A 44,951-nucleotide genomic window follows, 5' to 3' on the forward strand; every position below is an offset into this window, starting at 1 on the left:
CCAAAAAGTTCGTTATTGCAATTTGTTGTTATAATAGTCACTCCCTGAGGGAGTCGGCTCATAGCATCTTTAAATTGACTTTCTGTTACTGTCCCAGCCATTTTTTCATAATTTTGTTAATGGTTCCGTCTTTTTTTAATGAATCGATTGCCTCATTAATTTCATTAATTAGTCCTGAGTTTTTAGACATGCCTATAGCAAAATCGGATGAAAATTCTTCTAAAGTACTGCTTTCTAAATTTGAATTATTTTCTTTTAATTTTTTACCTTGAAATTCCTCAGAAATAAGAGCATCTATGACTCTGGCTTTTAATTCTTCAATCAACATTAAATGATTTGCTAAAGAATGAACTTTAATATTTATCGTCTGTGATAGATCGTGTGCTTTTTTTTCTAAAACACTACCGAGTTGTACCCCTACTATTTTATTTTCTAGATCTTTGCTATTTTGTATATTATCGCCTGTTCTATATATTATGGCAAATCTTGCAGTAGCATAATTATCGGAAAAGCTGATATATTCGGCACGCTCCGGTGTTACGGAAAGCTCTGCCACCGCAACATCAATATTTTCACTAACCAAAGCTGCAAGTAAACCGTTAAAGTCGAAGTTTTTTATGATAACTTTTTTATTTAGACGTTTGCTTATTGCTTTGATAATATCAATATCAATCCCAACAATCTCTCCGTCTTGGATAAATTCATAAGGAGGATTATCTGCGGCAGTACCAACTATTAAAGTTTTTTCCGTTTCTTTTTTTTCACAAGAAACTAGTAAGCAAGATAGTAAAAATATTTTCAGAACTTTCATAAAAATAATGTTTTAAGTTTGAGTATGTTCTGTGTCATTCTATGAGGCATTGCCCTTGTTGTACAATCGTCATTGCAAGGAAAATTACGTAATAATTGACAAAGCAATCTCAGGATATTTGGCGAGATTGCCACGCAGTCTACGGCTGCTCGCAATGACGATGAAACCGAGCCATGCAACAAAGTCTATGGCTGCTCGCAATGACAGGAAAATCTATCCACGCGGGCAATACCTGCAAAGGAATAGCATCAAGAACTCAATTTCTCCTTTAAAAGCTGATTCACAAGCGTCGGATTAGCCTTACCGCCGGTTTTTTTCATTACCTGCCCTACAAAGAAACCGAATAATTTATCCTTACCACTTCTATAACCCTCTACTGATTCAGGATTTTCAGCTATTACCTCGTCAATTACCGTGTTTAGCACGTTATTATCCGAAACTTGTACAAGTCCTTTTTCTTCTACTATTTTATCAGGTGCTTTACCGGTTTCAAACATAATTTCAAAAACGGTTTTTGCAATTTTACCGGAAATAGTATCATTTTCTATTAAGTTTACCAGTTTTGCAAAGTTACTAGGGGTAATTTTGCATTCATTTATTCCTATCGATGCTTTATTTAATTGGCCGAACAATTCACTAGTTAGCCAATTAGTAAGCATTTTAGGGTTACATTCATTTGCTGCTTTCTCAAAATACCCAGCAACCGATTCATCGGCTACTATTACTTCGGCATCATATTTACTTAAGCTAAATTCCTTCGTATATTTTTCAATCTTTTGATCAGGTAGCTCAGGTAAATTTGCTTTTAGCTCATTTATTAACTCATCAGAAATAACAAGCGGTAATAAATCGGGATCAGGAAAATATCTATAATCAAGTGCTTCTTCTTTTAAACGCATAGTTCTTGTTTCGCCGCTATCGGCATTAAATAGGCGTGTTTCTTGAATTATTTCTTCACCGCTTTCAAGCAAGTCTACTTGTCTTTTAGCTTCAAATTCTATTGCTTTAATGATGTTACGAATTGAATTAATATTTTTAATTTCGCATCTTGTGCCGAGTGGTTCACCGCTACGTCTTACTGAAATATTAGCATCGCAACGCAGCGAGCCTTTTTCCATATCACCGTCACAGCTGCCAATATAACGTAACAAATTTCTTAGCTTTTTTACAAATTCAGCTGCTTCTTCCGGTGATGATATATCAGGTTCGGTCACAATTTCCATAAGCCCAATACCGGCACGATTCAAATCGATAAAACTGTAATGTGGTGATTGATCATGCATAGATTTACCCGCATCTTGCTCTAAATGTAAACGGTTAATACGAATAGTTTTAAGATCGCCGGTACTAGTCGGTATTTCCATAGTGCCGTTTTGCACTATAGGATAGTAAAATTGCGAAATTTGGTAACCTTGCGGCAGATCGGCATAAAAATAATTTTTACGATCAAATACCGAATATTTATTTATTTTAGCTTTAAGCCCAAGCCCTGTTTTAATTGCTTGGTGTACACAATGCTTATTTAATACCGGTAACATCCCGGGCATTGCTGCATCAACATAGGAAACCTGCGAATTTGGACTTGCTGCAAAAATAGTACTACTTCCTGAAAAAAGCTTAGATTTTGAGGAAATTTGAGCATGGATTTCAAGTCCTATTACATATTCCCATTTTCCCGTATTACCTTCAATATATGTCATAATTAAAAACCCTTTGGTTCAAATTTAATATGTTTTACACCTGACTCAATTGTCGATGCTACTTTCAAAACATTATATTCGTCTAATTGTTTACCTATAATCTGTATCCCAAGAGGTAAACCGCGTGCCGATAATCCAGCAGGAACCGATGCACAAGGTAAACCGGCTAAACTTGCAGGAATAGTAAATAAATCGTTTAAATACATAATAGTCGGATCATTTTGTTTTTCACCAATCTTAAAAGCTGCGGTCGGGGCAGCCGGTAATAAAATGGCATCAACTTTTGCAAAAGCATTATTAAAATCGTTTGCAACTAAACGACGTACTTTTTGAGCTTTTAAATAATATGCATCCATACCACTAGATGATAGCACATATGTTCCAATCATAATACGACGTTTTACTTCCTCCCCAAATCCGGCTGATCTAGTCATTTCATACATTTCGTCAAGCGTCATATTTTCACGTTCTACTCGAAGACCGTATCTAACGCCGTCATATCTAGATAAATTTGAAGAAGCTTCAGCCGGTGCTATTACGTAATAAACAGCAACACCGTATTTAGCATGCGGCAAAGTAATATCAACTATTTCAGCACCGGCGTTTTTAAGTAGTTCTATGGTATCCTGCCACATTTTCATAATATCAGGTTCAATAATACTGCCCTCACCAAGGCTAAGAGGTACGCCTATCTTCATATTTTTCATAGAACTTCCGATAGCGGATTGTAGTTCTGGAACTTCTGCTTTAATCGAAGTAGAATCTTTTTCGTCAAACCCCATCATCGCTTCAAGCATAATGCTACTGTCTAAAACGCTTCTAGTAAATATTCCTGCTTGATCAAGGGAGCTAGCAAACGATATCATTCCGTATCTTGAGCAACGACCATATGTCGGTTTAAAACCGACTAAACCCGTAAAGCTTGCAGGTTGACGTACCGAGCCGCCCGTATCGCTACCAAGAGCAGCAGATGCCATAAATCCGCTAACTGCCGCAGCTGAACCGCCTGAAGAACCGCCTGGAACTAAATCAGCATTATCATCATTTGCTTTCCAAGGGCTAATTACATTTCCAAAATAACTAGTGATATTTGCTGAACCCATAGCAAACTCATCCATATTGGTTTTGCCGAGCATCACACCGCCCTTATCAAAAATATTTTGTGTAACACTTGATTCATAATTAGGTATAAAATTTTTCAGTATATTAGCACATGCCGTAGTTCTAATTCCTTTCGTGCAGAAAAGATCTTTAGCGGCAAACGGGATACCCTCAAGGGTTCTTGCGTTATTTTGAGCATAATTTTGATCGGCTGCTTCAGCCTGTTTTAAAGCTAAGTCAAAAGTTTCGGTAACATAAGCATTTAGGTTTCTATGCTTCTCTATTTGTTTAATATGTGCACCTATTAATTCTGTACTTGTAAAATCTTTATTTTTTAGACCTTTTATACTGTCTGCTACTGTTAGTTTGTTTAGTTCCGTCATAATTATTCAACAACCTTTGGAGTGATAAAATATTTTACTTCTTTAGCCAGTTGAGCACTATTTCCACTTACATTATCAAATAACTCACTTGATAAATCAGAACTTGTAACGGAGTCCTCTCGCATTCTAGCATTCATATTAGAAACCGAAGTTAAAGGCTCTATATCTTTGCAATCTATTTCATTTAAAATATCGATCATATCCATAATAGTACTAAGCTGAGTAGAAAATTTTTCTACAGTATCTTCTTCAAATTTTAATCTAGCTAATTTTGCTATTTTCTGTGCTTCTTCTTTTGTTATCATAGTTTTATTATTTTGAGTGGTATAGTCTGATGTTATTCCCGTGAAGGCTTGCCTGTGTGTAACAGTATTTCTGTCATCCTGCGACTTGATTGTGGGATCCAGTTAAAAATACTAAAATTATTAGTATTTTTTATTGTTTTTATGGACCCCGTGGTCAAGCCACAGGGTGACACAGTGGATTTTACCGGTCCACGCAACAAATCTAAAGCAGGAATGACATAGAAAATCAAACAGTTATTATTTCTTGTTCTTTTTGCTTTATTACCGAGTCAACTTTACTACTATAATCATCGGTTAGCTTTTGTACTTGTTCAGATAAGCTATGATGCTCATCTTTTGCGATAACGTTATCCTTTTCTAGCTTTTTAAGTTCTTCATTGCCGTCTCTTCTAATATTACGTAATGAAATTTTAGTATCTTCACCGTATTTATGAGCAAGTTTTACCAGTTCTTTACGTCTTTCTTCAGTTAAAGCCGGCATCGGCAGTCTGATTAATTGACCGTCCGTTGCAGGAGTTAAGCCGAGATTTGCTATCGTAATTCCTTTCTCTACCGATGATACCATAGATTTATCCCAAACCTGCACGTTAATTGTTCGTGCATCAGGGGTGGATAGAGAAGCAACTTGTGAAAGCGGCATTTTACTCCCGTAAGCTTCCACGGTTACGCTATCAAGTAAATTAACTGAAGCTCTACCGGTACGTAGCCCTTTAAGCTCATGATCTAAAACTTTTAGAGCTTTCTCCATCTTTTCTTGTAAGTTTTTCTTTAAATTCTCTTTATCCATCTTTATTTATCCATATATTATTATTAGTACTCGAATTGAGACATTGTTATGTGTATTAGGAAATGTCCCCGATGTCATTCCCGCGTAGATTGGTTTTTCTGTCATTGCAAGGAAAAACTATAAGTTTTGACGAAGCAATCTAGTAAAAAATTCTGATTTACAGAATTTTTTATTATTTTTTCTAGATTGCCACGCAGCCTACGGCTGTTCGCAATGACGGTTTGGTCCCTACGCAACAACACCTATGCGGGAATGACATAAAAATCATACAACAATTTACACTACAATATATTATTCCTCAATTGTCGTATATTCCCCTTTATCTTGTATTACTCTAGCAAAATTTCTCTGTTCTTTTATCGAAAATACCCTTATAGGTAATTTATTTTCTCTTGCAACTGCAATAGCTGCCGTATCCATGACTTGCAGGTTCTTAGTTATAACATCTTTATAGCTAATAGTGAAATATTTTTTAGCATCCGGATTTTTTTTAGGGTCGGAATCATATACACCGTCAACCTGAGTTGCTTTTAATAAAATATCGCAATTCATTTCGATTGCACGCAGTACTGCGGCACTATCGGTTGTACAAAACGGGTTACCCGTACCGCCGGCAAAAATTACTACACGCTTTTTTTCCATATGTCTTTTAGCTTTGCGGCGAATATAAGGCTCGCACACGCTCATCATAGGAATAGCCGATAGAACTCTTGTATAGATATTGAGGCTTTCCATAACGTTTTGTAAAGTTAAAGCATTAATCACCGTTGCAAGCATACCTATATAATCTGCTGAAGCTCGGTCCATACCGACAAGTGTTGCATTAATCCCGCGGTAAATATTTCCACCGCCGACTACAATAGCGACTTCTACTCCTAAATCGATAACTTCTTTAATATCGCCGGCAATCTTTTTTATTACGTCATATTCATGCCCAAATTGCTTATCTCCCATTAAAGCTTCCCCTGACACTTTAAGTAAAACTTTTTTATACTTTAGAGCGTTTATATCTGATATCATTTTCTGCTTCAAGTTGTTTTTAATATCTGCTTAATTTTTTTAATCATTATACCTCTTTGTAGGTCAGTAATCGATGATTTATTGAGTGCATGCACTAATAACATATTATTATTTATATCAAGTGTTACTGTACCTGGAGTTAGAGTAATCGAATTACCATACATTATTTCGCCTATTTCTTCTAGCCCTTCTGCGTCAACCCATTCAAAAACCGGCTCTATTCCTATCTTTCTTTGCCAAATTATTTTAATAACCGCGAAAGCCGATTTCCATATTTCTAATAATAACCAAGGAAAATATAATATAAATTTAATTTTAGTGAGCATTAACATTTTCGGTTAATTTGATATTTGAAGTAAAAGGTATTAGTAGCATTATAAATACAAATAACAGCCCTATCATATTAAATATATTATTTATTGCAATTACAAAAGCATCATGATTTAATTTGTTTGCTAATAACAAATATGATGCTTTTTCGGGATTCAAAACTTTTCCGCTTAATAATTCAGTATAAGAATCTAGTTGTTCTAATGCCATTATAGAAGTAGACGAGATATTTTCCGATAAATATTGCATAAAGGTTTTAGTATCATTAGTAAGTATAGTACTGATTATTGCAAGCCCTACCGCTCCTCCTAAATTACGAGTAAGATTATAAAGCCCGCTAGCGTTGCCTACTCTTTCTTTCGGCATATTGCCAAGAGCTATATTATTAGTCGGTATAAAACAAAACATTAATGAAAGTCCTCTAACAAATTGAGGAAGTACAAATGCAGCAAATTTAGAATCAGGCGTTAGAAAACTATTCAAATGACATCCAAGAGCAAACCCTCCAAGCCCTATAATAAGCATCAGGCGTAAATCTACCCCTAGCCCTAACATTCTACCGGCGAGTGGTGCAGATAAAAATTGTGCTCCGCCCGTCACCATCATAGTAGCCCCGATTTGTAATGTATCATATCCGGCAATAGTAAAGAGAAATAGCGGTAATATATATACTGCCCCGTATAATCCGATACCCATAACGAACGAATAAAGGCAACCAAAAGTAAAGTCTTTATAAAGAAATGTTTTTAAGTCTAAAATTGGATTAATAAAGGTTAGTTCTCTAATGATTAATAAAATAAAACCTAAAACTACTGCAATACTTAAGAATAATATTAAATTATCCTCAAGCCAACCTTTTTTGTTTCCTTCTTCTAACACATACTGTAATAAGCCGAACGTTAAAGCCATTAATAATATACCGAGAAAATCAAAATTTTTCAGTAATTTATAATTTGGTTTATCAAAATCCCCATATAAAAAAACTACCGTGCATACGAAAATACCGGGTATGACGTTTAATAAAAACATAAAATGCCATGATAAAATCTCCGTAATATATCCACCGAGTGTAGGTCCTAAAGTAGGGGCAACAGTTACGACAAGTCCAATTAAGATAGTAACGATAGGACGTTGCGATGCAGGAAAAAGTATAAAAACGGTACTAAAGACCGTCGGTATCATAGCACCGCCAAAAAAGCCTTGTAATGCTCTAAAGATAATCATGGATTCAATATTAGTTGCAAGCGAACATAATACGCTCATAACCGTAAACCCTAAAGCTGCAATAAAATAAGAAATTCTAGTAGCAAGTAACCTTGCTAAAAAGCCGGTAATAGGAATAATGATAACTTCAGCTATTAAGTACGATGTTTGAACCCAAGAAAGTTCATCGCTTGAAGCGGCAAGACCGGCAGCTATTATGGATAATGAGCTAGCGACAATTTGAATATCAAGTACCGACATAAACATGCCGACAACCATACCAAAAAAAGCAAATAATTGCTTTTTAGAAAGAGCAGGCGGTTGTAAATTATCATTGGACATAATTAAATTATACAGTTTAAATTAAATAAAGTTAATAAGTGACATATATGTTTAAAATAAAAAATTATTGTACAACTTTTAATTTTTAATTAAACTATTTATTAGGATATAAGTAGACAAGACATAATATATGGTAATCATTTTATTTATATTTAGCAAATAATAAATATGTGATTGATTTATTAAAAATATTTACTATAATACTAATTAACTATAATTGATTTATCAATATGCAAAACCCAGCACAAAAAGTTATATCTTTTTCAGAGCATAAATCTGATATAGAACGCATAAAGAAATCAATAGAAGAGGGGTGGGCGATAGTAAAGCTAGTACCTAATAACGACCGTTTTATCGGACTTTTAGAAAAGATTTCGCATGCTGAAGATGAAACAATCTATATTCCTCCAAGAAAAAAGATAATAGTTAATTAACACGAATAGCGAATTATTACATAATCTGCTATTCGGCTTAAGAAGTTGAATATAAAAGGTGACAATTGGCTTTCACTTTTTATATAAAGCTAAGTATATATTATTTTTTAGCAAAAACTTATAATTCTTTACAAAATATAATGGAATTACCTAAAAAAGGTAGTTTTGTTTTACACCACTCTTAAAAAGACCTTATTGTCATTTCCGTGTAGCATTGGTGTTGTTGCATGGATTAATTCCACCCTGTCATTCTAGCTCATTTGTAGCGAGATCCAGTTTAAAATACTAAGGTGACCTTGCGGTTAATAAAGTGCATTACCGCAGTTGCTGCAATCTTGCCTATATTATGGCTCAGGGAATCATGAATGGCGTCATGTTCTCTTGTTACCGTCCTGCTCTAAACGACTGTAAGCACTTAGCAATATCCCGTTATTAGAATTTAAAGCTGGAGTAACGCTCCCCGCTATTTTATTCTCTATCTTCTGCCCTAAACCAGATAGTGCGTTGTTATTTACAGCATTTACTGCAAGTTCCGTTACTTTTTCTATCGCTATCATCTTTGCCAGTTGTACTCCCGATGCTTTCGCTAGCTCTATGATGGTCTTAAAAAAGTTTCCAACTTCAATCTTTCAAGCATTTTGATAGTTCAATACTCATAGGTCTTATTGGTAAAGGTTTATTTTCTGCTATAGCTTGCTGATGTTCTTTCGTGATTGCTTCCCAGCATCTGTAATCTTCATCTTGTCTTGTCATTAAATCAAATTGGGCAAGGTTGGTATTTAGTTTTTCTTGAGCCTTGGTCACTTCTCCATCTTTAGCGTGTAAAAATTCTATTAAATGCAGGACATCTTCTGGAAATAATCTTGGATTACACATTTGTATATAATTTACTATCAATAACCAACCTAAATTACGTCTATCCTCTTTAGAATATTTAGGATAATTTATATATTTTTCATCATCCATAAAAACATAATCGAAATATTCTTCTAATATTTCGCCAGTATCATATAATTCGCCTAGATGAAAATGATATTGTTGGTAATGTTAACATTACTTCTAAAAATTCACCTAAATTTTCTAAGGTTATATCTTCTACTGCTTTAAATTCTACAGAATCAAAGAAATATAAATCTATATATTCTTGAAGTGTTTTTCTGATATATGCATCTTCTTCGTTTATTTTTTCATACCATAATTTATCTGTCATTGTTTATTTCATTTTGTTATTCCAATAATTTATACCGCTTCGAGGTTTCATTAAAGTTTTTATTACCTTATTTGCATGTTTTTGTTGTGATTAGGTTATTTTTTAAAACAGCGTCTCTCTCTATTTCTTTATATGTCCTTACATGCGCTACATTACCACCTGTATTATCAAATATTACAAACTGGTCATTTTTTATATCAACAGCAATAAGTCTTTCAGTATCATTACTTATTTTATAAGCATTTTTTAAAACCGCTTTAGGTTCTTTAGATGCTGGACTTTGTGACCACTTAGATTGATGGTGATAATAAATGATTAGTATTTTAAGTTATTTTTTTGGATATCGTGGTCAAGCTACGGTATGACACGAATGTGTTTTTTTACACATTATTAGTATATCAGGTTCTACCACGCCTATCACAAATAGGGCTATAGTTTTATTTAGAAAATGGTGCCAATGTGGGGATTTGAACCCCAGACCTACGCATTACGAATGCGCCGCTCTACCAGCTGAGCTACATCGGCTGAAATATGATTATATTATGCTGAGATATGGATTCCTACGAGACATGTTGCGTCATTGCGAGCGACTGACAAGGAGCGTGGCAATTCAATAAAAAAATTTTAAAATGCTAAAGACTATAGTATCCTTAATTGGGCCCCGTGGTCAAGCCACGGGGTGACAATGAAACATCTTTATAAATGCGTCGAAAATCTTAAATGGAAATGCTGCGTATCGTCATATTGCTTCTTCTTAACCGGGAAACCCCAATCCATTCTGATCGGTGCAAAACGTGTTACCCAAATAAAGCCGAAACCAACGGAAGCTCTAAGAGATTTATCGTTATAAAAACCGTTTGGAGTTTGATATTGTTTCTTATTTAGGCCTACTCCCCAAACGCTTCCTAAATCCATAAAGACTGCACCGGTTAAATTAAATTCCGCAGGTACAGGTGTTGGGAAATTAAGCTCTGTTGAGAATGTGTAATATCGCTCACCGCCAAGTCCTTCGTTAGTGACCTTTTCACGAGGCCCTACACCACCGCTTGCAAAGCCTCTTAAACTATAATCACCTAAATTAAAGCGATCGGAAATTCTAATAATTTTTCCTCCAAGCCCTGCAATATCGCCTCCGGAAGCAGATAATTTTAAAGTAAGCTTGTTATGTATGAAAGATTTATAATATTTACTGTCAACTTCATGCTTTATATATTTGTTATCACCTCCAACGCCGGCAAATTCTTGTGTGCCGCTTACTAAATAACCGTTCTTTGGAACAATTTTATTATCGGTTTGATCATAAGTAATAGTATGTCCTATAGCAGAAGTAATGAATCTTCCCATTTGCTCCTTTAAGAATATTGAGCTTGATGGAGTTGGAGCACTTAAAATATCACGTTTAATTAAATAATCTATTTCGTGACCTAAATCCTCTTTAATTTCATAACCAAGAGAAGTTTTGACTCCTATAGAGTGTAACTTATAGCTTTGATCAGTTGTATTTAATATACTAGCACCGCGTCCGGTATAGTTTCTAAATGCGTTTACGCCAAGTGATAAATCACGATCTAAAAAGTGCGGTGCGGTAATACCACCGTAATAGCTTGTAGTGTTTTTACTTACTTGTACACCGGCATTAAGCAGTTTCCCGGTACCGACTAAATTACGCTCTAAGAAAGAGAAACGTCCGAATAAACCGCCGGCAGTATTATATCCTAAATCAAAACCTATAGAGGAAGTAGATTTTTCATCAACTTCAACGTTAACATCATATTTATCTTTAGCTTTAGTCGGAGCTAAGCTAATTGCTACTTTCTCAAAATAATCTAAATTTCTAAGATTACGCTCACCTTTTTCAATATATGAACGATTAATTATATCACCTTCTTCTATTTTAAATTCTCTTCTTATAACAAGGTCTTCGGTTTTAAGGTTATTAATAATATTAATTTTATTAATATAAATCTTATCGGCTTTTTCAATAATAAATTTAATATCTGCAGTATGATTAGCATTTTTCATTATATCCGGATAAACATTTACCGCAGGGTAACCGTTCGCTGTAAAATATTCTCCGATTTTTTCAGCTATATCATCAACCTTTTTCATATTGAAAACCTTGCCTTGCTTAATATTAACAATTTTATTAAGCGGTGTTATATCTATATTAGTTAATTTATTGTCTATTGTAATATTACCGAAGCTATATTTTTCTCCCTCTTCAATGGAATAGGTAAGGGTGAAATATTCTTTAGTATTATTGAGTTCTGCCGATGCCGAAATTACTCTAAAATCTGCAAAACCTACAGATTGATAAAACTCTCTCAGTAATTCTTTATCATACTCCACTCTATCAGGATCGTAAGTATCATTACTTTCTAAAAAACGAAACCAACGAGATTCTTTAGTTAAAACAATAGATTTAAGTTCTGAATCACTATAATTTTCATTACCGCTAAAATAAATATATTTAATACCGGTTTTTGGTCCTTCTGCTATATCAAAAATAACTTTAACTCTGTTGTTTTCTAAATTTTCGATTTTAGGTGTTACCGTAGTAGCAAAACGTCCGCTACGTTTATAAATTTCTAATATTTTCTTTACGTCTAATTCAATTTTAGCTTGGCTAAGAGATTCGCCCGACATTGTATAAATTTCTTTAGCGAGCATATTAGTTTTGATTTTAGAATTACCGCTAAATACTACACTACTTATAAAAGGCGTTTCAGTAACGTTAACTATTAAATTACCATCATTTGTTATATGCATATTTATATTTCTAAAAAGTGAGGTGACATATAAACGTTTTATTGCCTCATCTTCTTTAGAATTATTATAGGTTTCTCCTATCTTAAGCTTTAAATAGCTCTCAATAGTAGAACGCTCAACCCTATGGTTACCTTCGATAGTTATTTTACGAATTACAGAGTCAGCTAATGAAATATGATAATAAAAAATCGTTAATAATAAAATTGTTAACTTACTAATTGATCTGATTGTCACCTAAAACCTTCTTTAAGATTTAATTTAAATTTCTGTGTTTAAACCCGATGTCATCCCGTGGCTTGACCACGGTAAAAATAATAAATTAGATACCGCGTGCAAGCGCGGTATGACAAAGAACTGGATTCCCGCTTTTAGCTAAGAATAATACAAAGTTCTCCTAACTAATGCATTCAAATATAATTAATGTACTCCACTATAGTAGATAATATAAACAAGAGCAAGTAAATCTATAATTTAGGAAAACAAATTTTGTATATCGTTGGAAACAGCAATTATAATAAGAAAAATTATAATTATTGCTCCTAATTGTAACAAAATATTTTTAGTCTTAGGATTCGGTAATTTACCTGTAATTGCTTCATATAATATAAATACTAAATGTCCGCCGTCAAGCACCGGTATAGGTAGTAAGTTAAGTAACCCTAAATTAACGGAAAGCATTGCTATAAATAACAGATACATTTGGGTTCCACCAGCTATAGATTTGCCTGACTCTTTAGCAATAGCTATCGGCCCTCCTATCTCATCGAATGAACGTTTTCCTACAATCATTTGCGATATTGCATTTAGAGTTAAAGCAGACATATCTATAGTAGTATTAATAGCTTCCCAGAATCCTCCTAAAATTCCTATTTTAGTATGAATAGGTTCATTTTTAGCTATAATACCGATGCGAAGAGTTTTCTTAACTTGCTTTTCTTCGGGAGGTGATATAATTATTTCTTGAGGCATTATATTAACGATAAATTCCTTACTTTTTCTTTCTATAGTTAAAGTAGAAGAGCTAAAACCGTTAATTAATATCTCTCTCTGCACGTCCCCGAAATCTTTAACAGATTTATCGTTAACCTTAACAATTTTATCTCCTGCTCTTAAGTCTTCTCTCTCTGCCGGTGATGAAGCTACTACATCACCTATTATAGGAGGAATCTCTGTTTTTCCAAAGTAACAATAAAAACCTGCAAATATTATTACGGCAAGTAAATAATTAATTAACGGACCTGCTGCAACTATTAAAAAACGTTCTAAACAAGATTTAGCATCAAAAGCTACTTTTTCGTTAACTTCTTTAGTCTTATCCATAAGGCTGCGATCATAGCCGTAAATCTTGACATAACCGCCAAGCGGTATAAGGCAAATCTTCCACCTAACTCCTTTTTTATCGGTAATGCCTATTAGTACTTTACCGAAACCTATCGAGAACTCCTCAACTGTTACATTAAAATATCTAGCAATACAATAATGCCCAAATTCATGGATAAATACCAAGATACTAATTGTTATAATAAATCCTATTATAGAGAGCATAAAAATTTTATAAGTTTACTAATAAATTATTTTAAGGTATACATTGTAAGGTTATAGATATCATTTCATCGTTGTGAGTGGATGTTGCTCCTTGGTTTCCGATGTCATTCCCGCGAAAGCGGGAATCCACAGAAAAAAAAATGAAGTAATCCAAATGTATTAGTTTTAAAAACTAATAGTATTTATGTTTTTTAATTACTGGATTCCCGCTTTCGCGGGAATGACATCACGCCATATCACACTCGCAATGACGAAGATTAAATTTTAAATTTCTTTTTTCTATGAGTTCAAATAAAATTAATAAAAAGTCGATTGCACGTATTGCAGCAGTGCAAGCTATTTATCAAAACATATTGCAAAATAACGACGATATGGATGATATCATGCAAAATGTACTTTCTTTTTATCAAAATAATAATTCTATAACAGATTTACCTGAGAATTTAAAAATATCATTAAGTATAAATCATTTTAAAATGCTGGTAAAGTCAGTATTTGAAAATATTAATAAACTAGACGAAATTATCGACAATCATTTAACAAATGATAAAGATCCTGCACATATGCCGATCTTACTCCGAGCTTTATTGCGTGTTAGTATATGTGAGCTATTATTTTGCCCTACTACGCCTGCTAAAGTAGTAATCAACGAATATACGGACATAGCAAATGATATGTTAAATGAGCATGAAATTGGTTTTGTTAATTCCGTATTAGATAAAATAGCAAAAGAGCATACTCGTTTAATTTGAAAAATTGGCTACAAGTACTGTGGTACTCAAGTATTATTAACGGCTTTCGTTCCTCGTCTTGTGGATTCCTTGCTCTTTTCCAGATTAAACTTCGTCTACTTATTCTTCATTTATTTATAAGTATAAAAGATTTTATGACAAATAATTTAAGCGGTTATAGAAATAAATTCGTTAGAGTTAAGACTTCTAAAAAACGCACCGTCTCTTCTAGTAATTGGCTTAGACGCCAATTAAACGATCCGTATGTTGCAAAAGCACGTATAGACGGCTTTAGGTCGAGAGCTGCATATAAACTACTTGAAATTCATGAAAAATTTAAACTTTTTACTCCTAATATGAAAATTGTTGATCTAGGAGCAGCTCCTGGGGGATGGAGTCAAGTAGCTTCCAGGCTTATTAAAGCTTCGGATAATAACCTAAATAATAAAATCATCTCTATCGATGTGTTAGAAATCGAACCTGTTGCTGGAGTTGAATTTTTTCAAAAGGACTTTTTTGAAGCAGATACGGAAGAATTAATTATTCAGGCTTTAGACGGTAGAGCTGATATAGTAATGAGTGATATGGCATCAAATACCATAGGTCATAAAGCTACAGACCATATAAGAACCTTACTTTTATGTGAGCAAGCTTTTGAATTTGCTTTAAAAGTACTAAAACCCTCCGGTCATTTTATTGCTAAAATTTTTCGTGGCGGTGCAGAAAATGAATTATTAAATAAAGTAAAGCGTGAATTTAAAACAGTGAAACATTTTAAACCTTCATCCAGCCGTAGTGAGTCTACGGAAATCTATTTAGTGGCTTTAAATAAGAAATAATGAATATGAAAGGCGAAAGGTGATTTCTGCCTATAAATTTATTATATATGTTATTTTTTTATTTAACATATTAGAGGATATAGATGATAATTACTTATATCTCCTGTTGTTTTGACTTCCTGAGCGTATTCTTGACTGTAGCTTTGAAAATTATTATACATCCCAACTAAATTAGCTCCGGTTTCAGTTTCAACTATTTGATTATATAAATTATTTTTTAAATTTAGAGTATGTTTAGCATATTTTTGTGTTGCTGCTTCCCAATTATCTACGGTTAAAGTAATATTCTGTTTCAAATCAGAAAAATTAACAAGTCCATGTTTACTGATTCCGGCTATGATTTCTTCAAAGCCTTCGACTATTCCATTAATGCCTAGATATTTTGTAACTTTTTGTTTGGCAAAATTATATAAATATGATGCCCATTTTTCTGATTGTGATAGTTCTGTTTTTTTACCAGGAAGTACCATTGTTGTTTTTCCCAAATGCTTATTAGTAATATTAATAAGATTATGTTTTGCATTATATATCTTAGAATGGGTAGCTAGCTCTTTTATTGGAGTTGTTACTTTTCCGGTAAATAAATTTTTTTCTATGCCTCTTTCAATTATCGGTTTTGAGCCAGGGCTGTCAAAAGTTGTAGATTTATTAAAATGTAGGTTGCGAGAATGTATTTCTACTAAGGTTAAATCTGCAATTATTGCTCCAAGTGAATGACCGCTAGTATTAAAACTATATTCTGTGGCTTTACTTAAGCCGCCTAATTTGTTAATTATTTCATTAACAAAATCCTGAAGTGGAGTTAGTTTAGTAGGTAAATAGTGCAGAGCGATAAGCAAATCGTCTAATAAATCATATATATTGAATTTTGTGCCGGCACTAGCAATATGAACTTCTTTAGTTTCTTTATTTATAAATGCAACGGCTTTATAATCATATTTAGCAGTGCTGATATTATCACATGAAGCAGTCAGTATTTCCCAGCCGCTATCTGTTAATTGTTCATTGACCTTTGATGCGTTTAGCTTATAAATATTTAAATTATCTGTTTTATATGCGAGGTCTAACCCTATATAAGCAAGCTTTTTAGTGCTAATATGTTTAGAATTTTTGTACGTAGGCATATCTACCTCTTTTTGATCAGTATTACCATAAAATATGGTCTTTTCTAAAAAATGTCAAGTCAAATATTAATGCTTGTTAAGCTAAATGCTTATTAATCTATTATTAAATAAAGATTGACATTGGATTACTTTTTTTATATAGTGCACTTGCGTTGTATTTAACAACCACAAAATATGGTAACTTAAACAAGGAGATATATTATGTTTACATTATTAAATAAATTATTCGGAAATAATAAACCAATTACTTACTTATCTTTAATCGAAAAAGCAAGAGCAGATTATAGTTTTTATACAAAATTAGCATCAGGAAGCTTTCTTGCAGGAATAAGTAGTTTTTTTTCATCTAGTAGTTGGTTAAGCAAAATACCTTTAATAACAGGGGCTGTTTTTGGTACTAGTTATGGGGCAAAAGGCATTATGGATAGTAATGAACAAATAAAGTTTTTTACTCAAGCTCATGAAGTAACTAAAGTTGAAGAGTATTTGGCTACTGCGGGGTTAGGAAGTTTTATATACGGTACTGCTGTAGATAAAAACGGTATAGATATATTTACCGGTAAATATATTGAAGGAACAAACGGTAAGATAATATCTAATGCAATAACTCGCGTACCAACCTTAAGTTTAACGGAAGACGGCGTTGGTTACAAACATAATGGTGGCTATGAAATAGTAGAATCAACAGATCGTGCGCTATATCAGGAAATACCTGGCATGAAAGGACAATATACAAGTAAATTAGTTCCAGAGACTAGTATTCTTCCTTTACATGCTTGTATTATTCAGCAGCTAATACAACAAAATGGCTATTCAAGTGAAGAGATTGAAAAAGCTTTAAGTTTAAGCACTGTTGCAAAGAGAGAAAGTTACAAAAATAAGCAATTAGCAGAATACAAGCCAAATTTGACAAGTAAGTTATGGCATGGTACAGAAAAAGCTATGCAAAATAAAGAAGTAGAACTTTCACAAGAAATACAGAAATATGCTGAAATAAATGAAGCTTATGAAGTATTATTTAATTATCATACTTCCAGTACTAGTGAAGAACAAGAAGAGAAGTTTTATAGCTTTGATTGTAATAATCTTAATGATGATCAAACTCAAATCTTAGGAGATGAGGGAGATGCAGGATATATATCTGATATTGCCTAGTAACTAAATACAAAATTTTCTAGAGAGTAAGGTTATAGATCTGTAACCTTATTCTTTTTTATTTAATAACCTCTTTAGCTCTCCTTTCAAAAGCTATAATCATTTTTTCGGTTGCTTTGGTAAAATAAGTGCCGATTAATTTATCCAGTATTACGGATTTCATTTTAAAATCAATAAAGAATTTTAATTCAGTTCCTGTCGTGCATGGAACAAATTGCCAAGTACTTTTTAAATATTCAAAAGGTCCTGAAATAGCTACCGTATTAATCAAATATATTCCATTATCTGTTATTTCGCTTGTAACTCGTGAGTTATATTTTTCTGAAAAGCCTTTTAACTGAATTACTAATTCAGCAATAACCTCTTGATTATTTTCTGAAATAATTCTAGAAGCAGAACACCAAGGCAAGAATTTAGGATAAGATTTTACATCCCAGACCAAATCAAACAATTCTTGCGGTTTATAGGGTAAAATTTTAGTATGTTGAAGGCAAGGCATTAGAAATCTGTGACTTTACCTTTATGCTGCCAGTCCCCGTATCTTGTAGGTTCTAGACCTTTAACACCGCCAATTTCTTTTTCTTTTGGTAAATTTTCTTTTTCTGATATATTAATAGACATCTTTACAAACTTCGCTTCTAGAGGTAATTTAGACGTCGATCCGGTACTCGCATCCTCACGTATGTCCATATACGCTGTGGTGCTGCGTTCCGTGTCTCCTGTAAATTCCTCTCTATAAGCTGGTTTGGAAAGATGTCTATTATCTTTTTTATCGTCCATAGTACTAAATATATGAAATATAACCGTATTTATATTAATAGTCGTTTAGCTGAAAATAGCAAGATAGAATTAGCAAGTGATCATGTTCATTATGTTAAAACAGTGCTACGTCTTAAAGTAAATGATGGCTTGCGTCTCTTTAACAGTACGGATGGAGAATTTCTAGCACAAATTAACGATATAGGTAAAAATAACCTATCGGTTAGACTTAAAGCACAGTTAAAAAAGCCTTATACAGAATCTACGTTAACTCTTGCTGTTGCTATAATAAAGCAAGATAAATTAATGCTTGCAATAAATATGGCTACGCAACTCGGTATAACTAAAATTATTCCGTTAATTACTAGACGGTGTCAATTTAGATCAGTAAATATCGAACGTTTAACGAAATGTGTTATTGAGGCAACAGAGCAATCAGAACGTCTTACTCCCCCGATAATTGAAAAAGCTATCACAATACAAGATTATCTAAAAAAGAATAATAATTTGATGTTATATGCTAATGAACATGAAAAAGAAGAAAATTCTATATTACGAATTTCATCATCATTTAGTAATAGTGATATAACTATTATTGTAGGACCGGAGGGAGGCTTTACTAATGATGAGCTGGAATTTTTTGCCTCATATAAGAATACAAAATCTATAAGTTTAGGAAGTAATATATTACGTGCTGAAACAGCAGCAATAACTGCTATAGCACAAGTGAGGTTGTTAGGTCGTCATTGCGAGGAAATTGCATAGCAATTGACGAAGCAATCTCAGGAGTTTGTTATGATTTTATGAGATTGCCACGCAGCCTACGGCTGCTCGCAATGACGAAAAGGTAGAGTTACTTCACCTTTTCTATTCCGGGTTTACAAAATAGCTTACCTAAATAAAGGAAAGAATATACACCACAAAAACCTATAATTATATAAAGTATTGTAACAATAATTGAAAATGAGTCCAATAAAAGTGTGACTAAATTAAAATTAAATAATCCGACTAAGCCCCAATTTATGGCACCTATAGAAGATAATAAATGTACAGTAGTAATAAGCGGATTATTAGAAGTATTTATTAACATATTTAAGCTCCTTTTAGTTAAACGTAAAAGACCTTGTTGCGTGGCTCATACCTCTGTCATCCCACAACTTGATAGCGGGGTCCAGTTAAAATACTAAAATTACTAGTATTATGGGTTACATTTTTGGATCCTGTGGTGAGGCCTCGGGATGACATTGTGTGCGTTTTCCGAGCCATGCAACAAAACTAACGTAAAATAATCATTTCTCATTTTGAGCTATATAAATTTTATAATTCTATAATTTATTAATCCTTCTTAAAAGTTTGATATATTACAGGTATAACAAAAATTGTAAATATAGTACCGATGCTTAATCCTCCAACTATTACAAAGCCTATAGAATTACGAGCAGCAGCACCGGCCCCGTCTGCAAAAACTAGAGGTAAAGCTCCGACTACGGCAGCAAGAGTAGTCATAAGAATTGGACGCAAGCGAAGTTTTGAGGATTCTATTATAGCTTCTTGAACCTTTACTCCTTTTTCTCTTAGCTGATTAGCAAATTCTACTATCATAATAGAATTCTTAGTAATTAATCCAATTAAAGTAATAAGTCCGATATTACTATACATATTAAGGCTATTACCGGCAAGCCAGAGAGCAAGTACACCGCCGGTTATTGAGAAAGGTACGGCAAGTAATATTAATAAAGGGTCAGTAAAGCTTTCAAATTGAGCTGCAAGCACTAAATAGATAAATATAAGAGCAAACACAAATGTTATAAGCATATTACTGTCTGCCTCTCTCATTTGTTTAATTTCTCCGATATATTCAATTATAGTATTACTAGGATCAATTAACTTAGCAGCTATTTTATTGATTTCATTAATTGCATCATCAATTTTTCCGTCAGGAGCAAGATCGGAAGAAATAGTAACGGATTTTGAATGATTATAATGACTATATGATTTTACTGATATTTTTTCCGTAATATTGGCTATCGATTCAAGCGGTAACATATTATTATTTTTTGTTCTGATTAAAATTTTACTAAAATCGCTAATATCTTTTCGATCTTTTTGATTAGATTGTAATATAACGTCATATAAATCATTACTCATTCTAAAATTTCCGATTTGTTGACCTGCAAGTAAATATTGTACCGTTTTGCCTATATTTGCCAAATCCATTCCGTATAAATAAGCCTTATCACGGTTGACTTCTATACTTATAGTCGGCATTGCCGATTGTAAATTTCTATTGACGTTTAAGAAAATAGGATTTGTTTTCATTATATCAATAAATTGTTGTGATATTTTATCTAGATCATCATATTCAAGGTTCGTTTGAATAGTAAACTCGATAGGGCTACTTGCATTCCCGCTAACCATTGAACGTGGATCCATAGCGCAAATCGACATGCCCGGTATTTCAGAAAACTGCTTATTTAACATATTCTTAATAGTTTCTTGGGAACAAGAACGCTCACCCCAATTTTTTAGAGGAATGAATCCAAAAACATTATCGCTACCGTCTGCACCTATTACCATCAGATAACCTAATATATCTTTATAATTAGCAAGGATTTTTTCGGCTTCTTTCACTACTTTAGTAGAAGATTCTAAACTAGACCCTTCAGGACCTTTAAGAGAAACTTGTAAAAATCCATCATCTTCTTGGGGTACGAAAATTTTTTGAGTAAATTTAAAACTAATAATCAGCACTATAAATGATGATGCAATAATGATGACAAATTTCTTTTTATTGTCAAAAGTTAGCTTTAGATAGTAAATATATTTATTTTGAATAAATTGTAGAATGTCGTTAAACTTTACTAAGAATTTCGGTAAGTCCGTATTATGTTTTGTAACCATACGACTTGACATCATAGGAGTTAAAGTTAAAGCAACAAATCCTGAGAACAAAACACAAAATGCTAAAGTCCAAGCAAATTCAATAAATAATTTCCCGATAAAACCCTCTATAAAACCTACGGGTAAAAATACGGCAGCAAGCGTAATAGTCATAGCAATGATTGCAAAGCCGATTTCTTTAGAAGCAAGCATAGCCGCTTCCATGGGTTTATGCCCCATTTCATTATATCTAAAAATGTTTTCAAGCATAACTATCGCATCATCGACCACTAAACCTATAGCAAGTATCATAGCAAGGAGCGTAAATATATTAATAGAAAATCCAAAAGCATACATTACGCTAAAAGTACCGATCAACGATACCGGAATCGTCACAAACGGAATTAAGGTAATTTTAGCAGAAGCAAGAAATAAATAAGTGACTAAAACTACTAATATTAAAGCTTCAAAAATTGTTTGAAATACTGCATAAATTGATGCTTTTACAGGCGTTGCTCCATCATATGCGATACCCATGCTTATTCCTTTGGGCATGGATTCTTTAATTCTTTCTAGTGCTTTAGTTACTTCATGTGATAAATCTATGACGTTAGCTTTTGATTCTTTTATAAGACCAAGGGCAATAGAGCTTTTGCCGTTATATCTAAAAATTATGTCCTCATCGGGAGAAGTTAAAGATATTTTTGCTATATCTCGTAATTTTATGATACCTCCGTTTTGTACTTTTAGAATAATATTACCGAATTCTTCCGGTGTAGATAAAGAACCTTCAAGAGTTACTATAAAATTATTACTTTTTGTTTTAATCGTACCTGCGGGATAATCTTTATTTTGCTCTTTTATTGCGGATTCAATCTCCAATAAAGAAATTTTATGTTGATATAATTTTTTAGAATCGGGTTCTATTCTCATTATATATTCCCGACCGCCGTAAATTTGTGACTGTCCTACACTTTCAAGTTTATCTAACGGTGTTTGTAGATTATCTTTGACGATCTTTGTTAATTCTAAATCGCTATATTGATCACTTTCAACGCTTATGAAGAGGCTTGGGAAACTATCGGCATCAAGTTTTGCAACTGACGGGGTTTTCATATCTTGTGGGAACATATAAGTGATATCCGATATTTTGGCGCGGACATCGTTTAGTGCTACTTCAATATCGGTAGATAATAGAAACGATAAAGTAATACTACTTTTGCTGGTAGAACTTTGAGAAGTTATATAATCTAAATTTTTAACCGTCTTTAAAGCTTTTTCTATACGTGTCGTTATTTCTTGCTCCATATATAAGGCATCGGCACCTGTATAATGAGCTTCGACATTTATAATAGGAACTGAAATATCCGGAGTGCTTCTAATTTGTAGTTTTGTAAAAAAAATTGCTCCAAGAGCTACGATAACCAAATTCAAAACTGTAGCAAAGACAGGGCGTTTAATACAAATTTCAGACAATAACATTGGATTTAATATATTTTTCTTTAAAAATTTTATTCTAAATTAATGTGAATAGCGAATTATTACATAATCTGCTATTCGGTTAGAAATATTCTATATAAAAGGTGAAAGACGGTTTCCACTTTTTATGTAAATTAAGTATATATTGTTTTTTATTAAAAAACTTATAATTTTTTATAGAGTAGAAAATTAGTTTTTGTAATTTACTACTGACAATAAATTAGGGTTTTAATGATAAATTTTCACTTTAATTACTTGATTAAGATAGTTTTAACAGTATAACTGATGTAAAATGGCTACATTTTTCTATAAATTAATATAATAACGTATATATTTTAAACTTTGTAAATAACTGGCATTTGCAGTATGTGGGTAGTTTGTTATAATTAACTCACATAAAAAATATATTGATGTATATTATTGCCAGTTGTATATATTGTTTTATAAAAAAACATTAATGCATATTAACCTATCAAAGGAGAATTAATTTTATTATGAGTACACATAACAAAAAAGAACAAAAAAGAATGAATAAAACCGAATTTATAGCATTTATGACCGACCATGGTCATAATCATAAACATGCTTCACATAAAACATTAACAAAAGCTGAGGCCGAGAAAGCACTTAATTTAGTTCTTGATAGTGTGATTAGTGCTATAAAGAGCCACCATAATATTAATATAACAGGTTTCGGTTCATTTGAAATACATCATAGAAAAGCACGTGAGGGTCGTAACCCAAAAACCGGAGCAAAAATGAAAATAGATGCTTACAATCAACCTACTTTTAGAGCCGGAAGAAAAATGAAAGAAGCTTGTAATTAAAAGAAGTAACGTATTTACAGTACTAATAATTTCCGAACCCCGTTACAAGCTTGCGGGGTGGCACTAGAAAAACTGGCTCATGCAACAATGCTCTGCAAAAGCCGGAATGATATAGAATACTTCTTAAGTACAATTCATAACGATATTACAACCATTGATAATTGAACGCCTAGAGTTTAACTTAAAACATAATAAGCTATACAATAGTTGGCTTATCGAAGCCGAAAATATAGAGCAAGCTTTAAAAGATTTAGAAGAGTTTATATATATTAAGCTTTTTAAGAATAGTATTCCTCTTGAAAACAATCCTGATTATCATTTCATCGCTAGGGAAACTTCAGCTACATCTAATGCTAAAAATATTTCTATTGAACAAATAAGAAAATTACAAGACTTCTTAAATAAAACTTCTGCAATTTCAGGTTATAAAGTTGCAATAATTTATTCGGCGGATCTTATGAATTTGAATGCAGCGAATTCATGCTTAAAAATTCTTGAAGATGCACCAAAGAATAGTTACATTTTTTTAATTACTTCAAGAGCTGCAAGTATTATTTCTACAATTAGATCAAGATGTTTTAAAATTAATGTTAGATCATCTATCCATCATACTAAAAACGAATTATATTCTGAGTTTATTCAGTCGATAGCAGATAACAAAACGTTAGATTTCATTAATCGCTTTACTACTAAAGACCGAGAATTATGGCTAGATTTTATTGATAATTTATTATTATTAATGAATAGAATCCTTAAAAAATCTGCCAATGTTAATATTGAACTTCTAGATTTAGAAAATAAGATTTTTAATAAACTATCAAATAGACACCCTTTGTATTTACTGCAAAAATTTACCGACATAAAAAAGTTAATATATAATACCATTGATTATGATTTGGACTTAAAAACAAGTTATATATTAGTGGTGAATGAGTTTTCTAGTAATTAACACGATATCACTACGTTCCTTTCTATGTTATCCATAAAACAACAAAATATATTGAGAGAAATATACTCCTTTTAAAAAAAATAGTTAATAGATATTCAAGATAGAAAGCGGTTTCCCTCTAGAATATAAATTTAATTTATGTTTTATTTTGACTATTGTCCATTTACTCGTAGTATATATTAGGTTTTAGGAACTTTATAAATTAAATTATTTGCATGTTTAAAACTTTAACACAAAATTTAACGAAGATTTTTGATAAGCTAGTTAGCTCAGGCATTTTGACGGAAGCCCAAATAGATGCTGCTATGCGGGATATAAGAGTGGCTCTTTTAGAGTCAGATGTTGCATTACCGGTGATAAAAGATTTTATAGCGGAAGTTAAACAGAAAGCTTTAGGGCAGGAGGTTATTAAGTCTGTTTCACCTGGACAGATGATAATTAAAATTATCCATGAAGAGATGATCAATCTCTTAGCTTCAAGTGAAAGTGAGACAAAGCTAAATTTAAATTCAAAGCCGCCCGTAAATTTCCTAATGGTAGGGCTGCAAGGGAGCGGTAAAACTACGGCGAGTAGTAAGCTTGCTTTACAGCTTAGAAATCAAAATAAGAAAGTTTTACTTGTTTCTTTGGATACTTACAGACCGGCCGCACAAGAGCAACTCGCTATACTTGCAAACTCAGTACAGATTAATTCATTACCTATTGTGCAAGGTGAGAAACCCCTCGATATTGTCAAAAGAGCTATTGCCGAGGCTAAAATTTCTGCTTATGATGTCGTAATTTATGATACGGCAGGTCGTACACAAATTGATAAAGCGATGATGGAGGAAGCGCTTGCAATAAAAAAGATAGTGGAGCCTACAGAAACTTTGTTAGTAATCGACAGTATGACAGGGCAGGATGCAGTAGTTACGGCAAGTAGTTTTAATGAAAAGTTAGAAATTTCAGGATTAATTTTATCTAGAATTGACGGCGATTCCAAGGGTGGTGCAGCACTAAGTGTAAAATATATTACTAAAAAGCCGATTAAATTTTTAAGTAGCGGTGAAAACCTAACTGATTTAGAAGAATTCAATGCTGAACGTTTAGCTTCTCGAATATTGGATATGGGTGATATTATCTCTTTTGTTGAAAAAGCAGCTGGTATCGTTGATAGAGAAGAAGCCGAAAAAACAGCAGCTAAATTAAAAAAGGGTAAGTTTGATTTAAATGATTATCTTCAGCAAATGAGAAGTATAAAAAAAATGGGAGGTTTTGGAAGTATACTTAGTATGTTACCGGGTAGCGGTAAAATTATGGATCAAATAGATCAATCAAAGTTAAATAGTAAAATAATTGAACATCAAGAAGCAATTATTTTATCTATGACGCCAAAAGAACGTAAAAATCCTGATATAATTAATGCTTCTCGTAGGAAACGTATAGCCGCTGGAGCAGGAACTACGGTACAAAAGGTAAATATTTTGCTAAAGCAATATAAACAAATAAGCGAGATGATGAAAAAAGCCGGTAAAATGAATCCTAAAAATCTATTACGTAGTGGAATTGGAAAATTGTTTTCTTGAATTTATATTATATCTACATTATGTCATTCCTGCGAAGGCGGAAATCCAGTCAAGTATATAAAAACAAGTGTTTATATGGTTATTTTATCAAGTATGTAACTTCTGTAGCAATATTGAAGTTATTTTTCTGGATTCCCGCCTACGTGGGAATGACATCGCGTAGGTTTTCCGGTCCATGCAACAATGCCGACTTGATCGCGGGATCCAGTTAAAAATACTAAAATTATATGGACCCTGTGGTCAAGCCACGGAGTGACCTTTTCCTTAAGTTGACACCCATGTGTCTTTGCAGGAATGACATCGACTGTTTTTTTTTAACTATCCGGTAGTATAATAAGTAACACATATTGACCTAGTATTAAATTTAATTAATTTTTAATTTCAAAGCATTTGCAAAAAATGTATAAATATTGATCAAATAATTGGCACTATCTTTTAAATCACTACCACTACCATGCCTACTATCCACACTTTCTAGAAAGTAAGTTTTAGTATTTGGGTTTTTCTCAAGCACATACTCAAAAATTCTTCCATGCCATGGGTGTACACGCTGCTCTAATACTGAATCTGTAATTAACACAGCTGGGTATTTTTGCGTTAAAGATAAATTCTCTAGCGGTGCATATTTTTTGATATGTACTAAATCTTCTACTTTTGCTGGATCACCATATTCTGTAACCCATGAATGTCCTGCTCCGAATTCTTTATATCGTATCGTATCAAGTATCGGCACTTCAAATGCTATAGCTCCAAATAAGTCAGGACGCTGCGTCATTGCAACACTTACTAGCAATTTGCCGTTACTTCCTCCTTTAATGCCTAATACTCAGGGCTAGTAATATTTTGCTTTATTAAATCCTCTGCTACTGCAATAAAATCATTCAAGCCGGTTTGACGTTTTATTCCTTGAGCCGCCTTATGCCACTCAGGACCAAACTCTCCGCCACCTCTAATATTAGCAAGAACACTAACCCCGCCATGTTTAACCCATACTTCATTTTCCATGCGAGAGAAATATGGAGAGTTGATTACTTGAAAACCGCCGTATGCTTCAAGTAATGTTGGATTCTTACCATCAAATTTTGTACCTTTTTATAGACAATAAAATATGGTATTTTAACTCCATCCGAGCTTGTAGCTTCCTTTTGATCTACAACATAATTTTTGCTATCAAACGGATATAAAGGCTTTCTAATAACTTTTAATTCATGAGTTTTATTCCATAAATAGATAGTTGGAAGAACTATAGAATTTTCTATAGTAATTAATGCATCTTCTTCCTCATCATCAGACAACATACCAAAAATTGTATTTTCATAAGGCAGTTTAAAAGTTACCGGTTTTGTCCATTCATTATTTTCTAATGTAAATGTGACTACTTTTGAAATAACATTCTTATAGCTAGTTAAAAATACCGTATCTTTAGTCATTCCTACAAAATACAATACTTCCCTCTCTGTTGGGATAAATAATATTTTTAAGCTAGCTTTATAGCTATCTTCTTTTAGAAGATCAGCGTAGTGTATAGCAACAAGTGAACCTGTTTTATATTACTATCTTTAAATTGCCAATCGGAACGCAGTAGCCAAAATACATATTCTTTAAAAGAACCTTCAGGTGTTGCATCTGATGGCATATTTATTTTTTGTAATTTTAAGCTCTCATCTTTAGTATCTAAAATATAATTATCGTAATTATAAAAATCCTTATCTGCAGATATAAATATTAAAGATGAAGAAATATTATCGGATAAAGCTTACTGGCTGATACACGTATATAATTCTGTGGTATTTCAAATAGTTTTTTGGCTTTCTCTATAGGTTCTCCTCGCTTCCATATGTAGAGCGAGCTAGGATATAAAGAGTCAGTCACTTCCTCTTGATGCAAAACTGGATTAAATATAATAGTATCTTGATCAACCCAAGTAGGGACAGTAAATTTACCTTCTAGTAATTTTCCGCTACTTGTTTTTGGCTCAAAACCATTTTTTACAAAATCTTTTTTCTCTAAATCCCACGCTCTAAAAAACATCTAATCCTTACCGCCAAATGATATGGTAATTAAGAAACGATTAGGGTTTTGAAAACGATCACTCCCACCTCAATACATTACTTTTTTACCGAGTTTTTTGGATAATTTATCAAAATCGATTAGAACTTCCCAATTTGGTTTATTTTTCGAATAATTCTCAACCAATGTCCCCTACGCCATAACCCTTGCGGGTTTTTATAATCCATCCAAAAATTATACACGTAACCTTTACGTATAGCGCCAAAAGGAGTTTTTCTTTGATCATAGCAAACAGATTCTATTTCTTTCTTAACTACCTTATAAGTAGGCATAGATTGGCAAGTCTTTTCTGTTTTATCAGTACGCTCTTTTGCCCATTTTAGAGCTTCAGCTTCTTCTAGAAATTTAGTGTCTTTTGGGTTATATATTTGTTCATTATTACTTCCCATAGCTTGAACACAAAAAGTTAATAAAAAAATTATAAAATAGTGGGTAATTTTTTTTCATAATTTTAATAATATCTATTAAATTAAAAGCTTTATTTAAAGTTTTCTTTGAATTAGAATAGTGTTTTATCATACACCTTGAATAAAACCTAAGCTAGCACTAGCAAAAATACAAAATATGAGAGTTATGGCTAATGATTTAAGTATTTATATTCATTGGCCTTTTTGTTTGTCAAAATGTCCGTATTGTGATTTTAATTCTCATGTGGCAAGTACTATAGATCATAATCAGTGGCTTAAATCTTATGAAACTGAAATTGAATATTTTAAGGATATTATTCAAAATAAATATATAAAATCTATTTTTTTTGGGGGCGGTACTCCCTCTTTAATGAATCCTGTAATAGTTGAAGGAATAATAAATAAAATCAGTAATCTAGCAATTATTGATAATCAAACCGAAATAACTCTAGAAACTAATCCCACATCCTTTGAAACTGAAAAATTTAAAGCATTCAAAGCCGCCGGAATTAATCGTGTTTCAATAGGAGTGCAATCCTTAAAAGAAGACGATTTAAAAAAATTAGGTAGAACTCATGATTGTATGCAGGCCATTAAAACAATTGAGGCGGCAAATACGATTTTTCTACGAGTGTCATTTGATTTAATATATGCACGTAGCGGTCAGACATTAAAAGACTGGCAAGAAGAATTAAAACAAGCTATGCAGCTCGCTACCTCGCATATTTCTCTTTATCAATTAACTATCGAAAAAGGCACGCCGTTTTATAAATTATTTAAGGAGGGTAATCTGATTTTGCCGCATTCAGATGCGGCAGCTGAAATGTATGAATGGACGAATCATTATCTAGAATCTAAAAAGTATTTTAGATATGAAATATCCAATTATGTTATGATAGGGCATGAATGTTTGCATAATTTAACTTATTGGAATTATAATAGCTATTTAGGTATAGGCCCCGGAGCTCATAGTAGAATCATTGAATCCTCAAGTTCGGTATCGGCAATTATGATGTGGCATAAACCTGAAAAATGGTTAGATTCGGTTAAAACAAAAAATGTTGGTATTCAAACTAATACTAAGTTAACACATCAAGAGATTATTGAAGAAATGCTAATGATGGGTTTACGCCTTAGCAAAGGTATAAATATTTCTACATTAGAGCAGAAATTAAACACGAAATTAGAGAATATTTTAGATATGAATAATCTTAAGCATTATCAAGCGTTAGACTTAATTAGACTAGATGAAAATATCTATCTTACCGACAAAGGTTTAATGCTGCATAGCTACATAGTACCTAGATTGATTATATGAAAATTATTCAAGTAATTTTAAAGTTTATAATTATTTTTATTATTTCTTCTATTCATGTTATGGAATGTAAACTTGAGTTTAAAAAAGATATATGTGAATGGTGTTGAGTATGATCAAAAAGTCAGAAATCCAATTACACCGATAGCAGATGCTATTAAAGCAGATAATATTGATGAAGTAAAAAAATATTAGATGAGGGATATGGAGTAAATCAACCATACTTGGGCTGGACTCCTTTAGATTATGCTATATCGAATAATAATATAAAAAAATTGCCGATTTTTTATTAAAGTGTGGTGCATCCATGAATTTAATCCATATAAATATAGGATTTATGAAGCCGGAAATTGCCGAACTTTTAATTAATCAGGGAATGAGTCCTAATTTAAGATATGAAGACGGTATTACCGGAATGATGTTAGCCGCAGAAAGAACTAATCTTGATTTAATAAAACTTTTGCTTAAGTTAGGTGTTAATCCTAATGTTCAAAATTCTAAAACCGGAATGACTTCCCTTATTATGCATCATCATATCGTAATGTTGAACCTACTCGTATTTTATTAGAATATGGAGCAGATCAAAAAATTAAAGATTTCAAAGGGAAAAGAGCTTTAGATTGGATAGCGATGGATGCTAATAGAACTTTACATGCTTCTGACGCAGAATACTATACTGCTTTATTTGTTGCTCCATTTAAAAATAAACTGAAAATTATAAAAGAAAGAAATAGCATAAAGACTCAAAACAAAGAAAAGAAAAAAGCAATAAAAAAGCTTCTCAATTCTCACCGTTAAATTTTTGTAGTGTTTCTATTTATACTTCACAAGTTAGGGTAAAAACCTATCTTAATTTTCTGCCTTATGTTCTGTCTCTGTCATTGCAAGAAAATTGCATAGCAATTGACGAAGTAAGGAAGAGAAAAAATTCTGATTTACAGAATTTTTTTATTATTTTTTGGGGAGTGCCATGCAGTCTACGACTGCGATGTTGTTGCATGTATCGGACAAACGCATGCGATGTCATGCTGTGGTTAGACTATTATACTATAAAAACAACTTCTGATACTAATAATTTTAGTATTTTAAGCTGGGTACCGCGATCAAGTCGCGGTATGACAACTGAAAAATCGATCCATGCAACAAGATCCTATCTACTGGACAATTACCACTATTCTATGAATGCTTGCAATGACGTTTTTACGTAATTTACATAAAGCCGTCTGGTGTGATGGTTATTATACCCATATCCAAGGTTGAGCAGCATTTGCTAATATATCTTGGTTTATATCTTTCACTGACTATATTCTAATAAAATAACGGTCTTCTCTATCCCATTTAGGACTATAGCTATCTCTTTTATGTAAAACCGTTTTATTGCTTAATACAACAATATCATCGGACGTAACATATATATAGTTTTGCGTAGATTTTTGATCTACGATTTCTCTAATTTGATTTAAAAACCCTGCTGCTCTTTGTGTTTCAGGAATAGCATCCATTTTTATTCTGCTATAATAACCGGTAACATGTTCACTAATAAAGGGAGGTCCTTGCTCACTATTTTACATGAAAAAGAATCTGCACTTATTACTGTAAATTCATTACTAAGCCCGATTAAGATATCTTGGTAGCTCAATTGGTTTAATATATCTTTAAGGCTAATATACACTATAGGTAGATTCTCATGTCCTTTATGTACAATCCCAAAAATTAAATAGTCAACTATAGGAGATAAGTTATCACTCTTCTTGGTCATTTTGGACGGTATGCAGCATCTACATGCCAATCTCAATCATTATACGGCGATTGAGAGCTACGTTCATTATGAGAATTACGTCTTGGTGCTACTGCTCTAATAATATTCTTATCTTCCTCTTTATATAATACAGGCAAACTACCAATTATCCCTATTACTCCATACATATGATAAATTAATTCTTCTATTCCGCTAATCCGTACCTCACCGTCATAGGGAGTCATTATATTATAATTTTTTTGATCGATATTTTTTATATGTATAATTTCTGCATTATTATTTACGGCATCTTTAATTTCTTTTGTATAATTTACATATTTTGTTTCTAAAAATTTTTAAAAAATACAGTAGATTTATATGGATTTTTAGTAAAATTGTTTAAAACCTCATCACTATTAATATTAAAATTTTTTAGATAAATTTCCTTTTTCATAATTTATCTAAATCTTTTTTATAACTGAGTTCCAATTTTTAGAAGCACTAATAATACCGAACGGATCTACATATTTTGTATCTACTAAATATAAATCTTTGTTTTCTTTCAACCAGCTAGTTAATCTAACGATTTTATTGTTTAAATTTTCTAATTTTGCTATACAAGTTTTTTCATCTAAAATTTTCCTCCAAACATCATAGCACGCATTATTATAGTCAATATTAGTATCTTCAATGATGAAATAATCCCCTTCTTCAAAAATATTATTATGAAAATATTCTAAAATACCTATAGTATTAATATGAGCATCTTCTATTCAAAGTATAGGATGTACTATTTCAGATATTTTTTCTTTTGGGAATATTGCCTCTACTTTATTGGAATCACCTTGTAAAAATTCTATTCTATTATCTTCTTTTACGGCTTGATCAATATTTTCAAAATCGATATCTATACTAATAACTTTACCGTCTTTTACCGATAAACTTTGTATATCTGCTAACCAAAGGGCAGAAGCTCCTTTAAAACTTCCAAATTCAATTATGGTTTTGGGTTTTAATGCTTGAATTAAGCCTTGAGTAGTAACAATCTGAAAAGGACTTTTTTGTAATGGTATATTTTCCCAATTAATATCACAGCTATTTTCAGCGATATAATACCAAAACGATTCAGGTATATCACTGACTGAAATTCTATTATTTATAGATACAAACCTTTTTGATTGTACTGTATTATTTAGGAAATTTAACATATGTCTTCAACCTTAAGTTAATATAATTATTATAACACATACTTTAGATTCTAAAATCAATAGTTTTTTAAATTAAAAATAAGAAAAGAAATTTTGATAACTATATTTTAATTTTGCTTTTCCTTGGATTCCCGCTTTCGCGGGAATGACATAAAACGCATTTTTCAATTCAGACAACAATGCTTATAGTTGCTCGCAATGACAATGTCTGGTCTTAGTTAGCAATATCATTAAGATAAATATACTTCCTTATCTAAAGTATCTTCGCTGTTATCTATAATCATAGTAATTGTTGCATCGCCGGTAATATTGATAGTAGTACGTAGCATATCAAGTATTCGGTCAATACCAGCAATAATTGCTACTCCCTCTATAGGTAAGTGAACCGAAGAAAGAACCATAGGAAGCATTATCAAAGAGGCACCGGGAATACCGGCACCACCGATAGATCCAAGTGTTGAGGTGAGAATAATTACTAAATAGTCGTGAGGAGCAAGTGTTACTCCCATCATCTGAGCAAAGAATATGGTGGTAAGAGATAAATTTATAGCAAAGCCGTCCATATTAATTGACGCACCTATCGGAAGTACGAACGAAGTACTAGACTCTGAAATGCCAAGCTTTTCACGACAAACTTGCATAGTAGTTGCAAGAGTCGCCTTACTACTTGAAGTAGAAAAAGCAAGTATCTGATACTCAAAACTTTTCTTATAAAAAGGTATAGGTGAAACACGACAGAATACACATATAAGTAAGCCAAAAACTAAATATTGGAATGTCATCGCCACAACTACCGCTACAACAAGTTTCGATAAACTAATCATTACCTCAACTCCCTGCATGCCTACAATCCAGCCTGTTAAAGCAAAAGCACCGTAAGGGGATAATTGAATAACAAACGATATCATTTTTAATATTAATTTTGACATTACATGAATTAAATCAGTAATAGGTTCACCGATAGATTTCATTTTGTTTAAGGTAATTCCAACAAAAATAGCAAAAAATACAACTTGTAAGACATCACCGTTTGCAAAAGCCCCAACAGCATTATCAGGGACGATATTTACAAAAAAATCAACTATATTAAATGAAGTTCTGCTTGTCGTTCCTGAAGAGGTGAAATCTATATGTACGCCTACTCCTGGCTTTAATACTAAGGCAACAGTGAGTCCAAAAACCGTGGCAAAAAAAGTAGTACCTAAAAAAGCGGCTACCGCTTTCATTCCTACTCTACCAAGAGCAGAATTATCATTCATACTAGTGATACCGGAAACCAAACTGAAGAAAATTAAAGGGGTAATGATCATTTTTATCAAACGTAAGAAAATGTCACCGATAGGTTTCATATAATTAACATATTGTGGTAAGTATATACCAAATATAATACCTAAGGTTAACCCTAAGGTAACTTTTTGCCATAATTTCATAATTTACTTACTTCATTTTTAAATTTACTCAACTAAAAATTTATTTATTATTTTGGTCAATCCATTCTAAGTACTTTTGAAAGCCATAGTCAATATTTATTTTTATTATTTGCGGTAATTCATAATTATGAATTTCAAGGAGTTTATTTTCAATTTCGTTATAATTAGAAGATTTTGTTTTAATTACAAGTCTATATTCAGTTTCTAAAGTTACTCTACCATCCCATCTAAAGTAACTTTTGACATCGTCAATTTGAATGCAGGCAGTAAGATTTAATTCTAACAAAACAGATGCTATTTTCTCAGCAATTTGTAAATCATTAGTAGTAGTTAAAATTAAACAGCAATCTTGCATGCCTAAACCTCAACAAAACAATTCGGTGTTTCATATAGTTTGAGGCTCGTTACGAAGAAGTTTTGACTTACGAAAAGTTTAGGAAAAATTTCATTCTTTAAATGTGTCGCTATATTTTCTGCAGTCGGGTTATTTTGCATGTAATATATTTTTTGACCGGTACAATTTTCTATTTGCTGTCCCATTTCCTTATCGTCTTGATGTAGGATTAAGCTATGATCAAAATTTTCATCAATCCATTTTTTAGCTAAATCCTTAATTAAACCAAAATCGATTACCATACCAAGTTTATCGGTTTTGTTTGCGGCTATAGCGATCTCAAGAACATATCGATGACCATGCAGGAATTGACATTTATTTTGATGTTCTATAATTCTATGTCCTGCATCGAACTCAATACGACGAGTACATTTTATCATTATTATATACTTCCTTTCTTTGAATGATTTTACTTTTTTTTCAAAGAGTAAAAACGGGACCACGTCATTGCGAGGAAAATTACGCAGTAATTGACGAAGCAATCTCAGGAGTTTGGTTATTATTTCATGAGATTGCCACGCAGCCTACGGCTGCTCGCAATGACAATTTTTTACAAATTTAACAATAACTTTTCAGGATTCTCAATAAGCTGCTTAATTTTTACCAAGAACGATACTCCTTCTTTCCCGTCAATTATACGATGATCGTAAGATAAAGCTATATACATCATCGGACGTATTTCAATTTTACCGTCTATAACTACAGCTCTTTCCTCGGTTTTATGTAAGCCTAGAATACCTGATTGAGGAGGATTAATAATCGGTGTAGATAATAATGAGCCATATACGCCTCCGTTAGAAATCGAGAATGTCCCACCTGACAAATCAGTCATAGAAAGCTTACCCTCACGAGCTTTTTTAGCCAAAATTCCTATAGCTTTCTCCACTTCGGCAAATCCCATTTTATCGGCATCCCTAACAACCGGTACAACAAGCCCTTGCTCTGTTCCGACAGCTACACCTATATCATAGTAATTTTTATATACTAAATCATCGCTGTCTATTTCAGCATTTACCGACGGAATAAGCTTTAAAGCTTCAATTGTTGCTTTAACAAAGAAAGACATAAACCCAAGTTTCACAGCGTGCTTTTTCTCAAACTCTTCTTTATATTGATTACGCAAAGCAATTACTTTTGACATATCGATTTCATTAAAAGTAGTCAAAATAGCTGCTGTATTTTGTGAATCTTTTAAACGCTGTGCAATAGTTTTACGTAAACGTGACATACGAACACGCTGCACTCTTTCTTCATTAGATTGACTTATTGCAGGAGCAGAAGTAGCCGTAGTGTTTATTGTTGCAAGCACATCACCTTTGGTAATTCTACCGTCTCTACCTGTTCCTTTTATATTATTGGGGTCAAGCTTATTTTCGGTAACTAATTTTTGTACAGAAGGAGCAAGAGTATTATTAGCTACGGCAGGTTTTTCTACAGGCTTTTCTGAAGTAGGTTGCGTTACTGCTTGAGCTTTAGCAGATTCATTATTAGTACCGGCAGTATTTGCAGCTGCCCCTTCATTTATTTCGCCTATTTCTTCGCCAACTGCTACATTTGCACCGTCAGTTTTCGATATTTTACCTATAGTACCGTTGCAAGGCGCATTAACTTCTAAAGTCACTTTTTCGGTTTCGATTTCTAACAGTAATTCATCGGTTTTAACCGAATCGCCTTCTTTCTTATACCATTTGGCAATAGTTGCTTCCGTTACGGACTCCCCAAGCGATGGTACTATAATTTTAACGCTCATAATTTATTTTACTCCTATATTTGTTGTATAGCATCGCCCTGTATAGTTTTATCGTCACTGCAAGAAGACACTATAAGCGTCGACGAAGCAATCTCAGGCAAATTCCTGAGATTGCCACGCTCCTTTTAGTCGCTCGCAATGATGATTATTAGGCAATATCCTAAGAATCATATTCCCAATGCTGCCCTTAATAGCTTCTCTTGCTGTTTATTATGTGCTTGCAGCGAGCCTACAGCCGGAGAGGCTGATTCCTCTCTACCTACGTATTTAAATTCATTATTAATTCCTGCTTCTTTTAAAGCATCGTTTAAGTAAGAAACTATATAACACCAAGTTCCCATATTCTTTGGTTCTTCCTGACACCAAATAAATTCCTGCGTCCTATTATATTTTTTTAATAGCGACGCTACAAGTTTTTTTTCAAAAGGGTATAATTGCTCAAGTCTAATAATCGCTATATTACTGTTATTGCCACGCATTTCAAATAGATCGTAATATACCTTACCGCTGCATAAAATTACTTTAGTAATATTGTTTGTATCTACTTTAGTTACTTCATCTAAAACCGGTAAGAAAGTAGTATTTTCACCTAGCTCGTCAAGTTTAGATACGGCATATTTATGACGTAATAATGATTTCGGCGACATTACGATTAACGGTTTACGGGTATCATCAAGTATTTGGCGACGTAGCAGATGGAAAATCGAAGCAGGGGTAGTAGGGTATGTAACATACATATTATTCTCAGCCGCCAGTTGTAAGAACCTCTCAAGTCTTGCCGAACTATGCTCCGGTCCTTGTCCCTCAAATGCATGAGGTAACAAAACCACAAGCCCGCTCATACGAAGCCATTTAGTTTCGCTGCTTGAAATAAACTGGTCAAAAATAATCTGAGCTCCATTAGCAAAATCACCGAATTGTGCTTCCCATAAAACTAAATTTTTTGGGTTTGCGAGTGAATAACCATACTCAAAACCAAGCACCGCATATTCAGATAAATTACTATCGGCTACCTCGTATTTTGCTTGTTCTTTAGATAAATTATTTAGAGGTATATAGGTAGTATCATCAATTTGGTTGTGCAATACTGAATGACGATGCGAGAAAGTACCGCGTCCTGAATCTTGTCCGGTTAGCCTTATATTTGTGCCTGAAGCAAGCAAGCTTGCAAAAGCTAGCTGCTCTGCCGTCGCCCAATCAATAGGTTGATCAGCTGTTAGAGTGGCTTTTCGAGCTTCAAATAGTTTTACAAGTTTTGGATTAACAGCAAAATCTTTCGGTATTTCGCATAGTTTAGTTCCTAAATCGTGTAATGTTTTTTTACTGATACCCGTTATTGTAGCTTGTGTACGAGTACGAGAAATACCTTGCCATAATCCGCCTAAGAAATGTGCTTCTTGCTTATAACTTTTTGCCTGCTCATATTCCTTATCTAGTTTTGCTTTAAATTCTTCTTTTAACTTAGCAAAATAATTATTGTCGATTACACCGCTTTTTACTAACTCATTTGCGTAAATATTTCCAGGGGTCAGTTTGTTTTTAATAATGTTATACATCTTGCCTTGAGTATACATCGGCTCATCGCCCTCATTATGCCCATATTTACGGTAACAAATAATTTCTACTACAACATCCTTACCGAATTTCTGCCTGTATTCTACCGCAATATTGGTGGCTTTTAACACTGCTTCTATATCGTCACCATTAACGTGTAAAATCGGGGCAGCTATGATTTTAGCAAACTCCGTAGAATATCTACTAGCTCTAGTATCTGCAGCATTAGCCGTAAAACCTAACTGATTATTAATGACGAAATGCAATATCCCGCCGATATCATAAGCAGCTAAAGGTGACATTGATAGACTCTCGGCAACCACGCCCTGACCGCAAAAAGCAGCATCGCCATGCACTAAAATCGCTTTGACTTTGCTGCGTTTAGTATCTCCAAGAATATCTTGCTTTGCTCTTACTTTTCCTGCAACTATAGGATTTACCGCTTCTAAATGTGAAGGGTTATCGGCTAGCGACAAGTGTATTTTCTTATCCTCTAGAGTTCTATCGGACGAATAGCCTAAATGGTATTTTACATCGCCTGAAACATTTAGCTCATCAGGAAATACGCTGCCGCTTATGAAGCCCGCAATAACGGCTTTATATGGCTTACCTACTACTTTAGTTAGAGTGTTTAATCTCCCTCGATGTGCCATACCGATAACAATTTCTGAGACGCCCTGATGCATGGATAAATCTATAGCTTTACTCATAGCAACTATAGAAGCATCACCACCCTCAACGGAAAAACGCTTAGCTCCGGGAAATTTTGTATGTAAATACTGCTCAAACCCTTCTACTTCTACTAAATCATTTAAGATAGTTTTTTTGTCTTCAGAAGAAAACGTAATTTCGCTTTCTAGCTTATTATATAACCAGTTTTTTCCTGCTACATTTTCTATTTGCTCAAACTCTACACCTATAGAACCTGTATAAACTTTATCGAACTTGGTCACTAATTCAGATAATTTACAGTTCCAAGTACCGACAAATTCATCCGTAATATTGATATTTTCTTCTAGCTGACCGCTATCAAGACCAAAAGTTTCTATATTAAGTTTTAAATCATTTTTTGTTTTACGTAGCTCAAGACCAAGCGGATCAAGATTCGCTAAATAGTGAGCATGTTTGCGATAAGCATTGATCATTTCCTTAGCTTTTAAACTATTTAAGTCTTCAGAAGATAAATTATTATTTAACGATTCTTTTTTTATTTCATCAGGGATAATTATTTTTGCCGTACTTTTATTGAGTAAAGTATTATTATCCTTAATGCCGGCAAAAAATTCTTGCCAAGTTTGATCAACCGAGGCAGGGTTGGCTAGATATTGCTTATATAGCTCTTCAACAAAAACAGCATTTCCGCCAAATAAATAACCTGTTTTTTTTAAGTCTTCTTCCATATTATTGTTTGTATTGTTTAGTTTTTGTCATAAGCCGTCATTGCGAGCGACTGCAAGGAGCGTGGCAATCTCAGGAATTTGCCTTAGATTGCTTCGTCAATTACTTCGTAATTTCCTCGCAATAACGTTTTATTACTATAAATACTTTCCTTCTAAATATCTTATATACACCTCAGGGCTAATTTTTTCCTCACCGCTAGCACTTTTTAATAAATCAGCTGAATTTTTTAACGAACCGAGATTTCTAAAATTCTTATTTAGATTACTAAAATCACCCTTTAATATATCATCTTTTATATTTGAATGCATCTCTTTTACTTTTTTCATCACCATTGATGCGATAATTGCACCGTTTGTATAGGCGGGAAAGTAACCAAAATTTCCGTGTGACCAATGAATATCTTGAAGACAGACGTTACTAAAACTTACCGGTTTAACGCCTAAATATTCCTGCATCTTACTATCCCAACAGCTTGGTAACTCATCGAGATTCAAGTCGCCATTGATAAGCATTTCCTCTATCTCAAAACGTAATATTACATGCATTGGATAAGTTACTTCATCTGCATCTACTCTTATAAAATCAGGCGTAACTCTTGTAATTTTTCTATATAAACTTGCCGCTGAATATTCTTCGCTTTTAAAAGCAAATTCGTCTCTAAGTAATTTAGCTAAAAATTCGGTAAATTCTCTTGATCTACCTACTTGCATTTCCATAAATAAAGATTGGCTTTCATGGAAGGCCATACCTTTAGCAAGCCCAAACGGCTGCCCTTTATATATTTCCGGTAGATTCTGCTCATATAAAGCATGTACTGTTTCGTGAATAATTCCCATTAAACCACTTATGAAATTATCTTTATCATACCTAGTAGTTAAACGTATATCGTTTGGCGTTCCACCGCAAAAAGGATGAGTCGATTCGTCTAATCGTCCTTTTGTTAGATCAAATTGCATAATTTCCATAATGCGTTTTCCGATACGCTTTTGCATTTCAGGAGCTAGTTCGCTGTGCTTTACTAGTTCTTTCTCGGTTTTCTGTTTTTCTAAAACTTTATTTATGAGCTGCGGGAGTTCTTTTTTAAGTACTGAAAAAACTTGTTTGATCTCGCTACTTTTTCTGCTTGGATCAAACATATCTATTAATGAGTCGTATAATCCGCAATTAAAAGCATCTGCTCGTACTTTAGCAATTTTTTTCGTATAATCTAAGACTTTTTGTAAGTGTGATTTGAATAAATTATAGTCGTTATGTTTTCTTGCTTCTCGCCAAACAAGTGCGGCTTTAGTAGTAGCTGCTACCAATTTCTTTTGTAGCTGCTCGTCAATACAATTTGCATCTATTACTTTTCTCTCAATCTCTCTAATATTACCGTTCTGCCATTCATCAAGGTTCTTTGATTCTTCTTTTGCCTTGCTAAGTAGCTCCTTTAGAATAGGAGATTTGAGCATAGAATGAACTAGCGACATTAAAGTTACTATTTCGTTTGTCCTACTCTCACCTGAACCCATAGGCATATTTACGGCAACATCCCAGTATAATATGCTTAAGATATTATTAAAATGTGAGATGGTTGCAAATTCGTTTTCTAATTTTGTGTAGTTGTTGTTCATATGTTCCCTATTATATCATTCCCACTTTCGCAGGAATGACATAAAAACCGTACCGCTAGTGCCTATTACAAATGCAACAACTCCTTTGCTGCTTTTAAACTTGCTTTGGTGATTGTTTTACCTGAAATCATGCGGGCGAGTTCCTCCTGTCTTTCAGCTAAATTTAAAGCTTTTACCGTTACTTTCGTTTCTTGCTCTAGCTGTGTTTTCTGGATTTTTATATGCAAATCCGCTTTACCTGCTACTTGCGGCTGGTGCGTAATAACTATTACTTGAGTAACGCTACTAAGTTTTTTTAATCGCTCACCTACTTTATCTGCGACCTCTCCATCAATCCCGACATCTATTTCATCAAATATAATAGATGGTTTTACCATTTTATCAAACAAAGAAGTTTTTAAAGCTAACATGAATCTTGATAATTCACCGCCGGAAGCGATTTTATTAATTGCTGCAGCTGCTGTTCCCGGGTTAGTAGACGCTTTAAACACAATATCGTCATTACCGTCGGCTGTTGGTGCTTTAGCATTTATCTCAATCTCAAAAATTGCTTTCGCCATTTTAAGCTGCTTTAGCTCCTGATGCAACGATTCTTCTAGATGTTTTGCAACAATAAGACGCTTTGCAGATAAATTACTCGTTAGTTCATAATATTTTTTCTGCAGTAGTACTTCTTGAGCTTTCAACTCATTACTATTTGCTATTTTGTTTTTTAATATACTGAGCTGCTCTAAAGATTTATCTAAAAACACACCTAACTCATCAGCAGGAACATTATATTTACGGCTAATAGCTTTTATTAAAAATAATCTTTCTTCTGTTTCTTCAAGATTATATTCCTCATAATTAAAACTATCTAACAGATTTGATAATTCTTGGCGTGCTTCTTCTAGATTATTATAGGCTTCCTCTAAACTTGTAACGATAGCTTCAAAACGCTCATTGTTGCCTTGCCTTGCTAATAATTTCTCTGCTCTATTAATCGATGTATTTATTTCAGGGTTATTAATCTGTTCTAAAATATCTTTTATTAGCTGTAAATCCTTATCTTTATTTTGCAAATCTTTTCGTAGATTTGCTAATTTTTCTTCTTCACCTGTTTGAATGTTCAGTTTAGTTAATTCTTCCGTTGCAAAGCTCAAATAATCAATTTCTTGTTCTATAGAATTTTGCTTAAGTGTTATTTCGGCCAGTTCTTTCCGAGTATTTTGCCAAGTCTGATAGCATTTGGAAAGCTCTGCTCGAAAGTCCAAAAGATTTCCATAACTATCTAAAATATCACGCTGCGTATTTGCTTCTAGGAGAGAAATACTATTATTTTGTCCATGAAGCTCGAATAAATAAGTAGCTAATTGCTGCATAAGAGCTTTAGTAACCACTTGATTATTAATGAAAAAATTTTTTCGTCCTTCGGCTTTTTGCAGACACTTTACAAACAATAACTCTTCAGGTTCAATCAAATTTTGAATTAGAAAATTTTTTATTTCTTCATTTAAAGAGAATATTATAGTAACAACAGCGTAATCTTTTCCACGCTTTATTATATTATTTGAAGTTTTATAACCTAAGCAAAATAAAATAGCATCAAGTAAAATAGATTTACCGGCTCCCGTTTCACCGGTAATAACACATAAACCTTTATTAAACTCAATTTCCAGCTCGTCTATCAGAATGAAGTTTTTAACTGAGAGACTGCAGAACATATGCCGCTTAATTTTGGTGGTTCTGAACTAGCTTGTACGCATAACTATACCATTGACTATCAGGATAGTTGTAGCCTAGCACTGAGGCATATTTTTTTGCTTCATCCGGAAGTCCGAGCATCATATAACTCTCGGCTAAACGGTAAAGAGCTTCTACCGAGTGAGAAGTAGTTTGATAATTATCAATTACCTCTTTAAATCTATTTATAGCTGCCATCGGATTCTTTTTCTTTAAGTAAAACCGACCTACCATCATCTCTTTACCTGCTAAATGATCGTTTACTAGGTCAATTTTTAAAGATGAATCAATAGCATATTTAGTATTTGGGAATTTTGCTATTACGTCTTCAAAACTATCTTTAGCTAGGAAAGTTCTAGATTGATCATGATTTACGTCTGAAATTAACATATAATATGATAATGCTTTAAGGTAATATGCATAAGCAATGTCAACATTTGCAGGGTGCAAATTAATGAACATATCAAGCACATCAACCGCTTCTTCATATTGAGCGGCGAGAAATAAAGAATAAGCCTGCATCAATTCGGCTTGCGGCGTCATTTCATTACCTGGATGCTGGTAAAATACTCTTCCGAATTCTTCTGCAGCTTTCTTATATTTTTTCTTTTCCAATAAGGTAATACCTTCATTATAAAGGGTAGGGATAGGGACTACTATGTCATCACTGTTTTTTTTGTTTTTGCACCCGCCTAAAACTAACCCTATAACTAAAAGGGTACTCAATAATTTTGTTAATTTCATAAAAACTTAAATTCAGTTAATAACTAAATATACATATAGGCTTACAGAATTTCAAGGATTCAATTTAAAATCTCACAAACTTATAAATTAGACCTATTCAGAAACTCGTTTATAGGGAGGAATTTGAAGGAAACACAGAACGCAGAACCGCAGCGTACACTTGTACGTAAGGATTCGAGTACCGGATCGACGTACAAATTACCCCTAGAAGTAGAGTTTCTGAATAGGTCTATATTCTTGGACTTATTTCTCTACCCAATGTCCTTTATCATTTTTATGGTATTTTTTTTCTGCGGCCGACCATGCTACTTTATGTGTAACTGTCTTTCTAGAGTCATTTCCATGTCTTTTATCGGCATCCTTATATGGTTCAAATGCCATGATTAAAAGCTTCGCGATAAATATCCTTAGCATGGCTCGGAAGATGATTTTTAACTGAATCAGGTAAATCGTTATTATTTTTATAAGGCATAAAAACCTCCGGTAATATTATGCAAATAATATTTTATAATATTGGAGGTTTCATTTCTATAGGAAAGGTAAATAAAATTTACGACCACAGACTTTTCATTTTATTAAAAAAGCTGCCGTCATTTTCTTTTTCATTTATGGATTCTTTTTTGAATTCTTCTAGTAATTCACGTTGTCTTTTAGATAAATTTTTAGGTACTTCGACATGAATATGCGTAAGCATATCACCCCTAATAGTTGATCTCATTTTAGACATACCTTTGCTGCGTAGCCTTAATTGATCACCGTTTTGTGTGCCTGCAGGAATTGTTAAGTTTACTTTTCCGCCTTCAATTACCGGTACTTCTATCTCTCCTCCAAGAGCAGCATTCACAAAACTAATAGGTAGTTTACAATGTAGATGTGCTCCGTCTACTTTATAAATATCATGTGGCTTTATTGCTATATCAACGTATAAATCACCGCTATTACCGCCTCTAATACCTGCTTCCCCTTCTCCGGTATGTCTTATTCTAGTACCGTTTTCAACACCGGCAGGAATATTTACCGATAAATTTCGTTGTTTATGGTAACGTCCCATGCCATGACATTTCTTGCAAGGATTTTTTATAATGTGTCCGTTACCTTGGCATTTATGACAAGCTTGTTCGATCGTAAAGAATCCTTGCTGCATTCTAGTCGCTCCAACACCGCTGCAAGCATCGCAAGTAGTTACGGTTTCACCTTTTTCAGAACCGCTACCGTGACAAGTATCGCATTTTACTGCGCTAGAAAAGCTAATATTTTTTTCTATACCGTGAAATGCTTCCTCTAGGTTAATTGTCAGATTATATTTTAAATCTGAGCCTCTAACTTTAGCTGAAGTTGGGTGTGATGATCTTCTGCT

Annotated in this window: 43 protein-coding genes, 1 tRNA gene and 5 pseudogenes; 13 read left to right on the forward strand and 36 right to left on the reverse strand. The window is 33.1% G+C overall.

Going from position 1 to position 44,951, the window contains the following annotated elements; genetic code table 11:
* From RGRA_RS0101525 to RGRA_RS0101565, 9 genes and pseudogenes are all read right to left on the reverse strand, one after another.
* Window positions 1-101: pseudogene (locus RGRA_RS0101525) on the reverse strand (FMN reductase); the annotation flags it as partial.
* A complete protein-coding gene (locus RGRA_RS0101530) occupies window positions 86-811 on the reverse strand; it encodes an ABC transporter substrate-binding protein (RefSeq protein ID WP_017443368.1) in 726 nt (241 codons plus the stop codon). The pseudogene RGRA_RS0101525 and the gene RGRA_RS0101530, both read right to left, overlap by 16 nt.
* 248 nt (window positions 812-1,059) lie before the next feature.
* On the reverse strand, window positions 1,060-2,511 hold the full coding sequence (gene gatB / locus RGRA_RS0101535; protein ID WP_017443369.1) for an Asp-tRNA(Asn)/Glu-tRNA(Gln) amidotransferase subunit GatB: 1,452 nt from the start codon (window positions 2,509-2,511) through the stop codon (window positions 1,060-1,062).
* A gap of 2 nt (window positions 2,512-2,513) precedes the next feature.
* Complete coding sequence (gatA, locus tag RGRA_RS0101540) at window positions 2,514-3,995, reverse strand: Asp-tRNA(Asn)/Glu-tRNA(Gln) amidotransferase subunit GatA (RefSeq protein ID WP_017443370.1); 1,482 nt, start codon at window positions 3,993-3,995, stop codon at window positions 2,514-2,516.
* A gap of 2 nt (window positions 3,996-3,997) precedes the next feature.
* On the reverse strand, window positions 3,998-4,300 hold the full coding sequence (gatC, locus tag RGRA_RS0101545) for an Asp-tRNA(Asn)/Glu-tRNA(Gln) amidotransferase subunit GatC (RefSeq protein WP_017443371.1): 303 nt from the start codon (window positions 4,298-4,300) through the stop codon (window positions 3,998-4,000).
* Between the two features lie 226 nt (window positions 4,301-4,526).
* Entirely contained in the window at window positions 4,527-5,087 is a 561-nt protein-coding gene (gene frr / locus RGRA_RS0101550) for a ribosome recycling factor (RefSeq protein ID WP_017443372.1), read from the reverse strand.
* A 291-nt stretch (window positions 5,088-5,378) separates the two neighbouring features.
* Entirely contained in the window at window positions 5,379-6,107 is a 729-nt protein-coding gene (gene pyrH / locus RGRA_RS0101555) for a UMP kinase (RefSeq protein ID WP_024547233.1), read from the reverse strand.
* 8 nt (window positions 6,108-6,115) lie between these two features.
* A complete protein-coding gene (locus tag RGRA_RS0101560; RefSeq protein WP_017443374.1) occupies window positions 6,116-6,439 on the reverse strand; it encodes a monovalent cation/H+ antiporter subunit E in 324 nt (107 codons plus the stop codon).
* The gene (locus tag RGRA_RS0101565; protein WP_017443375.1) at window positions 6,423-7,982 is read right to left on the reverse strand and encodes a DHA2 family efflux MFS transporter permease subunit; all 1,560 of its coding nucleotides are present in this window, start codon (window positions 7,980-7,982) and stop codon (window positions 6,423-6,425) included. Before RGRA_RS0101565 ends, RGRA_RS0101560 begins: the two co-directional genes overlap by 17 nt.
* 230 nt (window positions 7,983-8,212) lie before the next feature.
* Between RGRA_RS0101565 and RGRA_RS0101570 the strand changes: the two genes are divergently transcribed.
* Complete coding sequence (locus tag RGRA_RS0101570) at window positions 8,213-8,416, forward strand: DUF2674 domain-containing protein (RefSeq protein ID WP_004996604.1); 204 nt, start codon at window positions 8,213-8,215, stop codon at window positions 8,414-8,416.
* Window positions 8,417-8,787: 371 nt separating this feature from the next.
* Here the strand turns inward: RGRA_RS0101570 and RGRA_RS0101575 are convergent, their stop codons facing one another.
* From RGRA_RS0101575 to rseP, 5 genes and pseudogenes are all read right to left on the reverse strand, one after another.
* Window positions 8,788-8,973, reverse strand: coding sequence for a hypothetical protein (locus RGRA_RS0101575; RefSeq protein WP_017443376.1), 186 nt, complete (start codon window positions 8,971-8,973; stop codon window positions 8,788-8,790).
* A 64-nt stretch (window positions 8,974-9,037) separates the two neighbouring features.
* Window positions 9,038-9,626 (reverse strand): annotated as a pseudogene (locus tag RGRA_RS14220) (hypothetical protein).
* 449 nt (window positions 9,627-10,075) lie between these two features.
* Window positions 10,076-10,151, reverse strand: a tRNA-Thr gene (locus tag RGRA_RS0101585).
* 171 nt (window positions 10,152-10,322) lie between these two features.
* Complete coding sequence (gene bamA / locus RGRA_RS0101590; protein ID WP_017443377.1) at window positions 10,323-12,629, reverse strand: outer membrane protein assembly factor BamA; 2,307 nt, start codon at window positions 12,627-12,629, stop codon at window positions 10,323-10,325.
* Window positions 12,630-12,866: 237 nt separating this feature from the next.
* Window positions 12,867-13,940: an RIP metalloprotease RseP gene (rseP, locus tag RGRA_RS0101595; protein WP_017443378.1), complete on the reverse strand. Its 1,074-nt coding sequence runs from the start codon at window positions 13,938-13,940 to the stop codon at window positions 12,867-12,869.
* 281 nt (window positions 13,941-14,221) lie between these two features.
* Between rseP and nusB the strand changes: the two genes are divergently transcribed.
* Together nusB and RGRA_RS0101605 are read left to right on the forward strand one after the other, a co-directional pair.
* Window positions 14,222-14,692, forward strand: a complete 471-nt coding sequence (nusB, locus tag RGRA_RS0101600) for a transcription antitermination factor NusB (protein WP_017443379.1) — start codon at window positions 14,222-14,224, stop codon at window positions 14,690-14,692.
* A 134-nt stretch (window positions 14,693-14,826) separates the two neighbouring features.
* Window positions 14,827-15,510 carry an RlmE family RNA methyltransferase gene (locus RGRA_RS0101605; RefSeq protein WP_017443380.1) on the forward strand — a complete coding sequence of 228 codons (684 nt, stop codon included), beginning with the start codon at window positions 14,827-14,829 and terminating at the stop codon, window positions 15,508-15,510.
* Window positions 15,511-15,572: 62 nt separating this feature from the next.
* On the opposite strand, the gene RGRA_RS0101610 is transcribed toward RGRA_RS0101605, so the two are convergent.
* Window positions 15,573-16,634 carry a hypothetical protein gene (locus RGRA_RS0101610; protein WP_017443381.1) on the reverse strand — a complete coding sequence of 354 codons (1,062 nt, stop codon included), beginning with the start codon at window positions 16,632-16,634 and terminating at the stop codon, window positions 15,573-15,575.
* Between the two features lie 201 nt (window positions 16,635-16,835).
* On the opposite strand from RGRA_RS0101610, the gene RGRA_RS0101615 reads away from it, so the two are divergent.
* Complete coding sequence (locus tag RGRA_RS0101615; RefSeq protein ID WP_017443382.1) at window positions 16,836-17,789, forward strand: hypothetical protein; 954 nt, start codon at window positions 16,836-16,838, stop codon at window positions 17,787-17,789.
* A gap of 58 nt (window positions 17,790-17,847) precedes the next feature.
* Here RGRA_RS0101615 and RGRA_RS0101620 read toward each other — a convergent pair whose 3' ends face one another.
* Entirely contained in the window at window positions 17,848-18,288 is a 441-nt protein-coding gene (locus RGRA_RS0101620) for a type II toxin-antitoxin system RatA family toxin (RefSeq protein ID WP_017443383.1), read from the reverse strand.
* A complete protein-coding gene (locus tag RGRA_RS0101625) occupies window positions 18,288-18,569 on the reverse strand; it encodes a DUF1674 domain-containing protein (protein ID WP_017443384.1) in 282 nt (93 codons plus the stop codon). Before RGRA_RS0101625 ends, RGRA_RS0101620 begins: the two co-directional genes overlap by 1 nt.
* Window positions 18,570-18,581: 12 nt before the next feature.
* Between RGRA_RS0101625 and RGRA_RS0101630 the strand changes: the two genes are divergently transcribed.
* On the forward strand, window positions 18,582-19,313 hold the full coding sequence (locus RGRA_RS0101630) for a 16S rRNA (uracil(1498)-N(3))-methyltransferase (RefSeq protein ID WP_024547234.1): 732 nt from the start codon (window positions 18,582-18,584) through the stop codon (window positions 19,311-19,313).
* A gap of 88 nt (window positions 19,314-19,401) precedes the next feature.
* Here RGRA_RS0101630 and RGRA_RS0101635 read toward each other — a convergent pair whose 3' ends face one another.
* Complete coding sequence (locus RGRA_RS0101635) at window positions 19,402-19,638, reverse strand: DUF378 domain-containing protein (protein ID WP_024547235.1); 237 nt, start codon at window positions 19,636-19,638, stop codon at window positions 19,402-19,404.
* 245 nt (window positions 19,639-19,883) lie between these two features.
* Window positions 19,884-22,910, reverse strand: a complete 3,027-nt coding sequence (locus RGRA_RS0101640) for an efflux RND transporter permease subunit (RefSeq protein ID WP_017443308.1) — start codon at window positions 22,908-22,910, stop codon at window positions 19,884-19,886.
* A 491-nt stretch (window positions 22,911-23,401) separates the two neighbouring features.
* On the opposite strand from RGRA_RS0101640, the gene RGRA_RS0101645 reads away from it, so the two are divergent.
* From RGRA_RS0101645 to ffh, 3 genes are all read left to right on the forward strand, one after another.
* The gene (locus tag RGRA_RS0101645; protein ID WP_017443309.1) at window positions 23,402-23,734 is read left to right on the forward strand and encodes an HU family DNA-binding protein; all 333 of its coding nucleotides are present in this window, start codon (window positions 23,402-23,404) and stop codon (window positions 23,732-23,734) included.
* 154 nt (window positions 23,735-23,888) lie between these two features.
* A complete protein-coding gene (locus tag RGRA_RS0101650; RefSeq protein ID WP_017443310.1) occupies window positions 23,889-24,683 on the forward strand; it encodes a DNA polymerase III subunit delta' in 795 nt (264 codons plus the stop codon).
* 215 nt (window positions 24,684-24,898) lie between these two features.
* Window positions 24,899-26,248 carry a signal recognition particle protein gene (gene ffh, locus RGRA_RS0101655; RefSeq protein WP_017443311.1) on the forward strand — a complete coding sequence of 450 codons (1,350 nt, stop codon included), beginning with the start codon at window positions 24,899-24,901 and terminating at the stop codon, window positions 26,246-26,248.
* Between the two features lie 364 nt (window positions 26,249-26,612).
* Here the strand turns inward: ffh and RGRA_RS10155 are convergent.
* Window positions 26,613-28,707, reverse strand: a pseudogene (locus tag RGRA_RS10155) (prolyl oligopeptidase family serine peptidase).
* Between the two features lie 175 nt (window positions 28,708-28,882).
* On the opposite strand from RGRA_RS10155, the gene hemW reads away from it, so the two are divergent.
* The 3 genes and pseudogenes from hemW to RGRA_RS12245 all read left to right on the forward strand — a co-directional run bounded on the left by hemW (window position 28,883) and on the right by RGRA_RS12245 (window position 30,838).
* On the forward strand, window positions 28,883-30,043 hold the full coding sequence (hemW, locus tag RGRA_RS0101685) for a radical SAM family heme chaperone HemW (RefSeq protein ID WP_017443315.1): 1,161 nt from the start codon (window positions 28,883-28,885) through the stop codon (window positions 30,041-30,043).
* 221 nt (window positions 30,044-30,264) lie between these two features.
* A pseudogene (locus RGRA_RS08380) lies at window positions 30,265-30,608 on the forward strand (ankyrin repeat domain-containing protein).
* Window positions 30,609-30,670: 62 nt separating this feature from the next.
* Window positions 30,671-30,838: a hypothetical protein gene (locus tag RGRA_RS12245; RefSeq protein ID WP_017443318.1), complete on the forward strand. Its 168-nt coding sequence runs from the start codon at window positions 30,671-30,673 to the stop codon at window positions 30,836-30,838.
* A gap of 503 nt (window positions 30,839-31,341) precedes the next feature.
* On the opposite strand, the gene RGRA_RS12065 is transcribed toward RGRA_RS12245, so the two are convergent.
* The 8 genes from RGRA_RS12065 to RGRA_RS0101745 all read right to left on the reverse strand — a co-directional run bounded on the left by RGRA_RS12065 (window position 31,342) and on the right by RGRA_RS0101745 (window position 35,190).
* Window positions 31,342-31,542 carry a carbon starvation induced protein CsiD gene (locus tag RGRA_RS12065; RefSeq protein WP_017443319.1) on the reverse strand — a complete coding sequence of 67 codons (201 nt, stop codon included), beginning with the start codon at window positions 31,540-31,542 and terminating at the stop codon, window positions 31,342-31,344.
* Window positions 31,543-31,544: 2 nt separating this feature from the next.
* Window positions 31,545-31,799, reverse strand: coding sequence for a hypothetical protein (locus RGRA_RS13075; protein ID WP_017443320.1), 255 nt, complete (start codon window positions 31,797-31,799; stop codon window positions 31,545-31,547).
* Window positions 31,800-31,831: 32 nt separating this feature from the next.
* Window positions 31,832-32,023, reverse strand: a complete 192-nt coding sequence (locus RGRA_RS0101715) for a hypothetical protein (protein ID WP_017443321.1) — start codon at window positions 32,021-32,023, stop codon at window positions 31,832-31,834.
* A 101-nt stretch (window positions 32,024-32,124) separates the two neighbouring features.
* A complete protein-coding gene (locus RGRA_RS13080) occupies window positions 32,125-32,232 on the reverse strand; it encodes a hypothetical protein (protein WP_017443322.1) in 108 nt (35 codons plus the stop codon).
* A 319-nt stretch (window positions 32,233-32,551) separates the two neighbouring features.
* On the reverse strand, window positions 32,552-32,986 hold the full coding sequence (locus tag RGRA_RS13085; protein ID WP_017443324.1) for a CmcI family methyltransferase: 435 nt from the start codon (window positions 32,984-32,986) through the stop codon (window positions 32,552-32,554).
* Between the two features lie 230 nt (window positions 32,987-33,216).
* Window positions 33,217-34,416, reverse strand: a complete 1,200-nt coding sequence (locus RGRA_RS0101735; RefSeq protein ID WP_017443325.1) for a dicarboxylate/amino acid:cation symporter — start codon at window positions 34,414-34,416, stop codon at window positions 33,217-33,219.
* 40 nt (window positions 34,417-34,456) lie between these two features.
* A complete protein-coding gene (gene cutA, locus RGRA_RS0101740) occupies window positions 34,457-34,771 on the reverse strand; it encodes a divalent-cation tolerance protein CutA (protein WP_014408264.1) in 315 nt (104 codons plus the stop codon).
* Window positions 34,772-34,773: 2 nt separating this feature from the next.
* Window positions 34,774-35,190 (reverse strand): 6-pyruvoyl trahydropterin synthase family protein, encoded by a 417-nt coding sequence (locus RGRA_RS0101745; RefSeq protein WP_004996555.1) that lies wholly within the window; start codon window positions 35,188-35,190, stop codon window positions 34,774-34,776.
* A gap of 23 nt (window positions 35,191-35,213) precedes the next feature.
* Here RGRA_RS0101745 and RGRA_RS11660 point away from each other — a divergent pair, with 23 nt between their 5' ends.
* The gene (locus RGRA_RS11660) at window positions 35,214-35,372 is read left to right on the forward strand and encodes a hypothetical protein (protein ID WP_017443326.1); all 159 of its coding nucleotides are present in this window, start codon (window positions 35,214-35,216) and stop codon (window positions 35,370-35,372) included.
* Here the strand turns inward: RGRA_RS11660 and odhB are convergent.
* From odhB to RGRA_RS0101775, 5 genes are all read right to left on the reverse strand, one after another.
* A complete protein-coding gene (odhB, locus tag RGRA_RS0101755) occupies window positions 35,361-36,560 on the reverse strand; it encodes a 2-oxoglutarate dehydrogenase complex dihydrolipoyllysine-residue succinyltransferase (RefSeq protein ID WP_017443327.1) in 1,200 nt (399 codons plus the stop codon). The two genes, RGRA_RS11660 and odhB, sit on opposite strands and share 12 nt — an antisense overlap.
* A 167-nt stretch (window positions 36,561-36,727) precedes the next feature.
* Window positions 36,728-39,514: a 2-oxoglutarate dehydrogenase E1 component gene (locus tag RGRA_RS0101760; protein ID WP_017443328.1), complete on the reverse strand. Its 2,787-nt coding sequence runs from the start codon at window positions 39,512-39,514 to the stop codon at window positions 36,728-36,730.
* 135 nt (window positions 39,515-39,649) lie between these two features.
* Complete coding sequence (locus tag RGRA_RS0101765; RefSeq protein ID WP_017443329.1) at window positions 39,650-41,128, reverse strand: carboxypeptidase M32; 1,479 nt, start codon at window positions 41,126-41,128, stop codon at window positions 39,650-39,652.
* A gap of 65 nt (window positions 41,129-41,193) precedes the next feature.
* On the reverse strand, window positions 41,194-42,831 hold the full coding sequence (gene recN / locus RGRA_RS0101770; RefSeq protein ID WP_017443330.1) for a DNA repair protein RecN: 1,638 nt from the start codon (window positions 42,829-42,831) through the stop codon (window positions 41,194-41,196).
* Window positions 42,832-42,838: 7 nt separating this feature from the next.
* Window positions 42,839-43,594, reverse strand: a complete 756-nt coding sequence (locus tag RGRA_RS0101775) for an outer membrane protein assembly factor BamD (RefSeq protein ID WP_017443331.1) — start codon at window positions 43,592-43,594, stop codon at window positions 42,839-42,841.
* An 89-nt stretch (window positions 43,595-43,683) separates the two neighbouring features.
* On the opposite strand from RGRA_RS0101775, the pseudogene RGRA_RS13090 reads away from it, so the two are divergent.
* Window positions 43,684-43,813, forward strand: a pseudogene (locus RGRA_RS13090) (palindromic element RPE1 domain-containing protein); the annotation flags it as partial.
* A gap of 24 nt (window positions 43,814-43,837) precedes the next feature.
* Here the strand turns inward: RGRA_RS13090 and RGRA_RS14045 are convergent.
* The 3 genes from RGRA_RS14045 to dnaJ form a co-directional block, all read right to left on the reverse strand.
* Window positions 43,838-43,975, reverse strand: coding sequence for a ChaB family protein (locus tag RGRA_RS14045; RefSeq protein ID WP_017443332.1), 138 nt, complete (start codon window positions 43,973-43,975; stop codon window positions 43,838-43,840).
* Complete coding sequence (locus RGRA_RS14525; protein WP_014410415.1) at window positions 43,965-44,066, reverse strand: ChaB family protein; 102 nt, start codon at window positions 44,064-44,066, stop codon at window positions 43,965-43,967. The genes RGRA_RS14045 and RGRA_RS14525 overlap by 11 nt, the downstream gene beginning before the upstream one ends.
* Before the next feature lie 78 nt (window positions 44,067-44,144).
* Window positions 44,145-44,951, reverse strand: an 807-nt coding sequence (dnaJ, locus tag RGRA_RS0101790) for a molecular chaperone DnaJ (protein WP_024547238.1), incomplete at its 5' end; no start/stop codon positions are given.

Origin of the sequence: Rickettsia gravesii BWI-1, from assembly GCF_000485845.1 — a bacterium.
In the GTDB taxonomy this organism is placed as follows: domain Bacteria; phylum Pseudomonadota; class Alphaproteobacteria; order Rickettsiales; family Rickettsiaceae; genus Rickettsia; species Rickettsia rickettsii.

What these genes read in the sequence shown, in the direction of transcription:
- RGRA_RS0101530 (WP_017443368.1), bottom strand. Translation starts at nt 811, where the DNA reads ATGAAAGTTCTGAAAATATTTTTACTATCTTGCTTACTAGTTTCTTGT.
- gatB (WP_017443369.1), bottom strand. Translation starts at nt 2,511, where the DNA reads ATGACATATATTGAAGGTAATACGGGAAAATGGGAATATGTAATAGGA.
- gatA (WP_017443370.1), bottom strand. Translation starts at nt 3,995, where the DNA reads ATGACGGAACTAAACAAACTAACAGTAGCAGACAGTATAAAAGGTCTA.
- gatC (WP_017443371.1), bottom strand. Translation starts at nt 4,300, where the DNA reads ATGATAACAAAAGAAGAAGCACAGAAAATAGCAAAATTAGCTAGATTA.
- frr (WP_017443372.1), bottom strand. Translation starts at nt 5,087, where the DNA reads ATGGATAAAGAGAATTTAAAGAAAAACTTACAAGAAAAGATGGAGAAA.
- pyrH (WP_024547233.1), bottom strand. Translation starts at nt 6,107, where the DNA reads ATGATATCAGATATAAACGCTCTAAAGTATAAAAAAGTTTTACTTAAA.
- RGRA_RS0101560 (WP_017443374.1), bottom strand. Translation starts at nt 6,439, where the DNA reads ATGTTAATGCTCACTAAAATTAAATTTATATTATATTTTCCTTGGTTA.
- RGRA_RS0101565 (WP_017443375.1), bottom strand. Translation starts at nt 7,982, where the DNA reads ATGTCCAATGATAATTTACAACCGCCTGCTCTTTCTAAAAAGCAATTA.
- RGRA_RS0101570 (WP_004996604.1), top strand. Translation starts at nt 8,213, where the DNA reads ATGCAAAACCCAGCACAAAAAGTTATATCTTTTTCAGAGCATAAATCT.
- RGRA_RS0101575 (WP_017443376.1), bottom strand. Translation starts at nt 8,973, where the DNA reads ATGATAGCGATAGAAAAAGTAACGGAACTTGCAGTAAATGCTGTAAAT.
- rseP (WP_017443378.1), bottom strand. Translation starts at nt 13,940, where the DNA reads ATGCTCTCTATAATAGGATTTATTATAACAATTAGTATCTTGGTATTT.
- nusB (WP_017443379.1), top strand. Translation starts at nt 14,222, where the DNA reads ATGAGTTCAAATAAAATTAATAAAAAGTCGATTGCACGTATTGCAGCA.
- RGRA_RS0101605 (WP_017443380.1), top strand. Translation starts at nt 14,827, where the DNA reads ATGACAAATAATTTAAGCGGTTATAGAAATAAATTCGTTAGAGTTAAG.
- RGRA_RS0101610 (WP_017443381.1), bottom strand. Translation starts at nt 16,634, where the DNA reads ATGCCTACGTACAAAAATTCTAAACATATTAGCACTAAAAAGCTTGCT.
- RGRA_RS0101615 (WP_017443382.1), top strand. Translation starts at nt 16,836, where the DNA reads ATGTTTACATTATTAAATAAATTATTCGGAAATAATAAACCAATTACT.
- RGRA_RS0101620 (WP_017443383.1), bottom strand. Translation starts at nt 18,288, where the DNA reads ATGCCTTGCCTTCAACATACTAAAATTTTACCCTATAAACCGCAAGAA.
- RGRA_RS0101625 (WP_017443384.1), bottom strand. Translation starts at nt 18,569, where the DNA reads ATGGACGATAAAAAAGATAATAGACATCTTTCCAAACCAGCTTATAGA.
- RGRA_RS0101630 (WP_024547234.1), top strand. Translation starts at nt 18,582, where the DNA reads ATGAAATATAACCGTATTTATATTAATAGTCGTTTAGCTGAAAATAGC.
- RGRA_RS0101635 (WP_024547235.1), bottom strand. Translation starts at nt 19,638, where the DNA reads ATGTTAATAAATACTTCTAATAATCCGCTTATTACTACTGTACATTTA.
- RGRA_RS0101640 (WP_017443308.1), bottom strand. Translation starts at nt 22,910, where the DNA reads ATGTTATTGTCTGAAATTTGTATTAAACGCCCTGTCTTTGCTACAGTT.
- RGRA_RS0101645 (WP_017443309.1), top strand. Translation starts at nt 23,402, where the DNA reads ATGAGTACACATAACAAAAAAGAACAAAAAAGAATGAATAAAACCGAA.
- ffh (WP_017443311.1), top strand. Translation starts at nt 24,899, where the DNA reads ATGTTTAAAACTTTAACACAAAATTTAACGAAGATTTTTGATAAGCTA.
- hemW (WP_017443315.1), top strand. Translation starts at nt 28,883, where the DNA reads ATGAGAGTTATGGCTAATGATTTAAGTATTTATATTCATTGGCCTTTT.
- RGRA_RS12245 (WP_017443318.1), top strand. Translation starts at nt 30,671, where the DNA reads ATGGATGCTAATAGAACTTTACATGCTTCTGACGCAGAATACTATACT.
- RGRA_RS12065 (WP_017443319.1), bottom strand. Translation starts at nt 31,542, where the DNA reads ATGGATGCTATTCCTGAAACACAAAGAGCAGCAGGGTTTTTAAATCAA.
- RGRA_RS13075 (WP_017443320.1), bottom strand. Translation starts at nt 31,799, where the DNA reads ATGACCAAGAAGAGTGATAACTTATCTCCTATAGTTGACTATTTAATT.
- RGRA_RS0101715 (WP_017443321.1), bottom strand. Translation starts at nt 32,023, where the DNA reads ATGACTCCCTATGACGGTGAGGTACGGATTAGCGGAATAGAAGAATTA.
- RGRA_RS13080 (WP_017443322.1), bottom strand. Translation starts at nt 32,232, where the DNA reads ATGAAAAAGGAAATTTATCTAAAAAATTTTAATATTAATAGTGATGAG.
- RGRA_RS13085 (WP_017443324.1), bottom strand. Translation starts at nt 32,986, where the DNA reads ATGTTAAATTTCCTAAATAATACAGTACAATCAAAAAGGTTTGTATCT.
- RGRA_RS0101735 (WP_017443325.1), bottom strand. Translation starts at nt 34,416, where the DNA reads ATGAAATTATGGCAAAAAGTTACCTTAGGGTTAACCTTAGGTATTATA.
- cutA (WP_014408264.1), bottom strand. Translation starts at nt 34,771, where the DNA reads ATGCAAGATTGCTGTTTAATTTTAACTACTACTAATGATTTACAAATT.
- RGRA_RS0101745 (WP_004996555.1), bottom strand. Translation starts at nt 35,190, where the DNA reads ATGATAAAATGTACTCGTCGTATTGAGTTCGATGCAGGACATAGAATT.
- RGRA_RS11660 (WP_017443326.1), top strand. Translation starts at nt 35,214, where the DNA reads ATGATTTTACTTTTTTTTCAAAGAGTAAAAACGGGACCACGTCATTGC.
- odhB (WP_017443327.1), bottom strand. Translation starts at nt 36,560, where the DNA reads ATGAGCGTTAAAATTATAGTACCATCGCTTGGGGAGTCCGTAACGGAA.
- RGRA_RS0101760 (WP_017443328.1), bottom strand. Translation starts at nt 39,514, where the DNA reads ATGGAAGAAGACTTAAAAAAAACAGGTTATTTATTTGGCGGAAATGCT.
- RGRA_RS0101765 (WP_017443329.1), bottom strand. Translation starts at nt 41,128, where the DNA reads ATGAACAACAACTACACAAAATTAGAAAACGAATTTGCAACCATCTCA.
- recN (WP_017443330.1), bottom strand. Translation starts at nt 42,831, where the DNA reads ATGTTCTGCAGTCTCTCAGTTAAAAACTTCATTCTGATAGACGAGCTG.
- RGRA_RS0101775 (WP_017443331.1), bottom strand. Translation starts at nt 43,594, where the DNA reads ATGAAATTAACAAAATTATTGAGTACCCTTTTAGTTATAGGGTTAGTT.
- RGRA_RS14045 (WP_017443332.1), bottom strand. Translation starts at nt 43,975, where the DNA reads ATGGCATTTGAACCATATAAGGATGCCGATAAAAGACATGGAAATGAC.
- RGRA_RS14525 (WP_014410415.1), bottom strand. Translation starts at nt 44,066, where the DNA reads ATGCCTTATAAAAATAATAACGATTTACCTGATTCAGTTAAAAATCAT.